We start from the raw sequence: 57,159 nt of genomic DNA, 5'->3' as shown, positions 1-57,159 counted from the left end.
GGCAAACCCAACTCCAGCTGCCGGGCCAGGGTCTTGTTGCAGGCGCCGTTCTGTAACAGCAGGGCGATTTCCCGTTCACGCGGGGTCAGTCCGGCGAGGCGGTCCGGGGCGGTTTTCGGCAACTGCCGGGCGGCCATTTGCATCAGCCCGTGCAGCGGCAACAGGCGCTCCAGCTCGCTCGGTTCGAACGGGCCGAGCGCACCTTCGCGCAGCAGCGAAAGGCCGGCCACCGGACGCTCGTCGACACAGGCGACGATTTCCACCACATCCACCACCCGGTGCTGACGCAGGAACCCCAGGTACTCGCGGCCGCGGGCAGCATCGTGGCGCGCCAAGCCCTGGCGCAGCGACACCACCGGCAGGCCGATGGCCTGGCAGTTGTCCGGGTTGAGCGGGTCGAGATGGCGGTAGTGCTCGAGGTAGTGGTGGTGCATGGGTGGCTGCATGCCCAGCAACTGGAAATCGCAGGCCTGCAACTGCTCGTCGACCCGGTAGAAGGCGGCAAGGCTGGCGGGTACCTGCTGGCTGAAGGCGTGCAGGCAGTAGTTACCGAGTTCGTAGGCAGCGTTCATCGTGGCATCCCTCTCAGCGGGCGTTGTCCAGCAGTTCGCGCACCTTGTCCACGGCGGCCTTGGCGCAGCCGGCGTCCAGGGCTTCCGAGGCGCCGGACACGCCTATGGCGCCGATCACCTGACCGTCCAGCAAGAAGGGTTCACCACCGCCGAACAAGGCCAGGTTCGGCTGCAACGGCAGGCCCTCGCGGACCGCTGTCGAGCATTTCTGCAAACGTTCTTCCCAAACCTGGGTGGAGACGCCGAAGCCCGCAGCGGTCAGGGCCTTGTTCAGGGCGATGGCCTGGCAGGGGCGTGGCGCGCCGTCCATGTGCGCGCTGTTGATCGGCTGGCCGCTGGCGTCGAGGATCGCCACGCTGACGCGCACGCCGGCCTGTTCGGCGAAGCTGACCGCGGCATCCAGGGCCTGCATGGCCAGGCGCAGGGTGATGGTCTGTTGCTGACGCAGCAAAGGATTCATTGGGCGGTTTCCTCGATGGAATGTTCAGGGCGTTTCCGACGCAGCAGAAGCAGTTGCCAGAGACAGTAGACCGACAGTAGCGCGGCGGCGATGTACATGGCCCAGGGGCCGCCGATATGGGCGGCGAGCAGCCCGGCGAGCAGGCCGCCGATGGCATCGAAGCCGAAGCGGGTCGAGGTGTAGATCGATATCACCCGGCCGCGCAGCGCTTCCGGCGCCTGGCTTTGCAAAAGGATATTGGTACCGACGTTATTAATGGTCACGCCGAACCCCAGGATCATCATCGCCAGCAGCGACAACGGCAGGGTGCGGCTGCTGGCGAACAGCAGCAGGCCGAGGGCGCTGGCGATGGCCGAAAACAGGATCAGCCCGCGCAGTTTCGCCGCGCTCTGCCGCCCCGCCAGCAGCACGGTGGAGAGCAGCGAACCGAGCCCGGCGGCGCCCCACAGCCAGCCGAGGGTGCGGGCGTCGCCGGCGAAGATGTCGCGGGCGAACACCGGCAGCAGCACGGCATAGGTGGAGGCGGTGAGGTTGACCATCAGCACGCCGATGATCAGCGCGCGCAGCGAGGGCGAGCGCAGGGTGTAGTCGAGGCCTTCGCGGAACATGTTGCGCATGCTGCCGCTGGCTTTTTCGCCGGGCGCCAGGCGGATCGCCAACAGGCCGAGGATCAGGCCGGCGTAGGACAGCGCGTTCAGCGCGAAGCACAGCGCTTCACCGGTGAGGGCCAGCAACAGGCCGGCCAGCGGCGGGCCGACGAAGCGCGAGCAGGTGAACAGCATCGCGTTGAGCGCCAGGGCGTTGGGCAGATCGTCGCGGTCGTCGACCAGGCGGCTGAGCAGCGACTGGCGCAATGGGGTGTCCACGGCGTTGAGAATGCCGAGGGTGGCGGCGAGGGTCACGATCAGCGTCGGCGTGATCAGCTCCAGCCAGGTCAGCAGCGCCAGCCCCAGCGCCTGCACCGCGAGCAGGCTTTCGATACACATCAGCAGGCGGCGCTTGTCGTGGCGATCGATCCAGGCCCCGGCGATCGGCCCGACCAGCAGTTGTGGCAGCAAGGTCGCGCAGGTGGTGATGCCGAGCAGCGCGGCCGAGTCGGTCAGCCGATAGACCAGCCACGACAGCGCCACCGTTTGCACCCAGGTGCCGAGGGTGGAGATGGCGTGGCCGATGAAATACAGACGGAAATTGCGGTGATGCAACGCCCGCAGGACATTGGGCCAGCGGTTTGGCCCGGAAGGTTGCGCAGCTTTCACGATCGAGGACGCCAGTGCATGGAAAAGGACAAGGGAGCCCGCCGCCAGCGAACGCCGCGCCCGACTCTACCCGGTTGCGCGGGGGGCGTCTTGCCTGAGGCTGTCGATGGCATGTGTTTGCCTGCCAGCCGCGGGCCCGGTGTTGGCAGGGACGGTCAAGTGCCCGGCACCGGCGTGCAAGACGCCATCGCGGCAATCCGGTCAACTCGGGGTTTCACTGCCGAACGGTGTGCGCTGATGTTTTTCAGGAACGATCATTGGGTGCGGGAGCTGGAACAAGGACTGACGCAGATCAGTCAGGGTCAGCGCTGGGACGGGCCGCGTAGCGCGCAACTGGAGCGCCACCCGACGCTGCTCCTGGCCCTGCGCGAACTGGCCGGCGAACGCCAGCAGGACCAGCGCCTGCTGGACGAAGCCCGCGCCCGTTGCAGCGAACTGACTGACCAGCTCGAACACGCCCACCGCCAGGACGAGGCCGCGCGGGATGAAGCGCGGCAATTGGAGCAGCGCTGCCAGCACCTGGAAGACGCACTGCGCGAACAGGCGCAGCAACTGCAGGCGCACCAGCAGCAGGCGGCGATCTGGGCGCAACTGCAATCCACGCTCACCGAAGGCACCTGGGACATCAGCGTGGTCCAGGGCGACGTGCAGCACCCCGACAGCAACATGCGCATTTCCAACCAGTTCCGGACGCTGATGGGCTACAGCCCCAGCGAATTGCCCGACGGCTGGAACGCCCAGGTCAGCATCACCCACCCGGACGACCTGCCGCTGATCATGGCGGTGTTCGACCGCGAGATCCTCAAGCCTGGCGCCAGTGGCGAGTACGTCTTCGAGTACCGCATGCGCCACAAGTCGCGTGGCTACATCTGGTGTCGCGAGCGCGGCTGCGCGGTGCGTGACGAGCGTGGCGTGTTGTTGCGGGTGATCGGCGCAGTGCGTGACATCAGCGATGAACGCAGCGCCCAGGCCAGTCATGAGCAGATGCTGTCGCAGAATCAGACCACCTACGCGCAGATCGCCACGGTGGTGGGGGTGATCAAGAGCATTGCTGAACAGACCAACCTGCTGGCACTGAATGCTGCGATCGAGGCGGCGCGGGCGGGGGAAGTAGGGCGGGGCTTCTCGGTGGTGGCCGAGGAAGTGAAAAAGCTGGCCGACAGCACGCGGCAGGCGACGCAGCAGATTCAGGCGATGTTGAGCTGAGGGCGCACAGGCGAGCGGAGCGCCGCTTGCCTGCGCGTAGTGCTACGCGTACTCCGCGCCAGTTGCGGCGAGGTTGCAATATTGCCCTTTGAAATACAGCAATGGCTGCGTCGCCGCAGTTTCTTGCAGGCTCAACGCCTTCACTTCTCCAATCACGATCAGGTGATCACCGGCGACATGTTCCGCGTGAATCTCGCAATCAAGCCAGTGCAGGCTGCCGGCAATGATCGGATTACCCAGCGGCGATTCCTGCCATTCGACGCCATGCCATTTGTCCGTGCCTTGCCGGGCGAACTGGTTGGAAATCCTGACCTGTTCACCCGACAGGATATTCACCACGAATCGGCCTGCCTGGCGGATTTTCGGATAGCTGTACGCGCTGGACTTCACGCTGAATGAAACCAGCGGCGGGCTCATCGACACGCTATAGAACGACTGGCACGTAAAACCAACCGGCTCGCCCTCAACCTGGGAGGTAATCACCGTGATACCGGATGCGTAGTGCCCGAGCGCTTCGCGAAAGCGCAAGGGCTCGATAGCCGTACTGGAAAGCGACATGGCAGATCCTGAATAGTGAGTGCAGTCCGTTCAACTCAGCGCTGGCTGGCGAGTTCTCTTCGGACGATTTCCGCGCCTGCGCTCAACGCATTCAGCTTGCCTCGTGCAACTGGGCGGGGCAGGGGCGCCATGCCGCAGTTGGTGCACGGATAGAGCTTGTCGGCATCAACGAACTGAAGGGCCTTGCGCAGGGTATTGGCCACTTCCTCCGGGGTTTCGATAGCGTGGTTGGCCACGTCGATAGCCCCGACCATCACCTTCTTGCCCCGAATGAGTTCAATCAGGTCCATGGGCACATGGGAGTTGTGACATTCCAGCGAGACGATATCGATGCTGGATTTCTGCAGCTTGGGGAAGGCTTCTTCATATTGCCGCCACTCAGAACCCAGGGTCTTTTTCCAGTCGGTATTGGCCTTGATGCCGTAGCCATAGCAAATATGCACGGCGGTCTCGCACTTGAGGCCTTCAATTGCTCTTTCCAGGGTAGCGACGCCCCAGTCATTCACTTCATCAAAGAAGACATTAAAGGCGGGCTCGTCAAACTGGATGATATCGACGCCGGCCGCTTCCAGTTCCCTGGCTTCCTGGTTGAGGATCTTGGCGAATTCCCAGGCCAGTTTTTCGCGGCTTTTGTAGTGGTTGTCGTAAAGCGTGTCGATCATGGTCATCGGACCTGGCAGCGCCCACTTGATGGGTTGCCCGGTTTGCTGACGGAGGAACTTGGCGTCTTCGACAAACACCGGTTTTTTCCGGGCTACCGCGCCAACGACCGTCGGTACGCTCGCGTCATAGCGGTCACGGATCCTGACGGTCTCGCGCGTCTCGAAATCGACGCCTTCGAGGTGCTCGATAAAGGTGGTGACGAAGTGTTGGCGCGTTTGCTCGCCGTCACTGACGATATCAATGCCGGCCTGTTGTTGTTCTTGCAACGACAGGCGCAGGGCATCTTGTTTGCCCTCGATCAGTTCTTCACCTTGCAGTTTCCACGGTGACCAAAGCGTCTCCGGTTGGGCCAGCCAGGAAGGTTTTGGCAAGCTGCCAGCAGTTGAGGTGGGAAGTAGTTTTTTCACGGTGGATAGCCTTGTGTAGTCGAAAGGTCAAAGAGCGTAATTAGCGGAAAATTGCTCAAGGGCAGCGTGGTGCGGTTTGATGAAGTGCTCCTCGGCAAACTTTCCTTGCTCGATAGCCAGGCGGCTACGTTCTTCCCGGTCGTAAACAATTCGGGTCAATGAGTAATCCTGGTGCTGCAGGCTGGGCTGATAGGATTTGCCGGCAGCAGAATTCGCATTGTAGATTTCGGGTCGGTAAATCTTCTGGAAGGTATCCATGGTGCTGATGGTACTGATCAGCTCCAGATTGGAATAATCACCCAGCAAGTCGCCGGCAAAGTAGAAGGCCAACGGCGCAACGCTGTTCGGCGGCATGAAGTAGCGAACTTTCAAACCCATTTTATTGAAGTACTCATCGGTCAATGAGTACTCATCCTGCAGGTATTCGTTGCCCAATACCGGATGCTGGTTTTCAGTTCGGTGGTAGATTTTGCTGCTTGAAACGCTCAGGCAGATGACCGGTGGTTTGGTGAAATGCTCCTTGAAGGCACTCGAATTGACGAAGTGCTTGAACAGCTTTCCATGAAGATCGCCAAAATTGTCGGGGGTGCTGAAACCCTGCTGGTCTTTGTTATGCTCCAGCAACAGCACGCTGAAGTCATAGTCCCGCACGTAAGATGAGAAGTTATTTCCGACAATGCCTTCAATGCGCTCGTTGGTTTTCAGGTCAACGATGGTTGTCTTCAGGATTTCGATCAAAGGCAGGGAACTGCCGCTGCTTTCAACGCCAACATTCATCTCTACGGAAATGATTTCGAGTTCGACGGTGTAGCGATCGCCTTTAGGGTTATCCCAGTGCGCCAGCGCATTGAAGCGGTTGTCGATCATGGTCAGCGCATTGCGCAAGTTTTCCTGGCGATTCTGACCTTTGGCGAGGTTGGCAAAGTTGGTGGTGGTGCGGGTGTTTTCGGCGGGGCGATAATTTTCGTCGAAACAAATGCTGTTGACGGTAAAAGTAAACTCGTTGTTCATCGGGGGCGGATGTCCTTATTTCTGAGTGAAAGCCTGAATGTATTCAGGCTTTCACTCAGCGGTATCTATGTTCTTTCCAATTGAGAATAATTCTATCCTTAGCCCCTGGATGAATGGAATTGAATTGGTTTCACCGCATCTTTAGTCATATTCATGACGTGGTGCGCGGTTGATTGCAGCGAAGCCTTCAACGCCGCCCGTTGAAGAACCCTGACACCTGGTGCACCGTCTTCCCCGCACTGAGAATCAGCGGCCGGAAATTGTCCTTGCCGATGATCCGCGCATGCTTCACCGAACTGATCAGGTCATAGCGGCTCGAGCCTTCCGCCATGCCCTCCGCGAGGATCTTGCAGATGATGTGGCTCGGGGTTACGCCAAACCCGGAATAGCCCTGCACATAGAACGCGTTCGGCCGCCCGCTGAGTGTGCCGATCTGCGGGAACAGGTTGGCGCTGGTGGCCATCGGGCCGCCCCAGGCGAGGTCGATCTTCACGTCCTTCAGGTACGGGAAGATCTTCAACATCAACGCGCGGTTCCAGGCCTTGAGGTCGTTGGGGATGTGCTCGATGAAGGGCGTGGCCGCGCCGAACAGCAGGCGGTTTTCGTTGGTGACCCGGTAGTAGTCGATCACCGGTCGGATATCGCTGTAGGCGCCACGGATCGGGCTGATGCGCTGGATCATTTCGTCCGACAGCGGCTCGGTCATCAACTGGAAGGCGTAGGTGTTGATGGTCCGGTTGTGCAGCTCCGGTTCCAGCTTGTTGAGGAAGCTGTCGCAGGCCCACAGCAGTTTGCTGGCCTTGACCGAACCACGGCCGGTGCGCACGGTGATTTTCTCGCCGTAGGTGACTTCCAGCGCGGCGCTGTGTTCGAAGATGCGCACGCCGTGGCCAACCAGGGCCTTGGCTTCACCGAGCAGCAGGTTCAGCGAGTGCACATGGCCGCCGCCCATGTGCAGCAGGGCGCTGCCGTAGGCGTCGGAGCCGATGATCTGCTTGACCTCGGAGCCGCCGAGAAAGCGGATTTCGTCCTTGCTGTTGACCTTCTTGAATTCTTTTTCCCAGGTGCGCAGGGTCTTTTCCTGGCGTGCGTTGAAGCCCATGTAGCCGTAGCCGTGGCAGAAGTCCGCATCGATGTCGTACTTGGCGATCCGGTCCTTGATGATGCCGGCGCCCAGTTCGCTGATCTCGAAGATTTCCTGCAGGCCCTTGTCGCCGACGCTGCTCCTGATTTTCTCCAGGTCGTGGCCGATGCCCGCCATGATCTGCCCGCCATTGCGCCCGGTGCCGCCGAAGCCCAGGTAGCGTCCCTCCAGCACCACGGTGTTGGTGATGCCTTTCTCGGCCAGCTCCAGGGCGGTGTTGATACCGGAGAAACCGCCGCCGATCACCACGACATCGGCCTCGATATCGTTTTCCAGGATCGGGAAGCTGAGGTTGTACTTCTTGGTCGCGGTGTAATAGGTGGGCGTTTCGATGTTGATCATGGGGGCGGCCTGAATAGTTGGAGTTGGCTGAGGCAGCAAGGGGCGTCTGGAGCGCCTGTTACACTTTGCATTAAATGCCTAACGAACGATAGGTTCTTGACCGAGCCTGCTGTCGGTTTTGATCGAGGCTGCCAGGTTTTAGCGGGGAATGGCGGGGGAGGAGGGCGTGACGTTGAGCTCGGAGAAAGCCCTTCGCGACAGTCCGGCGTAGCGGACCGTCGCGCTGGCGGTGTTACAGGCGGCCGACGGCGGCCAGTTGCCCCGAAGATGCCTGGGGTGCAGGAACGGCCGAGCCGTCTTGCGGTGTCACCGGGAAGATCGCGTTGATCTGGCCGGTGGCGGACGAGCCGAAATACGGGGTGACCACGTCAGCCTTGCCGTCGTACTTCGACCAGCCCAGCGCGCCCAGCAGCATCGCGGTGTCGTGCATGAAGCCTTCGCCGTGACCTTTCACCGCGTACTCCGGGAGCATGGTGCAGAAGGCGTCCCACTCGGCGTTTTCCCACATCTGCACGACCCGGTGGTCGAGGGTTTCCAGGAACGGGCTCCAGACCTTGTCGGCGAATTCCGGCGCCTGGCCGTTCTGGGCGAAACGGTGCGACAGCGAGCCGCTGGCGAGGAACGCCACGGTGCCGTCGTAGTGGTCCTCAACGGCCTTGCGCATCGCCCAGCCCAGGCGCGCGCTGTCATTCAGGTAGTGGGAGGTGCACAGCGCCGAGACCGAGACCACCTTGAAGTGCTGGTCGGCGTTCATGTAGCGCATCGGCACCAGGGTGCCGTATTCCGGGCCGAGGCTGGTGGCGTCGTGGGCCATGGTCTCGACGCCCTGGCGGTTGCATTCCTCGGCCAGCAGACGGCCGAGCACGTCGTTGCCCGGCACTTCGTAGTCCATGTTGGCGATGAAGTGCGGCAGCTCGTTGCTGGTGTAGGTGCCCTTGAAGTGCGGCGCGCAGTTGATGTGGTAGTTGGCGTTGACCAGCCAGTGCGTGTCGAAGACCACCAGGGTGTCGACGCCGAGTTCGCGGCAGCGGCGGGAAATTTCTTTGTGGCCGTCGATGGCGGCCTGGCGATAGCCCTGGCGCGGGCCGGGCAGTTCGGACAGGTACATGGATGGAACGTGAGTGATCTTGGCAGCCAGAGCAAGTTTGCCCATGACGGTACTCCTGGTGGCAGATGCCCTCCAGACGAGGGCGCATCGATTATCTGGGATGTTGGCACGCAGGCGATACCGGCCACTGACATCGTGGCTCTTGTCGATCAGGCCTGGCACCTCCCGCGCGGGAAATGCTGGCTGCCCATTGAACACGCTTGTCGAGGGCGCCGCTTGCCTGGCTCTGCCAGATAGTTGATCGAGCTTGCCAGCCTGGCGCGCTCAGGCCCACCAGTAACGGACGAAGTGAAAGAAGATCGGCGCGGCGAAGCACACCGAATCCATGCGGTCGAGCATGCCGCCGTGGCCCTCGATCATGTGCCCCCAGTCCTTGACCCCGCGGTCGCGCTTGATCGCCGACATCACCAGCCCGCCGAAGAAGCCCATGACGTTGACCACCAGCGCCATCAGCGCCGCCTGCCACATGTTGAACGGGGTGATCCAGTACAGCGCTGCGCCGATCAGCGTCGCCAGGAACACGCCGCCCAGCAGGCCTTCGAGGGTCTTCGACGGTGACAGCCGCGGCGCCACCTTGCGCTTGCCGAACAGCTTGCCGCAGACGTACTGCAGCACGTCGCTGATCTGCACCACCAGGATCAGCCAGGCGATCAGCAGCAGGTTGCGGCCTTCGTAGCCGGGGATGTCGAGGGTCATCAACGCCGGCACCGAGGACACGCAGTAGACCGCGATCATCAACCCCCACTGGACCTTCGAGGCGCGTTCGAGGAAGCGCGTGGTGTCGCCGCCGAGGCTTGCCATGATCGGCAGCAGGAGGAACAGGTAGACCGGGATGAAGATGCTGAATAGCCCGTACCAGTCGAAGCCGATCAGCAGGTACTGGCCGGGCAGGGCGACGTAGAACGCCAGCACCAGTGCCGGGTAGTCGCCACGGCGGGTTGGGGTCAGGGTGATGAACTCGCGCAGGGCGTAGAAGGACACCAGGTAGAACAGCACGATCACCCCGGTCTTGCCGAAGATGAAGGCCAGGCCGATGACCAGCACCATCACCCACCAGGCGTCGATGCGGGCGTTGAGGTTGTCGATCACTGCGTGCGGGCCAGGGCCGGCGCGCCATTTCAGCAGACGGCCGATCAGGCTGGCGAGCAGCAGCAGGGCGCCGATGCCGGCGAACAGGGGCCAGGTATTGTGTTCCATTTCAGACCTCCTTCGGCGCGAGGGCCAGCAGGGCGTGGCTGGCGCGTTCGAGAAAAGCCTGTTTGCTTTCGTCCGGAGCAAGCTGCAGCGGCTCGCCGAAGCTCAGGGTGCACAGCAGCGGCAGCGGCAGTGTGCGGCCCTTGGGCATCACGCGATTGAGGTTGGCGATCCATACCGGCACCAGTTCGACTTGTGGCTGCGCGGCGGCCAGATGAAACAGGCCGCTTTTGAACGGCAGCAACGGTTCGTCGCCGAGGTTGCGGGTGCCTTCGGGGAAGAAGATCAGTGAGTCGCCCTGGGCCAGGGCGTCCTTGACCGGTTGCAGCGGATCGGCCTCGGGCCCGCTGCGCTGTCGGTCCAGCAGCACGCCGTTGAATACCTTGCTGATCAGGAAACTGCGCACGCCGGGCTTGAGCCAGTAGTCGGCGCCGGCCACCGGGCGGGTGCGCTGGCGCAGCGGTTCGGGCAATGAGGCCCAGATCAGCACGAAGTCGCCGTGGCTGCTGTGGTTGGCGAAATACAGCCGCTGCACCGGCAACGGGCTGCAGCCCAGCCACAGGGCGCGGGCGCCGGTGACCAGGCGGGCGAAGGAGGTGATGAGGAAGGCGGTGAAGGCAGCAAGCATGAAAACGTCCTTATGCGGCCGGAAGCCAGGGCAGGGAAAGCAGCGTGAGCACGGCGAGGAAAACCTGCAACCCCAGGCACAATGCCTGACCGCGTAGCAGGCGCAAGGCGCCGCGGCAGCGCGACGTCCAGTCGCGCTCGCGGCCGGCGGCGGGTTTCAGGCCGAGTTCGTGAAGGGCCTGATCCAGCGCCCGGGTGCGGCTGCTCAGGCGCCCGGCGTCGCTGGCAAGGTTGCCGATCAGGTCGGCATCGAGGGCGACCCGCAGGGCGAAGTACTTCTGTGCGATGCCGAGCACCACCAGCACGGCGCAGAGCAGGCCGGTCAGACGTGGGTGGCTGGCGACGATCAGTAGCGGCGCCAGCCCGTAGGCCAGGGCCAGCAGGCTGATGCCGTCGGACAGGCGTTCGATCTGCCGGCCGCGGGCGAGCAGGCGGGCGGTCAGTGCAAGCTGGGCGTCGTCGCTCATGGACAGGCTCCGGGTTGCAGGCGCTCCAGCAGGCGCCGGTGCGCCGGGTGCAAAACCACGCCGGGACGGGCGCGGCGAATCATCGCTTCGGCGGCGGCGACATCGGCGCAGCGCCCGCTGAGCACCAGCCACGCCGCCACGGCGCTGGCGCTGCGCGAGTAGCCCAGGGCGCAGCAGACCAGCAGCGGGCCGTGGACTCGCAGCGCTTCGATGGCGTCCGCCGCTTCACGGCACAGCGCCTGTTCCGGCACCACCAGGTCCAGGCTGGGCAGGCTGCGGTAGTGTTGGCCGGGGGTGACCTTCATTGGCAATTCGGCGCACAGGTCGACCACACTGGCGAATGCCGTGGCTTCGCCCCGCGCCGGAATGCGCCCGAGGAACACCCCGTCGCAGACTTCATCGGCTTGCGGGTGGCGACGGGTCCATAGCCGCGAATTGATCCACGCCACCGCGAGGTACGGCGCCAGTAGCCAGCGCACGGCACACGGCTGAGTGCCGTCGGCGCGCTTTTGAAAGCCGCCGGCGCCGAACAGCAGGTAGTTCAGCGCCACCATCAGCGCGGCCAGCCCGGGCCAGAGCAGCCACAGCCAGCCACCCTTGAGGACGAATGCCGCGCCCGCCAACAGGGCGGCGCCGAGCGCATAGCGCCAGGCCAGACGGTAGCGCTCAGGCGTGTCGGGCAGGCGGGTCAGGTGCAGCGGTGATGGACCTTCGCGCGGCCACAGCCAGAGACAGAGGAAACCGGCGAGCGCGCCCGTGGGCACGTCGACGAAATGGTGTTGCCAGGTGGTCAGCACCGACAGGCCGATCAGCACCATCCACACATGCAGCAACCCGCGCAACAGCACGCCGCGAGTGTGCCGGGCGAACATCGCCCAGATCACCACCAGCAGCGCGATGTGCAGCGATGGCGCCTGGTTGTAGGGCTTGTCGAAGCCCATCAGCACATCGAACAGCCAGCCGAACACGCCCTCCAGCTCCGGGCGTTCGAAAGTGAAACGCAGCGGCCAGAGCAGGAAGCAGACGATGCAGATGAGTTGGGCGCTGAGCAGGCGCAGGGCGTGGCGATCCATTTCGCCACGGTTGCGTGGCACCAGGAAGGACAAGCCGTAGAGCAGGTCGATGGACCAGTAGGGAATGATCGTCCACGGCCAGAGTGGCACCTGCCGCTCCCAGGCGAAGACCAGGCTGCCGACGTCGTCGCGCTGGGCGGTGAAACTGTTGCTCAGGCCGTAGCTGATGAAAAACAGCGGGCCGAGCAACAACAGCCATAGCACGCCGCGGCGGATCAGGCCGGGCTCGCGGGGTACGCTCATTCGCGCACCCGCTGGGCGAGGCTGACGCTGAAGATGCCCCATTCATCGATGCGCTGTTCCAGCTTGCGGAAGCCCGCGGCCTGCACCAGTTGGTCCATTTCCGCCTGACTGCGCCGGCGCATGACCCAGGCTTCGCCGCCGCGATGGCTGGTCAGCGCGCGGGCGATCATCTCCAGTTGCGGATGCCACGGCTGGCCGGTGTAGACCAGATAGCCGCCGTCTTCGATCGCATCGGCAAGGCCCGCCAGCGACGTGCGTACCAGATCGTTGTCGGGGAACAGTTCGTACAGCCCGGAGACCACCGCCAGCGTGGGTTTGGGGTCAAGGGCGGCGAGGGAGGCGCGGTCGAAGGCGTCGCCCTGGACGAAGCGGGCGATGTCGCCCAGTCCTTTCTCGCTGATCAGGGCGTTGCCCTGGGTGACGTTGAGTTCGCTGTAGTCGCGCAGCAGGATCGAGTCGGGGCGCTGCTCCAGTCCTTGCAGCGCTTCGAGGATGTAGCGGCCATGGCCGGCGGCGATATCGACGATATGCACCGGACGGCCCTGCTGGCGCAGGCGTTCGATGGCGTTGCGCAGCAGCTCTTCGGCGTGCAGCTTGCGCTGGCGGATGCCGCGCCAGCCGATGGCATCGAGGTAGTTGCGGTCCACCAGCTTGCCGAGCTTGCCCTTGCCGGTGGGCTGGTTGCGGTAGACGTAGTCCAGGGTGCTGCCGGAGTCGAAGCCGGTGTCGAAACCGAGCTTGACCCCTTCGGACAACTGCTTGCCCAGGCGCAGCGAGGCGCGGGTGGCTTGCCAGTAAAGGTTGCGCGGTGAGTATTTCGGCAGCGGCGCGGCGAGGCTTTCCGCTTCGGCGCAACTGGCGCCCTGGCGGTCGGCATCGAGCAGCGAAGGGCGTTCGACCGGCTGCTGGAAGCACTGGCCGACGAAACGGCGGATCCGCGCCAGCGCATGGGCGCGATCACGCTCGCCGAGGGTGTCGTGGAAGAAGCCGGGGAGGATGTGCTTTTCCTTGTGCAAGGTGCCAAGGCGGTCGAAGAACTGTTCCTGCGGTTTGCGCCGCACCACCACGTCGGCGCCGGAAATCAGCACCTGGGTCGGGATCTGGATCGCCTGGGCATCGGCCACCACGCGGTCAGCGGCTTCATACAGCCCGAGCAGCATGTTCACCGAGATTGGCCGGGTGATCAGCGGGTCGCTGGTGTAGGACATCACCCGCTCCGGGTCATGGCTGAGCAGCGCCGGCTTGACGTAGCTGTTGACGAAGAAGTTGCCGCGCCAGGCCCGCAGCAGTTTCAGGCCGGGGCGGGCGAAGGGCACGTAGAGCTTGATGCTGAAGGCCGGCGAGGCGAGCACCAGGCAGCGTACCTTCGGCGCATAGTCGTGGGCCCAGGTGGCGATCAGCACCGCGCCGACGCTTTGCGCGAGCACGGCCATGTCCTGCTCGGCGATGTCGTGCTGGCGGGTGATGTGCTCGATGAAGGTCTGCACGTCGCGCACGCTGGTGGCGAAGCCGGGGCTGTCGCCGCGGGTGCCGGGGGACTGGCCGTGGCCGCGGGCGTCCCAGGCGAAGAAGTCGTGGTCGGGCAGGTTGAGTTCATCCACCAGATGGGCCATGCGCCCGCCGTGTTCGTGGCCGCGGTGGAACATCACCAGCGCGCGTTTCGGCTGGCCCGGCTCGCGTAGCGCCGGCCAGTGGCGGTAATACAGCTCGACGCCGTCATGGGTGGTGAAGTGCAGCGATTGCGCCTGGCGCATGGGACAGATCCTTATCCGGAGAGAGAATCAGCGGGTTTCGTCGAGACCTCGGCGCACCCGGTTGTAGAGGGTATAGAGGGAAAGCAGCAGGACCACCAGCAGCACGCCGTTGACCCAGGCGGCCGGAATGGCGAACGCCACGGCCAGGCCCAGCGTACCGAAGACGAAGGCCCGGTCGCTTTTGCCCATGGGCCCGTCGTAGCGCCGCGAGGCCCCGGCCAGCGGGCCCATGACCCCGGCGTATTCGCTGATGAGCGCGGCGAACACCACCAGTACCACCAGCAACGGCGAGACACCGGGCAGCAGGGCGAACGGCAGGTACAGCGCGGCATCGGCGATCAGGTCGCAGAGTTCGTTGAGGTAGGCGCCCAGCCGCGACTGCTGGCCGAACTCGCGGGCGAGCATGCCGTCCACCGCATTGAGCGCCATGCGCAGCAGCATCCACAGTGGCAACAGGGCGAACAGCCAGGCGTGCTGACTGCCCCAGGCCAGCAGCAGGCCGAGCAGGACGGAGACGAGGGCGGCGACGACGGTCACCTGGTTGGCGGTGACGCCGCGCTGATGCAGGCGGCTGACACCCGGGCGCAGCAGCGCCTGGAAGCGGGGTTTGAGCTGGTAGATGGAGGGCACGCGACGACTTCCTTGACTGACACGAGACAGGGTTCGGCGGGGCCGGCGGCCCTGCCTGTAAAGCGTAAGCGTGAAACTGTGCTTTTCCAGCGCGCTGCCGTACAGCGGATCAAGCGGGAAATGTTACCTAGCGCAAGTTTTCAGCTAATATACGAAACGTCAGCGTTTCATATAGGAACTTTCCGTGGGCATCGTAAAAATCTCAGAATCAATGCATGAGAGCCTTCGCGTCGCGAGCAACGCGCTCAGCCGCTCCATCAATGCGCAGGCCGAACACTGGATGCGCATCGGCATGCTCGCCGAGCTGCACCCCGACCTGAACCACAATGAAATCTGCCGCCTGCTGATCCAGGCCGAGCAGCAGGGCGGCCTCGACCTCAAGCGGGTTTGCGCGCTGGACAGCACGCCGCTGTCGACTGGCATGGGAGCGCAGCATTGAGAAACGTCATCCTTCATACCCGTGAGCAGATCGCCCAGGCCCGTGTCGCCGCCGAACTGGCCGCCGATGTACTGGCGATGATCAAGCCCCATGTGCAGCCCGGCATCACCACCGATGAGCTGGACCGCATCTGCAACGACTACATCGTCAAGGTGCAGAAAGCGATTCCGGCCAACGTCGGTTACCACGGTTTCCCCAAGACCATCTGCATCTCGGTCAACGAGGTGATCTGCCACGGCATTCCGTCGAACCGGGTGCTCAGGGAAGGCGACATCGTCAATATCGACACTGCCGTGATCAAGGACGGCTGGTTCGGCGACACCAGCCGCATGTACTACGTCGGCGAGGTCAGCGACGAGGCGCGGCGACTCGTGGACGTCACCTTCGACGCCATGTGGGCCGGCATCAAGAGCGTACGGCCGGGAGCCACGCTGGGCGATATCGGTCACGCCATCCAGTCCGTGGGCGAGGGCGCCGGTTTCAGCGTGGTGCGCGAGTATTGTGGCCACGGGATCGGCCAGGTCTATCATGGCGAGCCGCAGATCCTGCACTTCGGCCAGCGCGGCCTGGGCATGAAGCTCAAGCCGGGCATGATCTTCACCATCGAGCCAATGCTCAACGCCGGCAAGCGCCAGACCCAGACCCTGGCCGACCAGTGGACGGTGGTCACTCGTGACAATTCACTGTCGGCGCAGTGGGAACACATGGTGGTGGTCACCGATGACGGTTTCGATGTGCTCACCACCTGGCCAGAGCTGCGCTAAGCACTCTGACGTCGCTTGAACGATGGCCTCGCGAGAGGCCATGCAACTGGATGGATTATTCAGGTGCCGGATGGCCGAAAAACGGCTATAAGGCCTGTCACTGTCCACCAGGAAGCGACAATGAACCCGTTCGAAGACATGCGTATCTTTTCCCAGGTCATGGAGTCCGGCAGCTTCACTGCTGCGGCCGACAAGCTGGGGCTGTCCAAGCAGTTCGTCAGCCGTCGCGTGATGGCACTGGAAGACCGCCTGGGTGTGCGCCTGCTCAACCGCTCGACCCGGCGCCTGGACCCGACCCCGCTGGGCCAGAGTTACTACGAATCGGCCCAGCGCCTGCTGGCCGAGGTGGAACAGGTGGAGCAGGGCATCGCCGGGCAGACCAGCGAGCCCCGCGGCACTGTGCGCCTGAGCGCGCCGTTGTCGTTTGCCGTGGCGCATCTGGGCACGCTGTTGCCGGAGTTTTTGCAGCGCTATCCGCAGGTCAGTGTCGAGGTGGATCTCAGCGACCGCTCGGTGGACCTGTTGGGCGAGGGCTACGACCTGGCACTGCGTATCGGCGTGCTGGAAGACTCGACGCTGATTGCCCGGCGCCTTGCCGCGATGGACCGGGTCTATTGCGCCAGCCCGGATTACCTGGCGCGGCGCGGTACTCCCGCGCGGCCGGACGATCTGGCCGAGCACGATTGCCTGCCCTACGGCCATGGCCGCCAGGTGCAATGGCGTTTCGTCGAGCAGGGCAAGGTCCGGGTGGTGACGGTATGCGGACGGATGCGGGCGAATAACGGTGACTTGCTGCGCGAAGCGGCGGTTGCCGGGATGGGCATCACCTACTTGCCGACGTTCATCGTTGGCGATGCGCTGGAGGACGGTTCGCTGGTGCCGGTGCTGGCGGCGTTCGCCCCGGAGCCGTTGCAACTGTCGGCGGTGTACCCGCAGCACCGACAGAGTGCGCGGCCGGTGCAGGCGCTGATCGAGTTTCTCAAGCAGCGCCTGGGCTGAGGGTCAGCGGATGAAGTGGACCTTGCCGCTGTCGTCGTTGCCCATATAGATGCCGTAGACCCCGGCCTGGCGTTCCTCGATGTAGCGTTCGAGGATCTGTCGGATCGCCGGGTAGTAGATGGCGTCCCAAGGGATTTCGTCGGGGGCGAAGAAGCGGCAGTCGAGGGTTTCCGGGCCGTACTGGCCGGTGATTTCCACCGCCACCGCGCGGAAGACGATATACACCTCGCTGATCTTCGGCACGCTGAAGATCGAGTAGGGCGAGACGATATCGGCGCGTACCCCGGTTTCTTCCCAGACCTCACGCAGGGCCGCCTGCTCGGTGGTTTCCCCGGCTTCCATGAAGCCCGCCGGCAGCGTCCAGGTGCCGGGACGCGGCGGGATCGCGCGCTGGCACAGCAGGTATTTACCGTCGCGCTCGATGATGCAGCCGGCGATGATCTTCGGATTGACGTAGTGGATGTAGCCGCAGGCGGCGCAGAGCAGCCGCTCGTGGGTGTCGCCGTCCGGCCGTCCCTGGTGCAGCGCGGCGGAGCATTGCGGGCAGAAACGCGGGACGGCGGGCATGATCAGCGACCTATGCGGGGCTCTTTCAGAGCGATGGGGGTGGCGATTTCGCGGATCTTGCCGGCGTCGTCCTGTTTCGAACGCAGGTAGTCCAGGGCCACTTTGGCGGCGGCGCGGACGTGGTCCACGGAAGCCTGGTGTGCGGCCAGTGGATCGCCGCTCTTGATCGCCTCGACGATCTTTTCCATTTCCTGGTTGCTGGCGCCGCGACGGTTCTGCTGGGACACCGAGGTGGCCCGCAGGTAGCTGATGCGCGCCTGCAACTGGCGCAACTGGGTGGCGGCGACATGGTTGCCGGAGCCTTCGAGCAGCACGTCGTAGAAGCCCTGCACCGAGTCGATCACTTGTTGCAGCTCGCCGTCCTTGAGGGCCTCGCGGTTTTCTTCGAGGGCCTTTTCCAGGGCGCGGATGTCCTTGGCCTTGGCATTGAGGGTGAACAACTGGACGATCAGGCCTTCGAGCACGCAGCGCAATTCGTAGATATCGCGGGCGTCTTCGAGGGTGATGATGGCAACGCGCGGGCCCTTGGCGTCGGCAAACTCCACCAGACCTTCGGATTCCAGGTGGCGCAGGGCTTCACGGACGGAGGTGCGGCTGACGCCGAGGCGGTCGCAGAGGTCGCGTTCGACCAGACGGTCGCCGGGCAGAAGGTGGAAATTCATGATCGCGCCGCGCAGTTTGTCGAGCACGATTTCACGCAGGGTAACGGGGTTGCGGTTGACCTTGAAGCTGTCGTCGAGGGGCTGGCGTTTCATCATCTGCGCTCTGCAATTGGCTGTTGCGCCAGCGACATCGGAGCACTCGATAACCGGGTGCTCCCTGCGGTGGTTTCGAACAGCCAGTATTTAACTGGTTGACTCCGAGTCGGCCTCGGCGAAGGCTTCGCGGGCCAGGCGAAAGCTGTCCACGGCCGCGGGTACGCCGCAATAGATACCGACCTGGAGGAGGATTTCGCGTATTTGCTCACGACTAAGTCCGTTACGCAAGGCGCCACGGATGTGCAGCTTGAGTTCGTGCGGTCGGTTGAGCGCCGAAATCATCGCCAGGTTGATCATGCTGCGCTCTTTGAGCGACAAACCGTCGCGGCCCCAGACGTGGCCCCAGCAGTACTCGGTGACCAGTTCCTGTAGCGGCTTGGTGAATTCGTCGGCGTTCTGGATCGAGCGGTTGACGTAGTCCTCGCCCAGCACTTGGGCGCGGATGGCCAGGCCTTTTTCGTATTTTTCGTTGTTCATGCCGGAGTGTTTCTCCACAGGTGGAAAAAGGTCAGGCCTCATCGCCGGCTTGCTGGCGATGGGGCCCTGAAAATCAACCCAGGGGCGGCAGTGCGCCCAGCTTGCCCTTGTGATAGATCATCGGCGTGGCCGGCTGCTCAGGCAGCACCAGGTTCTTCACTTCACCCACGATGATGGCGTGGTCGCCACCGTCGTACTCGCGCCACAACTCGCACTCGATGATCGCCGTGGCGTTGTCCAGCAGCGGGTTGCCCAGCTCGCTGAGGTGCCAGGCGATGCCTTTGGCCTTGTCCTTGCCTTTGCCGGCGAAGGCGTAGGCTTCGGCGGTTTGTCCCGCCGCCAGCAGGTGGATGGCGAAGCGTTTGGCGTCGCGCAGGATTGGGTAGGTGTCGGAGGCGTAGTTGGGGCAGAACAGTACCAGCGCCGGGTCGATCGACAGCGCGCTGAAGGCGCTGGCGGTGATGCCGACGAGGCCGCCCTCGGCATCCAGCGTGGTGACGATGGTCACGCCGGACGGGAAGGAGCCCATCACGTCTTTGTAGATGCCGGGTTCGATCATTTCAGTTCACCTGTCAGCGCATGACGAAGGGGTCGGGCATGGGCGCGGTCGAGAGGTTGATCCAGACCGTTTTCAGTTCTGTGTAGGCCAGCACCGAGTCGATACCGCTTTCGCGGCCATAGCCACTGTTCTTGAAGCCACCAATGGGTGCCATCGCCGAGACGGCGCGGTAGGTGTTGACCCAGATGATCCCCGAGCGCACGTCGCGGGCCAGACGGTGGGCGCGGCCGAGGTCGCGGGTCCAGATGCCGGCGGCGAGGCCGAACTGCGAGTCGTTGGCCATGGCCAGGGCTTCTTCTTCGGTCTTGAAGCGGATCACCGCGGCGACCGGGCCGAAGACTTCTTCCTGCATGATGGTCATCGAGTTGCTATCGCATTCGAACAGGGTCGGCTCGTAGTACCAGCCGTCACCTTCGACCTCGGCGCGCTTGCCGCCCAGGCGCAGGCGCGCGCCCTCGGCGCAGGCAGCGGCGACCAGGCCTTCGACCACGGCCAGTTGCTGGGCGGTGGCCATCGGCCCCATTTCGCTGCCTTCGTCCTGCGGGTTGCCGATGCGGATGCGCTTGGCGCGTTCGATCAGGCGCTCGACGAATTCGTCGAAGATTTCGTCCTGCACCAGCAGCCGCGAGCCGGCCACGCAACTCTGCCCGGAGGCGGCATAGATGCCGGCCACGGCGCCATTGATGGCACTGTCGAGGTCGGCGTCGGCGAAGATGATGTTCGGCGATTTTCCGCCCAGTTCCAGCGACAGCTTGGCGAAGTTTTCCGCGCTGCTGCGCACCACATGACGAGCGGTGGCGGCGCCGCCGGTGAAGGCGATCTTGCGCACCAGCGGATGACGGGTCAGCGCCGCGCCGGTGCTCGGCCCGTAGCCGGTGACGACGTTGACCACGCCGGCCGGGAAGCCGGCTTCGAGGGCCAGGCGGGCCAGTTCGAGGATGGTCGCCGAGGCGTGCTCGGACGGCTTGAGCACGATGGTGTTGCCGGCGGCCAGGGCCGGTGCCAGCTTGATCGCGGTCAGGTACAGCGGGCTGTTCCAGGGGATGATCCCGGCGACCACGCCGATCGGTTCGTGCACGGTGTAGGCGAACAGGTCCGGCTTGTCCAGCGGCAGGGTGCCGCCTTCGAGCTTGTCGGCCAGGCCTGCGGTGTAGTGGAAGAACTCCGGCAGGTAGCCGACCTGGCCACGGGTTTCGCGAATCAGCTTGCCGTTGTCGCGGCTTTCCAGTTGCGCCAGGTGCTCTTTGTTTTCGGCGATCAGGTCGCCAAGGCGGCGCAGCAGTTTGCCTCGGGCGGTGGCGGTGAGGCCGCGCCAGGCTTTGCTGTCGAAGGCTTTCTGGGCGGCCTGGACGGCGCGTTCGACATCGGTTTCATCGGCATCGGGCAGTTGCGCCCAGGGTTGCGCGGTGGACGGGTCGAGGCTATCGAAGGTCTTGCCGCTGTGGGCATCGAGCCACTGGCCGTCGATGCACATCTGGAAACGAGTGAGCGTCATGCAACGATCCCCTTGGCTGAGTCGGAGAGGGTTCGGGCGTGCCCGAGGAAGTCCAGCAGCATCTGGTTGACCAGACGCGGCGACTCCACTGGCATCATATGCCGCTGTTCGGCCAGCACCACGCTTTGCGCGCCGGGAATGCGCTCGGCCAGTTCGCGGCTCATGGCCGGCGTCGAGCCGAGGTCGAACTCGCCGGTGGCGATCAGGGTCGGCACCTGGATGCTGCCCAGGTCGTCGACGCGGTACATGTCCTGGGTGGCGAACAGTTCGTAGGTGGTCAGGTAGCCTTGCGGGTCATTGCTGGCCAGGGTCTGGCGCAGGGCCGCGACCTGCGCCGGGTTGGCCGCCTGGTATTCGCGGCTGAACCAGCGCGCCAGGGCCGCTTCGGCATTGGCGTCGGGGCCGTGTTCGGCGGCCTGGGCGGCACGGGCGATAACGCCGGCGCTCTGCTCGGGGCTGCGGTTGAACACGCTGTTGAGCACCACCAGTGCCGACAGGTTGTGCGGGTAGTGCAGGGCGAAGGCGCGGGCGACCAGGCCGCCCATGGAAAAGCCGATCACCGTGGCCTGGGGAATCTGCAGGTGCTCCAGCAGTTCGGCCAATTGCGCGGCGTAGCCTTGCAGGTCGGTGCCGGGCGCCGGACGCGGGCTCTGGCCGTGGCCGAGCATGTCATAGGCGATGACGCGGTAGTCGCTGGCGAGGCCGACGAACTGTCCGCCCCACATTTCTTTATTCAGGCCCACGCCGTGGATCAGTACCACGGGATGGCCCTGGCCGCTGGCCAGGTAACTGGTTCCGGCAGGTGTACGTTCAGCAACAGGCTGAATCATGGTGGGGCGCTCCTTGAGAGTCGGGCGTGCTGCGGTCTGGACCGAACGCACGCCCCGGCCCGATGGACGTTGTTGTTATTGGTTTTTTTCCGCGGCCAGCTCTTCCAGGTCGATGTAGCGGTTGCCGATGCGCGGGTGCAGGCGACCGCCGTCGGCAGCGCCCAGGACCACGACGATTTCGTCGGCACGCGGGGCGTCTTCGATCTGCATTTCCAGGGTGATGTAGTGCGAGCGCAGGCCTTCGTCGTCCTTCTGCATCATCGGGATCTGGATCGAGGTGCCTGGGCCGCCGCGCTTGTTGGTGAAGCTCAGGTAGCTCTTGGCCTGGACCGCTTCGCGGTAGTGGTTGCCGAAGCGCAGGGTGTGGATCACCGCGGAGGCGTGCTCGATCTCGCCGTCGGCGCCGACCACGGCGGCTTTGCCATAGGCCTCGATCTTGTCGGCACCACCGATGGCGGCGGTCAGGCGCTCGACCATCAGCGCGCCCAGCTTGGAGCAGTTGGCGCGGATTTCAGGCTTGAGGTCGTCGACGAAACCGCGGCCCGCCCAAGGGTTCTTGATCACGACGGCCAGTCCGACCATGGTCACCGGTTTGTCGGTGGCCTTGCCGCCTTCGATGCGGGTTTCTTCGGAGTAGGTGACGATCTTGCGGATTTCGAAACTCATGAGCGGCTCCTGCGGAGTGTTGATTAGGTCTTGTTGTCTGATGGTATACCATAATATTTGATGTGCAAGAGGTTGCAGAAAATTTCTGCGGGGAGGGGATAAGTGGTTGGGCAGCGCACGCCCCCCCGCGCGTGATCCGCACATGAACAGCCACGCCTGCCCGCTGCCCTCCCGAACTGTCATGGTCCCGCGACCAGACAGTTTGGCGCGCGCCCCTCTCGCTGTACCGGTACATCCCGCCTCGCGCTTTCTAACCTGCACGTGTTCATCAGGCACGGACGCTTCTGTAACTGCAATTACCCATCGAAAAGTGCAATAAAAAGGAGCATCACTTGAAAACTGATGAAACGGTCATCGTCACTGGCGTGACGTCTGGCATTGGGCTGGCTTGCGCCAGACTTTTGATAGAGCAGGGAAGTAAAGTTGTAGGAATCGGACGTCGGGAAGATCGTCTTGATGCACTGGCGGATGAATTCCACGGACGTTTTTATCCGGTGAGCTGTGATGTTCGCGACAGCCAGTCAATTACTAAATTGATCAATCAACTACCCGACGAGTTCGCCGCCTTCAGCAAACTTGTCAACGGTGCCGGCTTGCTTCAAGGCCAGGGAACGTTGCTGGATATAACGGACGAGCAAATAACCACCATGCTCGATACCAATGTCCACGGGCTGATCAACGTCACCCGTGCGGTATTGCCGAAGTTGATCGAAAGCGGTCGCGGGCATGTGGTCAACCTGACCTCGATCGGTGCCCATGTGCACTACAAGGGCGGCCATGTGTACGCCGCTTCGAAAGCCTTTGTCGATCACTTCGGGCGCTGCCTGCGCACCGAGTTGGTGGGCAGCAAGGTGCGGCTGACCAGCGTTGCACCGGGCAAGACCCGTTCGGAGTTCGCCTTGGTGCAGTGCGACGGCGACCAGGAAAAGGCCGACCGGGTGTACAGCACCCTGACCCCGCTGGAACCGGTTGATGTCGCCAACTCGGTGCTCTGGGCATTAAGTCAGCCGGAACACGTGAATATCAACCTTATCGAACTAATGCCTGCTGACCAGGAACTTTCGTACCGGTGATGCCATGAGCCAGACTCTCGCGAAGTATTACGTCAGAAACAAACTTACTCATAAGTTGATCAGCAAGCGTGTGTTGTCGCCAATCTCTCTGTCGCAACAACCGCCGGCCGATCTGGTCAAGGCACTTTGCATTGAAGATGAAGTGTCCAGGTTGTCGGCAGTGTATGCCCGCTTCCAACAGGAAGGTGATGAAAGTACCGGGCTGCCACGTTATATGCCGTTCTATCGTTTCATTCAGTCGAAGTTTCCCGGCTTCCAATGGCAAGTGCGAAACAGCGAAGGCAAGAAGACACTTATTCTGGACAAGCCGTATATCAACCAGAGTCGTCCGTCGCTGCTGAGCCTGTTGCTATGTGCGGTCAACGACAACACGGTGACCACGCCGGCACTCAAGGTCCGTTACCCGGCCATGCGTGAATTGCCGGACGCCCTGGTGGTGGACCTGGAGCGGGCATTCGAGCGCCTGTCCTTCACCACCTCCGCACCGCACTTCATGGCGCGGTTCGCCGAGACGCTGGTCAAGGGCCTTGCGGGCGAGACCATCACCCTGGTGTCGCCGGTGTGCCCGGACTACGGCTACGAGAACAAGAACGGTCGGCTGCGCTACACCTTCGACTACCTCGGCGAAGGCATCGGGCTGGTAGCCGGGCGTGTGGTCAAGACCCTGCCTGACCTGCAGGCGGTCCTGAGAAAGCACGGCATCGATGCACGGATTGCCATCGGTGCCGGCGACTTCGAAGGGTTCGACGCGTCCACCCTCGATCGCCTCAAGGAAACCCGCGAAGGCTTCGCCCACAAGCTGCGCATCAGCCAACAGAAGATTCTCGATGCGCTGGGGCCGCAGACCGAGTCGATCATGATCGCCGGCGCGGCGGGCGGCGAGGCGCAATGGCGCGCGCTGACCGCGGACGCCGAGCAGCGCCTGGCCAATCGCGACAACGGTTGCATCGTCGACAGCGACCTGGATTACGCCGCGATCTTCAATGCCCGGTTGCCGCTCTATCAGGCCTGGCATCAGCAGCGCAGCAATGAAGAGCTGATGCAGATCCTCTACGCCCAGGGTGCGGAATACGCCGCCATCGGCCAGGTGTTCGCCCGGCAATGGCGCAACCCGATCGTGATCGGCGCCGACCACAACCGCATGCAGCCGTTCTATTGGCTGTACAGCACCATCCCTGTCCTCTACCTGACCAGGGTGTACTGATGAGCACTCAAGAACGTGCCAATCAAGGCACTCATTACTGCCAATACGGGCCGCAGGGCAACGTGCGCGAAAGCTATGCGCACCTGCCGTTCCAGCCGCTGTGGACCTGGCTGACCGGCAAGGGCAGGGCGCTGGCGCCTGAGGCCCTGAAGGCGCAAATGGACAAGACCGGCGAGCCGTTCCTGGTGGCGCACCTGCTGTTCACCTGGGGCACGATGATCGGCCTGGTGCTGCTCGGCCAGGCGGTGCTGGACGGGGTTTTCCATCCGCTGGTGTCGGTGTTGCTGGTGCTCGCGGCCTGGGTGTTGATGGTCAATCGGCTGCGCAGCATGCAGGCGACCTTCCATTACCTGACCCACGGCGCGGTGCTCAAGGACAAGGCGCGCGCCCAGCGCTACGCCCGGTTCTTCCTGACCACGCCGCTGCTGTACCAGGACTGGGACACCTACAACCAGAGCCATGTGCGCGAGCACCACAACATCCATGTGCTGTGCACCGACATCGACCCGGACCAGCGCTTTATCCAGGCGCAAGGTTTCTACCCGGGCATGCCGGAGCTGGAGTACTGGTGGCGGGCGTTCAGCACGCCGTTTCGTCCGACGTACCTGCTGCACCGCTGGCGCGCCACGCTGAACGACTGCTTCGTGCGGCCGCCACAAGGTGAAGTGCGGTTCCGCCTGGTGTTCTGGGGCGTACTGCTGGCGCTGCTGTGGACCACCGACCTGCTGGCGGCCTTCGGCCTGATCTATGTGATCCCGCGTGCCGTGCTGTTCGAGCATTCGATGTGGCTGCAGTTGTTCACCGAGCACCTCTGGTTCTATCACCGCGATGCCGAGCGTGGCGACAAGACTCACTACGGTCGGCTGACCTGGGGACGTTTCCAGGGCCGCACGCCACCGTCGCACGGCCTCGTCGCCTGGACCGGATGGCTGCTCAAGTGCCTGCTGCTGGACGTGCCGGTGCGCCTGTATGTCTACCCGCAAGACTTGCCCAACCACGACGTCCACCACCGTCGCCCCAACGTGCATTACCGGCATATCGCCAACTACCGCGCCAGCTTCGAGCGGCAGCCGTCGACCTACGGCCCGTACCTCGAAGTCTGGGGATTCATGGCGGGCCTGTACCTGATTCGCGACCACCTGTGCCGCGGCGTCCGCGAGCCCTTCGGCCCGCTGCAAGCCGCTTCGACCGACCTTCAAGACACCCTGTACCCCACGCCCAGTTCTCAAGGAGCCTGATCATGCAAGAGACCATTCAAGCGGCAAGCCAGCAACTCGGCAGCAGCGCCTACGCGGCCCTCAACGCCTCCCAACTGTTCTCCCGGGAAGACCTGGCGTACATGGAGGAGGCCTGCCAGGTCATCCCCAAGACCATCATCGAGATTGGCGACGTGGGTGAGCAGAACTACCTCTCGGTCGGCCGCTTCATGGAAGACCTGAAAGGCGAGTTGCCGGTGTACCGCAACGACCCGTGGGGCCAGCGTGTGGTGGAGATTCTGTCCTCGGGCAAGAGCCGCGAGTTCTTCAACGGGATCATGGGCGGCGAATGCTTTATCCGTCGCTGCCAGGCCAACCTGCTGGAGTCCGGCAACTTCATCGGCAAGCACATCGACACCTACAGCAACCTGGAATACCGCTACTCGGTGGTGATCCAGTTCGGCAAGGACTACGAGGGCGGCGAGTTCTTCATCGAGCATGAAGGCCAGTCGAGCCAGCTCAAGACCGGTTACGCCGACGTGCTGGTCAACCGCTGCGAGATCCCTCACGGCGTGCGCAAGGTTGAAAGCGGTACGCGTACCTCCCTGGTGTTCTTCCTCAGCACCAGCCCGCTGGACAAACCGAACCTGAACAACAAACAGATCTGACCGGCGTGCGCATCCGCCCACGTCGGGCGGATGCCTTACCGGCCAAGCCAGAAGGAACCGTTGCAATGACGCAAAGCACTGTAGCCAGCTTTCAAGAAACAAAGAATCAGGACCTGCAAGCCTATTTCCTGGGCCTCATTTCGGTCGCGGCCTTCGCCATGACCCTGCCGGCGGCGAAGATGCTCGCTGGTGATCTGAGCGCCTTGCAAGTCGGCTTTTTCCGCTCGGTACTGGCTGCGTTTGCGGCGATTCCGTTCCTGATCATCGGTCGGGCAACACTGCCCAACCGCTCCCAGGTCAAGCGCATGCTGCTGACCTCCACCGGTATCGTCTACGGTTTCCCGATCCTGACCGCGCTGGGCATGCAGCACGTGCCGGTCAGTCACGGCGGCGTGGTGCTCGCGGCGCTGCCGCTGTCCACCGCCATCTTCGGCACCCTGATCACTGGCACCCGGCCGTCGAAGCTGTTCTGGGCGGTGTCGAGCCTCGGTTTCCTCGTCGTGCTGGCCTACACCGTGATCAAGTCGAACGTCGAGGACATCTATATCGGTGACCTGGCGCTGCTCGGCGCGGTACTGCTCGCCGGCTTCGGCTATGCGCAGGGTGGCGCGCTGTCCAAGGAATTGCCGGGCTGGCAGGTGATGTGCTGGACCCTGGTCATCAGCCTGCCGGTGCTGCTGCCGGTCAGCCTCTGGCTGTACGACAGCGAGACCATCGCCAACCTGCCGGGCCAGGGCGTTGCGGCGCTGCTGTTCCTCGCGCTGATCAACTCGCTGCTGGGCTTCTTCTCGTGGAACCGTGCCCTGGCACTGGGCGGTATCCAGCGCATCAGCCAACTGCAACTGCTGCAACCGTTCTTCACCTTCGCCTTCTCGATCTGGCTGATGGGTGAGGCCTGGAACTGGTTGACCCCGGCGGTGTGCGCCATCGTGATCGTTCTGGTCTGGCTGTCCAAACGCATCTGAAGTCTTTTTCCCGCGCCAGGCGACTGGCGCGACTTTTCATCCTGATACCCAGACGGAAACCATCAGATGAGTGCTCCGAGTTTTTTCCGCCCCAGCACCGAATCGCAGGAGAGTCCTGTGCTTTGCGCTGCCCAGCGCACCGATGATGTCGTGGGCCTGCTGGCCCTGAAGACGGGTGAGCGGCTGCTGGATATCGGTTGTGGCAATGGTTACCTCAGCGCGCAACTGGCAAACCAGGGCGCCGAGGTGGTGGGTTTCGATATCAACCCGGAGCGGGTGCTGGCCGCACGCGCCTGGGGCCTGGAGGTGAAACGGGGTAATGCCGAGGAGCTGTATTTTCATCAGGAATTCGATGCGGTGTTCAGTCACAACGCGCTGCACGAAATGCATCAGGCCGATCAGGTGGCCAGCGGTGCCTTCATGGCACTCAAGCCGGGCGGGCGCTTTGTCGGGGAATTTCCCGGCCGCGGTCACGCCTTGCTGATTCGCCGGGCGCTGAGTGGCGCGCTGGAACGCAGGTCCATCAACCTGATGGGCATGGAACGCTGGTATCTGCCCAGTGCCCATGAGTACCAGCGGGTGCTGGAGCGGGCCGGCTTTCACGTCAGCCACATCAGTTGGTTCGAACAACCGATGTCGGCGGAACTGTCGATCGGCGACTGGATCAGAAATAACTGCGGCCATTACCTGCAGGCAGTGCCGATGGAGATGCGAATACCGTTCCTTGAGGAAGTCACCGAAGAACTGGTCAGCGACCTGCTGGATGGCAGCGGGCGCTGGACGGTGGATGCAACACGGCTGCGTTTCAAGGCTCACCGAAAAGCCTGAGCGGTAGCCACACCTTCATTAGTCGAACCGGGATCAACGATATGCCGATGAAAACCAATGGATTGGCGCTGAAGTCCTTCTATGCCGACACCCGGATATGGTCGGGGCAGGACGGTAAGCCACTGTACTGGATTGATGACCTGAGCCTTGCGGTCAACGGTCTGGAGATCCTCGAGGACTCCGTCATCCCCGCCTTGCGCGACAACGACGTGGTGCAGATCCTCAATGGCGTCATCTATTCCTATGAGGATCTGGGTGAGGTGAGCACGCTGGCGGATTACTTCAAGCGCTGGCAGTTTCGCTGCATAGATGGGCGTCGAGGAACTGCCTGAAACGAAGGTCGTTGCAGTGACTGACGTTCAGGCGGATGTACTGGTCGAACTCGCGGGTATTGCTGAACAGTGAGCCGGGGGCCAGGAAGATCCGTGCATCGTGCGCCTCCTCGACCAGGCGGCGAAGATCCACATGCGCAGGGAAGCGCGCCCAGATAAACAGCCCCTCCGCGACACCCTCGTCGGACTCTACTCCGACCTTGCCCAGCCAGTCGCGGGCCCTGATGCGTTCCTGCATCACCCGTTGGCGCAACGCATCCAGATGGTGCTGGTAGCGCCCGGACTCCAGGGTGTAGGCCACGATCGTCTCGTCCAGGGACGAACCACACAGCACGTTGTACATCTTCTGCTCGATCAGCCGTTCGACGAACGCCGGCGGCGCCACCACGTAGCCGAGACGCAGCGCCGGGCTGAGCACCTTGCTGAAACCACTCAGATAGAACGTACGATTCCACTCATCCAGGCTGGCCAGGCGCAGCATCTGCCGGGTGCACAGTGCGCCGAAGATATCGTCCTCGACGATATGGAAGTCATATTTCTGCGCCAGCGACAGAATCCTGAAACCCTTGGCCGGCGAGGTGTTGCCGCCTGTGGGGTTGTGGATGAGGGTCTGGGTCAGGAACAGCTTCGGCCGGTACTCGGCGACGATCGCTTCCATGGCTTCCAGGTCCGGGCCGTCGGCCGTTCTCGGGACGGTGATGATGTTGAAGTCGCGGTCCTTGATCAGCTTCAACTGCAGCAACAGGTAGCTGGGGTCTTCCACCAGCAGGTAATCGCCGGGCTGGAGCATGACGCTGCGGATAAGCGAGAACGCGTGAGTGGCGCCGATGGTCACCACGATCTGGGTGCTGGAGGCGTTGATCTGCAGCTCCCGAAGCTTCTTCGCAATCACCGAGCGCAGTTCCTGGCTGCCGGCGGCGGGTGCCGGAACGCTGCACGACAAGGTGTTGCGGATCAGCCGGCCGGTGACCGACGCGGGAACGGCGTCCGCCAGCCAGGAAGGTGGCAAGTAACCGGAACTGACGGGGGTGTCGTACTGCGAAGGGTCCAGCGCCCGGTAGAGGAATCCGGCATGCAGGCTGGAGGGGGGGATGATCTTTTCCAGGTCTTTGCTGGTGTCGGCGGGGCCGGAGGCGAGGATGTAGTAGCCGGCGCCGGGGCGGGACTCGATGATCTGCTGCGCGACCAGGTCTTCATACGCGCTGCTGACCGTGAAAATGCTCACGCCCAACTGCTTTGCCAGCGCCCTGACCGAGGGCAGGCGACTGCCGCGAACCCATTGGAAGGCCTCGATGCGGCTGATGATTGCACTGCGAATCTGGTCGACCAACAGCACCTTGCTGTTGCGATCTATCTCAAACATTTTTTGCGTCCCTACTGAACCTTGCCGCCTCGAAACCTTGTGGTTTCTGCAGGCAGGTTACACCAGTCCTCCCATTTTCCGGATCAACACCAAGGTTTAATTTCCCCTCGACACCCAATGAAGGTGGCGTATTTCGTGGGGAAGGCGGTAGAGCGGGCCTCGCCGTGGTTTTGGCCCGGCGAGCCCGCTCTTGTCTCAGGCAGGTTGTCAGCGGAACGCCGGCACCACCTCGTTGATGAACAGCTCCAGCGACTTGCGCTTCTCTTCGTGCGAGAGGCTGTTGTCGCACCAGAAGCTGAACTCGTCGACGCCCAGTTCCTGGTAGTAGCGGATGCGCTCGATGACTTCCTGCGGCGTGCCGATCATGGCGGTCTTGTGCAGGCTTTCCAGTTCGAACTCAGGACGTTCGGCGAACTTCGCTTCCGGGCTCGGCGCCAGGAAACCGTCTTTCGGGGTCTGCTTGTTGCCGAACCAGGCGTCGAAGGTGCGATAGAAGCGGTTGATGGCCTGGGCGCCGACCTTCCAGCCGTCCGGATCGGATTCGGCATGGACGTGGGTGTGGCGCAGCACCATCAGTTGCGGACGCGGCACGTCCGGGTTGTTGGCCAGGGCGGCTTCGAACTTGTTCTTCAGGTCGACCACTTCCTCGTCGCCTTTCATCAGCGGCGTGACCATGACGTTGCAGCCGTTTTTCACCGCGAAATTGTGCGAGTCGGGGTCGCGGGCGGCGATCCACATCGGCGGCATCGGCTTCTGGATCGGCTTCGGCACGCTGGTGGAGGTGGGGAATTTCCAGATGTCGCCATCATGGGCGTAGTCGCCCTGCCACAGGGCGCGCACCGCCGGGACCATTTCCCGCAACGCCGCGCCGCCTTCGGAGGCCGGCATGCCGTTGGCCATGCGGTCGAATTCGAACTGGTAGGCGCCGCGGGCCAGGCCCACTTCCATGCGGCCGTTGCTGATCACGTCGAGCAGGGCGCATTCGCCGGCGACGCGGATCGGGTGCCAGAACGGCGCGATGATGGTGCCGGCGCCGAGGTGGATGGTTTCGGTGCGTGCGGCGAGGTACGCCAGCAGCGGCATGGGGCTTGGCGAGATGGTGTATTCCATCGCGTGGTGTTCGCCGATCCACACGGTGCTGAACCCGCCTTTCTCGGCCATCAGGGTCAGCTCGGTCAGGTCTTCGAACAGTTGTCGGTGGCTGACCTGTTCATCCCAGCGTTCCATGTGTACGAACAACGAAAATTTCATGAGGCGTTTCCTCGGCTCTTGTTATCGGTCGCCTGTCGGATCAGGCAGCGAGTGTCTGGACGGACAGGGCGGCGCCTGTCACAAGCATAGGGGCTCAGGCGAAGGCCGGCAGGCTGGCCATCTTGCCGCGGCAATAGACCAGCGGGCTTGGCGCCTGCTCCGGGACGATAAGGTTCTTCACCGCGCCCACCATGATCGCGTGGTCGCCACCTTCATATTCGCGCCACAGTTCGCATTCGATGATCGCCGTGGCGTTGGCCAGCAACGGATTGCCCAGCGCGCTCAGGGTCCACTCGATGCCCTGGGCCTTGTCCTTGCCTTTTTTCGCGAAGGCATAGGCCTCGGCCTGTTGCTGGCCGGAGAGCAGGTGGATGGCGAAGCGCTTGTTGCGGATCAGCACGGGGTAGGAATCGGAACTGTAGTTGGGGCAGAACAGCACCAGCGGCGGGTCCATGGACAGGGAACTGAAGGCACTGGCGGTGAGGCCGACCACCTGGCCGTCGTCGTCCAGGGTGGTGATCACCGTAACGCCGGACGGGAAGGAGCCCAGAACGTTCTTGTAGACGGTGGCGTCGATCATGGCATGGTCCTCGGAATGCAGCGGTTTTGTCCGCGTTTTTATCGTTGATGTGTCTGATGGTATACCGTAATACCTATTTTGCAAGGGGAATTTTCCGGCCCGGACGAACGTGACGATTCTGGTTAAAGCCTAATGATTACGGGGCTTTCTCGCTAATGAGGGAGGAAGGGGAGCAGACAAAAAGCAGATCAGTTGGTCGGCAAAAGAGCGAATCAGTGTTGTCAAAATGTTGGAATACCATAATATGGTCTTCAGCTTCGACGCCGCTTGCCGCGTGCCGCAAGTGGTTTCCTACAAAGATAAAAACGGAACCTTTCGAGCTTATTGCCCATGTCCCAGCCGTCTTCGCAACACCAGTTGATCGAAAACCATACGGTCGATTACGTACCGCCAGCAGAGCGCCACGGGAAGGCGCGGGATTTGTTCACGCTGTGGTTCAGCACCAATATCGCGCCGCTGCCAATCGTTACCGGGGCCATGGTGGTCCAGGTCTTCCACCTCAATCTGTTCTGGGGGCTGATCGCCATTGTCCTCGGGCACCTGCTCGGCGGCATCGTGATCGCCCTGGCCTCGGCCCAGGGGCCGCAGATGGGGATTCCACAGATGGTCCAGAGCCGCGGCCAGTTCGGGCGTTACGGTGCGCTGCTGATCGTGTTCTTTGCGGCGCTGATCTATGTTGGCTTCTTTATTTCCAACATTGTTCTGGCGGGCAAGTCGATCCATGGCATTGCACCTGCCGTGCCAATGCCGGCGGCGATCATCCTCGGCGCGCTGAGCGCCACCGCCATCGGGGTCATCGGCTACCGCTTCATTCATACCCTCAACCGTATCGGCACCTGGGTCATGGGCTCGGCGCTGCTGGCCGGCTTCATCATGATGTTCGCCCAGGACCTGCCAGCAGACTTCCTCACCCGTGGCAGCTTCAACCTGTCCGGCTGGATCGCCACGGTGTCGCTCGGGGTGATCTGGCAGATCAGCTTTTCGCCGTACACCTCCGACTATTCACGCTACCTGCCGCGTGAAGTGGGGATTGCCCGGCCGTTCTGGGCGACGTACTTCGGCGCGACCCTGGGCACCATCCTCTGCTTCAGCTTCGGCGCCATTGCGGTACTGCTGGTGCCGGAAGGCACCGAGGCGATGGACGCGGTGAAACAGGCCACCGGCTGGATGGGGCCGATCCTGATGGTGCTGTTCCTGCTCAACATCATCAGCCACAACGCCCTGAACCTGTACGGCGCGGTGCTTTCCATCGTCACCGCGATCCAGACGTTCGCCAGCACCTGGACGCCCAGCATCAAGGTGCGCGTGGTGCTCTCCGGGGTGATCCTGTTCGGATGCTGCTTGACGGCGCTGGGTGCCACGGCCGATTTCATCTCGCACTTCATCGGTTTGATCCTGGCGCTGCTGCTGGTGCTGGTGCCGTGGGCGTCGATCAACCTGATCGACTTCTACCTGATCAAGCGCGGCAACTACGACATCGCGTCGATTTTCGCTGCCGACGGGGGTATCTACGGGCGCTGCAATCCGCACGCGATCATCGCCTACGCCTGCGGCATCCTGGTGCAGTTGCCGTTTGCCAACACGGCGCTGTATGTCGGGCCGTATGCCAATCTGGTGGAAGGCGCGGACCTGTCGTGGCTGGTGGGGCTGCTGGTGACCATTCCGCTGTATTACTGCCTGGCGACCCGTGGGCGGGAACAGGTGCAGGTTGCCGCCTGGCGAACTCAATAAGCGCTACTGCGCAGACACAAAAATGCCGCGATGATCGCGGCATTTTTTTCGGTTCTTCGGGGTTGTGTGCTGGCACAACCCCGACACCTGGCTACAGCCCAATCAGAACTCGGTCGGCTGAATGATCTCGACCCAGTAATCATCCGGGTCCTTGATGAACGCCAGGTGCTTCATCCGGCCATCGCTCAGGCGCTTCTGGAAGTTCACACCCAACTGCTCGAAACGCTCGCAGGCAGCGCGGATATCCGGCACGGCAATGCAAATGTGACCGAAGCCACGCGGATCGGTGTTGCCGTTGTGATAGGCGAACGCCGGATCGTTCTCGGTGCCGTGGTTATGGGTCAGTTCGAGAATGCCCGGGATCGACTTCATCCACTCGGTGCGCTTGGCCGCGTCGGCCGGGATCTGCGCCTTGTCCACCAGGGCAAGGAAGTACAGGCTGAATTCGGCTTCCGGGAAGTCGCGTTTTTCCACCAGGCTGAAGCCCAGCACGCGGGTATAGAAGTCCAGGGATTTGGCGACGTCCTTCACCCGCAGCATGGTGTGGTTGAAGACGAAGTTGTGGGTGGCGGCATCGGGCTGCGCTGTGACGCCAGGGAGGGTATCGAGGTCTTGCAGGCTCATGGGCACTCCGCAATTGAGGCCGGCGCCAAGGGCGTCGGCAAAACAGTCAGGCGGCCATGATACGGAACTGAATCCATTGCGCAAACAATTGCGCCCCGTGGCCGAAGCTCACGGGGCGCAGGAATTAGAAGCCCGCCGAAGCGGGCGAATGGGGCGCTAATCCTTTAGCAGCCTCCATCCTGATCCACTGATTGTGAAAAATATGTGAAGCGAATTTCACTTGCGCAACCATTTGTCAACGGTATCCGCCCCATATTGTTGTTTCCAGGCTTTAAGACCGCGGTGGTTGCCGCCTTTGGTCTCGATCAGTTCACCGGTATTCGGGTTCTCGTAGACTTTCACCACCCGCGCCCGACGTTGTTTCGGTGTGCGCGCCACGGACTTGGTGGCGGCCGCGGGGTCGAGGATTGCGATGATGTCGCGCAGGCCTTTGTCGTAGTTCTTCATCAGCGCGACAAGTTTCTGTTCGAATTCGATTTCACGTTTAAGGCCGGAGTCCTTTTTCAATACCTCCAGTTGTGCGATCTGTTCCTGAAGGGCTTTCTCGGCGGCGCGAAACTCTGCAAGTCTGGACACGGTAACCACTCCTGTATCAACGGTGTTGGGCACTGCGATGACCGCAAATAACACAACGACCACGGGGCTGTAATAACAGCATGGTTAACAGTGTAGCCAATTGCCCACGGACTAACAGTGAACTTTTAAGGCGCCGGCCATGGAACTTTCAAACTTGATAATGTTCGGTGCCCGGATGAAGTAACGAGGGTGTCTGGCGAAGGCCTTCGACCATGGTCCAATGGGCCGGGCCAGAGCGCTTGCCGATAATCCGCGGCCGCCGCGCGAGTCCGTGCGACGGTGTAGGGCCCCGGGTGCTTGGCGCGGGGCCGTTTCTTGCCTTTATTCGGATTTCCTGTTGCTCATGTTTGCCCCTCTTTCTTGCTCTTGCGGGCGCCGTTTGTGTGGCCTGGCGGGAGTGTTCGTCAGTCTTTCGACGCACGCCGGCGGTTTTTTCGAAGACAGCCGCGCACGTGTGGAAACACGCAATGTTTACTTCAATCGTGACTTCCGTGACGGCCACAGCAGTTCCACCCAAGGCGCATCGAAACGCGAGGAATGGGCGCAAGGCTTTATTCTGAATATTCAGTCCGGTTATACCGACGGGCCGTTCGGCTTCGGTGTTGATGCGCTGGGCATGTATGGTTTCAAACTGGATTCGAGTCCGGCCGACAGCAACAGTGGGCTGTTGCCTTCCCGTGGACATGATCCACGCCAGTCCGAGGATCAATACGCCAAGCTCGGCCTGACCGGCAAAGTCCGTTATTCGAAAACGTTGTTGAACTATGGCGCGATGCTGCCGGACATGCCGCTGCTCAAATACAACGACGGGCGCTTGTTGCCGACGATGTTCCATGGCGCCTCGCTGACGTCCGAGGAAGTCAGCGACCTGCGCTTGAGTCTGATGCGCCTGGACAAATACACCGCCCGCGATTCCACCGATGCCCAGGACATCCGCGTGCACTGCAAGAACAAGCGCTATGCCTGCGACACCAGCGCCGATCACTTCGACCTGGCTGGCCTGGACTACCGGATCAACGAGCGGGTCAGTGCGCAGTACCAGGTGGCGAAGCTGGAGAACATCTACCGCCAGCACTTCCTGGGACTTACCGCCAGCCAGCCGCTGGCGACCGGCAGCCTTTCCGCCGACCTGCGCCTGATCAAGAGTGACGATATCGGCCGGGCCCGCGCCGGCGAAATCGACCACCGCGCGTTCAGCGGCATGCTCGGCTACAGCCCGGGCGCGCACAAGCTCAGCGCCGGCTGGCAGCGCATGTATGGCGACAGCGCCATGCCGTACCTGGATGGCAGCAACCCGTACCTGGTCAACTACGCCCAGGTCAACGATTTTGCCGCGGCGCAAGAGCGCTCCTGGCAACTGCGCTACGACTATGACTTCAAGGCCCTGGGCCTGAACGGCCTGACCTTCTTCACCCGCTATATCAATGGCGACCACGTCAAGGTCCCCGGCAGTCTGGCCGAGGGTAAGGAGTGGGAGCGCGACACCGAGCTGAAGTACCAGGTGCAAAGCGGTACGTTCAAGGATGTCAGCGTGCGCTTGCGTAATTCGACGTATCGCAGCAACTACGAGCAGTTCGCCCGCGACATGGATGAAACCCGGGTGATCGTCAGCTACAACGTCTCGATCTGGTAAAACCCGCCCGGCTGCGCCGACAATGCGCCGGCGCACTTCGGGAGTCTTCACCCATGAAACACCTGCTGTTGATCGGAATTGGCCCGGGCAATCCGCGGCAGATCACCCTTGAAGCCATCGACGCGCTGAACCGTGCCGATGTCTTCTTCGTGCTGGACAAGCACCAGAGCAACGACGACATGCTGCACCTGCGCAAGCAGATGCTGGAGCAGTGGGTGACCCGTCCGTACCGGCTGGTGCAGGTCGAAGACCCGCGCCGCGATGGCGAGGCGGCCGATTATGTTGGCGCCGTGCGTGACTGGCACCAGCAGCGCGCCGCGCTCTACGGCCGGTTGCTGGCCGACGAGCTGCACGACGGCGAATGCGGCGCCTTCCTGCTCTGGGGCGAGCCGGGTTTGTACGACAGCACGCTGCGGATTCTGGAGTTGGTGGAAGGCGCGGCCTTCAGCCTCGAAGTAATTCCCGGCATCAGCAGCGTGCAGGCGCTGGCCGCGCGTCACCGCGTTCCGCTGAATCGCGTTGGCGAGCCGCTGCAGATTCTCCCCGGCAGACGGCTGGCCGAAGTACCGCGGATCGACAACCTGGTGGTGATGCTGGACGGCAAGTGCGCGTTCGCCGAGCTGGACGACCCGGACCTGCACATCTATTGGGGCGCCTATCTGGGCAGCGCCGACGAAATCCTCATCAGCGGGCCGCTGTTGGCGGTCAAGGCGCAGATCCTCGCCGCCCGGGAGCAGGCGAGGGCGCGCAAGGGCTGGATCATGGACACTTATCTGCTGCGTCGTCAGTAAGCCGGTTTTTCGCTTCGATCCACTGCGCCATGTATTGGGTGCTCTTGTGCTGGTGATGACGCAACATCGCCCCGGTGAAGTTGTACAGGCGCTGGGCCGGCAGGTCCTGAAACGTCTGTTCGATGCGCTCGACCAGGGCCTGGCTGTGCCAGCGCCGGTCGTAACGGGCGCCGAGCAACTGGCGGGCATCGCGCTGGGCCTGGTTCCAGTGTGCTTCGTCGTTGTACAGGCTGGCCGCAGCTTCGGCCAGGCCCTCGGCAGTGCCGGACACCAGGCCGGGCCAGGGCAGGGCGCCGTGCATAGCTTCGGTACCGATCGGCGTGGTCACGCTCGGCGTACCGACCAACATGGCATCAGTGAGCTCGCCCTTGATCCCGGCGCCGAAACGCAGCGGTGCCAGGCACACCCGCGCCTTGCCCATCACCTCCAGCGCATCGTCGGCGCGCTCAAACATCAGGAAACCGTCCTCGACACTATGCAGCGCAGTGGCCTTGGGCGGGGCGTAGGCGCCGTAAATGTGCAACTGCGCATCGGGCAGGCGGCGGCGGATCATCGGCCAGATGTTGTGCTTCATCCACAGCACCGCGTCCCAGTCCGGCGCATGGCGCAAGTTGCCGATGCTGATGAAATGCGCGCGCTCGGCAAACGGTCGCGGCGCAGTGCCCGGCACCTGCAGCATCAACGGACACCAGTGCAACAGGTCAGGCGGCACGCCGAAGCCGTTGACCAGCAGGTTGATCTCCACGTCGGAGATCATCAGGCTCAAATCGCAGCGGTAGATCGCTGCGAGTTCGCGCTGGGTCAGGTCGGTCGGCGCCATCTGCCGGTAGAGGTCGGGGCCGGAGGTGGCGAACAGTTCGCGGAAATCGTTGGGGTCCAGGCCATGCGTCAGGCGCCGGCGCAGCAGGACATGACGCGCTTCGCGCAGGCTCTGCAGCTCGGACGTCTCCAGCACGCGCAGGGCGTCCGGGCAGTGTTTCTCCACGCGCCAGCCAAATTGCTCTTCCATCATGAAGCGGTCGAACAGCACCACGTCCGGTGCCAGCTCACTGATGAAACGCTCGAAGCTGTCGTCGTTCAGTTCAATGACCTGCTCGCCGATGCCCAGGCTGGCGAGGTCGGCCTTGTGCTCGCCGGCCGCTGCGGGGCTGCTGAAGGTGATGCGCCAGCCGTGGGCCAGGAAGCTTTCGAGGATCTGCATCATGTGTGCGCCGGCGGCCGGGGAGGTCGGCTCGGGCCAGGCATAACCAATGACCAGGACGTGCAGGGGCAATGCGGACATGTGCGGTGGGGCCTTGGAAAAAGGGCGTATTAAAGCAGATTCAGCTTCGCTGCTGCGCTGCGCAAGCGCTCTGTCTGGAGGATCGCGGGTCCTCTTGAGGGAAAATATTTGCGCGCGTACTGAAACAAGTTTCGATACTGTCGGTCTGTAGTGGCAAGCTGCCACGTTTCGGGCGCCGTGGGTGTTGTACTGCAGCTCCGTCCGCGCAATTCCGACTTACCGCAAGGATTCTCATGAAGATCAAAGCTGCTCTGTTGGGTTCTCTCCTGCTGCTCTTGCCGCTGTCTTACGCGCAGGCTGACAACTGCCGTTCGAACAGCTACGGCGGACAAGACTGCCGGTACGACGATGGCACCACGTCGACCAGTCGTTCCAACAGTTACGGTGGTCAGGACACGCGCTACAGCGACGGCCGTTCTTCCACCAGCCGTTCGAACAGCTACGGTGGCCAGGAAACCCGCTTCAGCGATGGCAGCAGTTCCAGCAGCCGCGCCAACAGCTACGGTGGCCAGGATTCCCGCTATAGCAACGGCGAGTCGTCCAACAGCCGCTCCAACAGTTATGGCGGCCAGGACACTCGCAACAGCGATGGCTCCAGCTCCACCAGCCGCTCCAACAGCTACGGCGGTCAGGACACCCGAAACAGCAAGCGCTAACCGATACGCCCCGCAACACGCTCCGCAACGGACACGGTTTGACGCCGTGTCCGCTTGATCGCGAGCTTTTCCGAACGATTCCTCGCAACCACCCCGCAAATTTCATCAAGCCCCCCGGCAGACCACTTCCTCGATCAGAAAAAGGTTGATAGCATCCGGCCACTTCGTGGAGGGCGGTTTTTGTGACGCAGTTCTCGATTCGTCTGATTGCCCCAACGTTGCTGCTGATACTTGCAGCCACCAGCGCCTGGGCTGGCAACACGCCTTGCTCCGGACGCAAGGGTGGAATTGCCGGCTGTGATGGTGATGCCTTCCTGTGTAACGACGGTTCCATCAGCGCCTCGAAAAAAAGCTGCGCCGCCTCTAACGGTGGACGTGGCTCCTCTGCTGTGCCCCGGCCGTTGCTGGACACCAGCAGCGAATGCGGCTGTGGCTCGGGCGCCTACTGCACCGGACCGCGTGGCGGTGTCTACTGCCTCACCCCCGGCGGCAAGAAGAGCTACCGCCGACGCTGACCAACGGTGGTCAGGTTCGGCGTAATTCAGTCGATACTCAAATTGAAACATTCCAAACCTTTACAGGGACGTAGCGAGATGAAGCAGGTAGCGTGGTGGGCGGTTTTGGCCCTGATCAGTGGCGTGGCGCAGGCCGCGACCGAGAGCGATCCGTTGCTTGAGGGCGCCACTTCCACCGCCAGTGAGGTCCGTGGTGTGCTGCGCGCCCGCTTCCAGGCGGTGCTGGCCAGCGAACTGCCCGGCCGCGTCACCGAAATTCCTTTCGCCGAAGGCCAGTCGTTCAGCAAGGGCGATGTGCTGGTGCGTTTCGACTGCAGTGCCTACCAGGCCCAGGCCAACGCTTCCGGCGCCGCGGTGCGTGCCGCCCGTGAAGAATTGCGTAACAAGCAGCAGTTGGCGGCCCTCAACTCGGTCGGCCGCTTCGAAGTGGCCCTCGCCGAAGCCCGGCAGGCCCAGGCCCAGGCCGAATCCCAGGTCTATCAGGTGCAAGTCCAGCGCTGCCAAGTGAAGGCACCGTTCGACGGTCAGGTCGTGGTGCGCCGGGTCCAGGCGCACGAGAGCGTCGCCAGCGGCTCGCCGCTGCTGGAAATCGTCGACAACCGCTCCCTGGAAATCCATTTGCTGGTGCCGTCGCGCTGGCTCGGCAAGCTCAAGCCCGAGCAGACGTTCAGCTTCGTCCCCGATGAAACCGGTACGCCGATCAATGCCGTGGTCAAGCGCCTCGGCGCGCGCATCGACGAGGGCAGCCAGACCCTGCTGCTGATCGGCAGCGTGCCGGCCAACACCCCGGGCCTGCTGGCCGGGATGAGCGGCACCGCGCACTTTGCGGAGCCGCAATGAACGCGCCTGTTCCCGGCGCGCTGGAACAGCTTCTGGCGCATTACCTGAAGCTGGAACGGCAGGCTCGCGCCGCCGCTTCGGTGGAGGTGCTGTCCTTCAGCATGGTCAACGACAGCCAGGCGTTGTTCGGTTTTCGTCACGCGGCGTTGCTGATCACCGGCAAGGTCCGTGCCCTGACCGGCATCAGCGCGGTCGAACCGAACGCGCCATTCGTGGTGTTTATCGAGCGGGTCGCAGGGCGTCTGGCGGCGAGCGATCGCTTCGCCTTGCCCGGCGCGGTGCCGCCGGAGAGTCTGGATCAGGCCAGCCGCGACGACTGGCAAGCGCTTTCGGCGCCCCATGCGTTCTGGCTGCCGCTCAAGGACCGCGAAGGCGAGGTGTTCGGCGGTTTGTGGCTGGCCCGCGACAATCCCTGGAGCGAGGCCGAACAGGCGCTGCTGGCGCAGTTGGGCGATTGTTACAGTCACGCCTGGCGCGCCTTGCAACCGGGCAAACCGTGGCGCCTGCGCTGGCCGGCGCGGACCCGTTGGGCGCTCGCCGGGGCCTTGTTGCTGGTGCTGCTGGTGCCGGTGCGCCAGTCGGTGCTGGCGCCGGCTGAAGTGGTGCCGCGCAACGGTCAGGTCGTCGCGGCGCCGCTGGACGGGGTGGTCGCCGAGTTCCTGGTCAAGCCCAACCAGCCGGTGCAGGCCGGGCAGGTGCTGGTGCGCTTCGACGCCACCAGCCTCAAGGCCCAGGCCGATGTTGCCGAGCGCACCCTGGGTGTCGCCGAGGCCGAACTCAAGGCCAACACCCAGCGGGCTTTTTCCGATACCGATTCCAGTGCCCGGCTGGACCTGCTGGCCGCCCGTGTCGAACAGAAACGCGCCGAACGTGATTACGCGCGTGACCTGCTGGCGCGCAGCGAAGTGCGCGCCGAACGCGACGGCATCGCGGTGTTCGCCGATGCCCAGCGCTGGACCGGCAAGCCGGTGCGCACGGGCGAGCGCCTGCTGGACATCGCCGACCCGGCCCAGGCCGAGCTGCGGATCGAGCTGCCGGTGGCCGATGCCATCGGCCTGGAGCAGGGCGCCGAAGTGGCGCTGTTTCTCGACAGCGACCCGCTGCACCGCCACAGCGCGACCCTGGAACGCGCCGCGTACCAGGCGCAGAGTACGGCGGCCGGGCAACTGGCCTACCGGCTCGATGCGGCCTTCGACGCCGCCCCGCCGCGTATCGGTTTGCGCGGCACGGCCAAGGTCTTCGGTGACCGTGCGCCGCTGGCGCTGTACCTGTTACGCCGGCCGCTGGCGGCGTTGCGTCAGGCGGTGGGCCTGTGATGTTGCCGGCGCTGCGTGCCGACCTGCAGCTTTCGGCGGGTGCGCCGGGGCTCGACGGTTCACCGCAATGGACCCTGGCCGACCCGCTGCGTGGCAAGTATTTCAAACTGGGCGCGCCGGCCATGCGGCTGTTGCGCCACTGGGCGTTGGGCGATCCGAACCGGGTGCTGAAGGCGGCCAACGCCGAGCCCGGCGCGCCGCTCGGGCCGCAGGCGGTGGACGAGCTGCTGCGGTTTCTCCGCGGGCATGACCTGATCAGCGCCAGCGACGCCGAGCAGCGCGCCGGTTATGAGGTCAAGGCGGCCAGCCAGCGCCAGGGCGTGTGGACGCAACTGCTGCACAAATACCTGTTTTTCCGCATTCCGCTGTGGCGCCCGGACGCTTTCCTCAATCGCACCTGGCCGTGGCTGGAGCGGTTCGGTCCGAACCTGCTGCGCTATGGTCTGCCGACGGTGTTGTTGCTGGGGATTTTCCTGGTGATGCGCGACTGGGAGCGCTTCCTCGCGACCTTTCCACACCTGCTCAGCCTGGGCGGTGCGGCGGCCTTCGCCATTGCCCTGGGTTTCGCCAAGCTCTGCCACGAATTCGGCCACGCCTACATGGCCAAGCGCGCCGGTTGCCGGGTGCCGAGCATGGGTGTGGCGTTCATGGTGCTGCTGCCAATGCTCTACACCGATGTCAGCGATGCCTGGCGCGTGCAGGACCGCCGCACCCGGCTGCTGATCGGTGCGGGCGGCGTGCTGGCCGAGCTGGTGCTGGCGTGTATCGCCTTGCTCGCCTGGTCGTTGCTGCCGGACGGGGCAGGGCGCACGGCGGCGTTCATGCTCGCCAGCGCCACCTGGATCACCACCGTGGCGATCAACGTCAACCCGCTGATGCGCTTCGACGGCTATTTCCTGCTCAGCGACCTGTGGGGCGTCGACAACTTGCAGAGCCGCGGCTTTGCCCTGTGCCGCTGGCACCTGCGCGAGCGCCTGTTCGGCTATGGCGAGCCCGCGCCCGAGCGCTGGTCGCCGGGGCTGCGCAAGCGCCTGCTGTGCTGGGGTTATGCCTCGTGGATCTGGCGCGCGGCGCTGTTCTTCGGGATCGCCCTGGCGGTCTATCACCTGTTCTTCAAGGTGCTTGGCATCTTCCTGATGATGGTCGAACTGGTGTGGTTCATCGGTCTGCCAATCTGGCGCGAGTGGGGGCATTGGTGGGAGCACCGGGAAAAGGCGCAGCCGCGCAAGGTGCTGTTCCTCGGCGCTGGCCTGTTGGTGTTGCTGGCGGTACTGGTGGTGCCATGGCGCAGCGGCGTCGAGGTGCCGGCGATGCTTGAAGCGGAGCGGGTCAGTGCCTTGCACGCGCCGGCCCCGGCACGGATTCGCGAAGTGTTGGTTAAAGATGGCCAGCAAGTGGCCGAAAACCAGATAGTGGTGGAACTGGAGTCTCCGGACCTCGCCTCGCGCATGAGCATCACCCGCCGCGAGATCGAGATCCTGCAACTGCAATTGCGCCGTCAGTCGGGGCGCAGTGCCACCGCGGCCGACAGCGGTATTCTTGAACAGCGCCTGGCCGAGGCGGTGGCCGAGTACCGCGGCCTGGCGGCCCAGCGCGAACGCTTGAGCCTGCGTGCGCCGCACGCTGGCGTGGTGCGTGACCTGGCGAAGAATCTCGCGCCCGGACGCTGGATCGGCGTGGACCTGCCGCTGGCTCAGGTCGCGGGCGGTGGTCTGCGTTTGCGTGGTTACCTGGCCGAGGCTGACCTGTGGCGCGTGGCGCCGGGCACGTCGGGGCATTTTGTTGCCGATGACGTATTGCGTGATTCGCTGCCGGTGAGTCTTAAAGATGTGGATGCCAATGGCGTCTCTTACATCGACCAGGAAGCGTTGGTGTCGGACCAGCACGGACCGATTGCCGTGCGCCGCGACGAAGAGAAGCGGGCGCAGCCGCTGGAGGCTCAATATGGCGTTCGTTTTACGCTCGAAAAGGGTGCGCAGCAGCAGGTGTCACACCCGCAAAGAGGCCTTGTGGTGCTGGACGGAGAGGCCATGTCGTTATTGGGATCCGCATGGCGACGACTGGCCGCTTTGGGGGTAAGAGAAAGTGGATTTTAGTAGTGCGGTTGTAAGGCAGTTGGAGTAATCTGCTGTCAATTTGCCACGCCCTTAACTGTGACACCCGTCACAAAATTATTTAGCCCGCAAAGTAGTCATGACAGGGAAGTTTGCTTTGATGCCGAAGTACGCTGTGACGCTCCGTGCCTTGCATTCAGATGATATGGCGTTCATCGAGCGCCTCTATGCCGCTACGCGCGCGGAAGAGATGTCTCATAGCGGTTGGCCCGCCGAGCAGATCGCAACCTTCCTCAGCCAGCAATTCCATACCCAGCACGCCTACTACCAAGCCCATTACGCCGACGCCGAGTTCCTCATCATCGAGCATGAAGGGCAGGCTATCGGCCGGCTGTATCGGTATTGGGGGCCGAGCACCGTGAACCTGATCGATATCGCACTGGTCGCCGAGTATCAGGGGCGGGGCATTGGCAGTGGGTTGATCGAGGACATACTGCGCCGCGCCGATGAGCAAGGCCTGGTGGTCGAGCTGTTCGTCGAAAACTACAACCGTGCCCAGCGGCTGTATGGCCGCCTCGGATTCCATGTCATCAACGAGTCCGGGGTTTACCTGCGCCTGCGCCGCGAACCCCAGACCGCAGTCAGGAAAGTGTCATGAGCCAAGAGCCGCTCTTCACCATGCCCAGCCGGGCCGAACTCGAAACGGCGGATCCCGAGGGCTTCATTCTGCAATTCGCCCCGGAACAGGGGCTGCGGGTTTCACTGTTGGAAGTCCGCGAAGGCGTGCCGATGGATGCGCGCTTCGAATGCTATTCGCTGATGCTCGCGTTGCCCGTCGGGGTGACGTTGCCATCGGACGTGTATCGACTGTTCGGCCCCGAGGGACAGCAATGGCTGTTGCTGCTGACCCAAGTGATGCCGGAACCGGACGGTCGCAATGTGCTGGAAGGCGTGATCCACCGTGAAGTGGGCCTGGCGACCAGCACCGAGAGCTGAAGAGTTTCACCCTAACGCTATTCAACTTAAGGAAGTGTTCGATGAGCGATCCGTTTATTGGCGAAATCAAGATGTTTGGCGGAAATTTCGCCCCGCGCGGCTACTCCTTTTGCAACGGGCAATTGCTGCCACTCACCCAGAACACTGCACTGTTCGCGATTCTGGGCACCACCTACGGTGGCAACGGTCAGTCGACCTTCGGCCTGCCGGACTTCCGCGGTCGTTCGCCCCTCCACTGGGGTCAAGGCACCGGCCTGACGAACATTCTCCTCGGTGAGGTGGCGGGCGCCGAGTCGGTCACCCAAGTGACCAGCCAGATGCCTGCGCACATCCACCAGATGGGACTGACGGTCTCCACTGCGAACGCCACCAGCCCCACGCCGATCGCCAACGGTTACCTGGGCGCGGCCACCGACAAGGACCTGAACCCGGTGAATCTGTACACCACCGACGCGGGTACCCCGGTCGCCCTGAGCTCCTTGCCCAGCACCATCACGGGTGGCTCCCAGCCGTTCGGCATTCGCAACCCGTTCCTCGCCGTCAGCTTCATCATCGCGCTGGTGGGCGAGTTCCCGAGCCGCAACTAATGCAACAACCGGCGGTGCCCATGGGGACCGCCACTTTTTTTGCCGCCTTGACCGCATCGGACAGGGCGGTGGCACACCAGGAGGTGCAACATGAAATTCATCGAACGATTCTCGCGTAAATCCGCTTCGCAGCCGCATTCCGTCGACCCCGGTGCCGCGCCGTTGCTGATGGCCCTCGAGCCGCGAATCATGTTCGATGCGTCCGTTGCCGTGGTTGCCCAGGATGCCGCGCAGGCCGCCGCCGAGCCCGCCAAGGACAGCACCTCCGCAGACAACACCAGCCAGGCCGCCGCCAGCGCCGACACCCGTGCCAGCACCAGCGACAATGCACAACGCCACGAAGTGGTGTTCGTCGACAGCCAGGTCGGCAACGCCGCCGGGCTGATCGCCGGCCTGCCGGCCAACGCCGAGGTCGTAGTGCTCGACCCGAGCAAGGACGGCCTGCAGCAGATGGCCGACTACCTCAAGGGCCGCGAAGGCCTGGACGCGATCCACCTGTTGTCCCATGGCGCGGACGGCACCGTGCAGGTGGGCAATGTCTGGCTGGCGGAAAGCAACCTGGCCCAGCATCAGGCGGCGCTGGAAAGCATCGGTGCCGCGCTCAAGGCCGACGGCGACCTGATGCTCTACGGCTGCCGCGTCGGCGACAGCAGCAAGGGCCAGGCGTTTATCGATGACCTGGCAAGCATCACCGGCGCCGATGTGGCGGCCTCCTCGGACGATACCGGGGCCGCGACGCTGGGCGGCAACTGGACGCTGGAGCGCAGCAGCGGTGTGATCGAAACGGCCACCCTGACGGTGGATGCCTACGACGGTCTGCTGGTGACCACCTGGAGTACCGGAAATGCTCCGCTGGGCTCCTCGACCATTGGCGCGGCCGGTCGTGTGGTGGTTGGCGACTTCGATGGCGACGGCGATACCGACATTCTTTATCAGACCGGCGCCAATGGCAGCGTCTGGGCTTATTCGCGGAGCAACGGCAATGGCACCTTTACCCAACTGGCATTGGCGCAATCGCCGTTTGCCGGGTTAGCGCTGCCGGACCATACCAATTCCAACTACTTCGTTGGCGATTTCGATGGCGATGGTGATATCGATGTGCTGGTCGGGGTGAACGGCACCTCCGGGATGTTCCTGCGCAACGACAATGGTGTTTTCAGCAGCCAATCCAGTGCGTTCTTTCCGCAGCCCGCTGTCGGCTCCCGCATGGTGGTGGGTGATTTCGACAACGATGGTGATACCGACATCCTTTATCAGACGGGCGGCTCTGGCAGTGCCTGGGCCTACGCCCGCAGCGAAGGCGGTGGCAACTTCACGTTTCAGACTCAGGGGACTTCGCCTTTCGCCGGGCTGACACTTCCGGACCACGGGGGCAACAACTATTACGTTGCCGATTTCGACGGCGATGGTGACCTGGACATCCTGGCCGCGGTCAGCGGAGCCACCGGCACCTTCCTGCGCAACAATGGCAGCAGCTTCAGTAGCGGCTCCACTACCACCTTCCCCGCGGCCGCCGCCAACGGACGCCTGCTGGTCGGCGACTTCGACGGCGATGGCGACGCCGACATTCTCTACCAGACCGGTGCCAACGGTACTGCCTTCCAATATGCACGCAGCAATGGTGATGGCACCTTCACCCTCCTGACCCTCGCGAACTCGCCCCTGGCGGGCTTGACCCTGGTCGACCACACCGGCGCGAACTACCGCGTCGGCGACTTCGACGGCGATGGTGACCTCGATATCTTCTCGGCCACCAACTCCAGCTCGGGCAATTTTTATGTGCAGAACGGCTCGCCGCCCGAGGTCACGGCGTCCACCCCGAGCGACAATGCCACCGGTGTCAGCCGGACCGCCAATATCGTGCTGACCTTCAGCGAGTCGGTCACCAAGGGCACCGGCAACCTCTACATCGTGCGGACCTCGGACAACGTGATAGTCGAAACCATCCCGGTCGGCAGTACGCAGATCGTGGGTTCCGGCACCACCTGGACCATCGATCCGTCGATCACCCTGGCCGCTGGCACTTCCTATGCCCTGCGTGCCGACGCCAAGACCTTCGTCGATGCCGACGGCATTGTCTTCAAGGGTATCCAGAACAACACCACGCTGAACTTCGCCACCGCGGCCAACGCCGCGCCGGTAATCGCCAACCTCAACGGCGACTCCGTCAGCTACACCGAAGGCAGCACTGGCACGCGGCTCGATGCCAGCGGCAATGCCACCGTCACCGATGCCGACACCACCCTGTTCACCGGTGGCACCGTCACCGCGTCGATCACCAGCAACGGTGTGTCCAGCGAAGACGTCCTGTTTGTCTTCAACGAGGGCACAGGCCCCACGCAGATCAGCGTCTCTGGCAGCAACATCTCCTATGGCGGCGTCCAGATCGGCACCTTCACCGGTGGCACAACGGGCAGCCCGCTGGTGATCACCCTCAACGGCGCCGCGGACGCCACTGCCGTCACTGCGCTGGTGCGCAACCTGACCTACCGCAACACCAACGATGCCGACATTGCCACGCCGGCGCGCACCGTGCAGGTCACCATCAGCGATGGCGCCGGCGCCACCAGCGCTGCGGCCTTGGTGACGGTAGGTATCAACGCGGTCAACGACGCACCGACCCTGACCGCCACCGGCGCCAACCCGACCTTCACCGAGAACGGTACGGCGGCCATTCTCTTCAGCGGCACCACCATCAGTACCATCGAAGCGGGGCAGACCATCACCGGGCTGATCATGCAGGTCAGCAACCTGGCCGATGGCAGCCTGGAAAAGCTGGTCATCGACGGCACCACTGTCAACCTCACCGACCTGACGTCGGTGACCACGGGCACCAACGGCCTGAGCGTGTCGGTTGCCGTCTCCGGCAGTACCGCCACCGTGACCGTCACCCATGCCGGGATAACCACGGCGCTGGCGCAGACCATCGTCAACAACATCGCCTACCGCAACGACAGCGACAGCCCGCAGGGCGCTTCACGCACCGCCACCCTGACCGCCGTTCGCGACAGCGGCGGCCTCGCCAATGGCGGGACTGAAATCGGCATATTGTCGATTGCCAGCGTGGTGACCCTAGTGTCGGTGAACGATGCTCCGACCCTGGCCGGTGGGCCTTACGTCCTGACGGGCACGAACGAAGACACCACCTCCACTGGAACCTCGATAGCCACGATACTGGCCGGCCTCACCTACGGCGATCTGGACACCGGCGCCCAGAAGGGTATCGCGGTGACCGCGGTCAGCGGCAGCGGCTCTTGGCAGTACTCCACCAATGGGGTCACCGGCTGGACCAACTTCGGCACGGTGTCCACCGGAGCCTCGTTGCTGCTGGTGCAAACCACGTACGTGCGCTTTGTCCCCGGCGGCGCCAACGGCGAAACCGCGACCCTGACGTTCCGCGCCTGGGACCAGACCAGTGGTCTGGCGTCCTCCAGTGCCGTGCCGCGCACCGCCGACACCAGTGTCACCGGCGGCAGCACCGCGTTCTCCTCGGGCACCGCCTCGGCCTCGCTCACCGTCACCGATGTCAATGACGCGCCGGTGCTCACTCCTGCCGCGCCGACCCTGCCAGGCCTGACCGACGGCTCGATCAACAACAGCGGCGTTCTGGTCGGTTCGCTGTATGGCGCCAACTACACCGACGTCGATACCGGCGCCCTGAAAGGCATCGCCATCACCAGCCTGAATAGCGGCAACGGCACCTGGCAGTACAGCCTCGACGGCACCACCTGGAGCAACGTCGGCACCGTGTCGGCGAGCAGCGCGCTGCTGCTACGTGCCAGCGATCACGTGCGCTTCGTGCCGGATGGCATCAACGGCACCAGTGCTAGCGTCACCTTCCGCGCCTGGGACCAGACCGGCGCTAGCGCCGGACAACAGGGCACCAAGGTCGATGCCTCCGCTGCCGGCGGCACCACCGCGTTCTCCACGGCACTGGACACGGCCAGCGTGACCGTGACCGCGGTCAACGATGCGCCGACCATGACCTCCAGTTCCGGCACCGTGTCCTGGGCCGAAGGTAACAACACCACGTCCACGCCGGTGGTGATCGACTCCGGCGTGACCATCGCCGACCCGGATGGTCCGGACCTGAGCCAGGCCACTGTGATCGTGTCCAACCATTACGTGGGCCAGGACCAACTGGGCTTCATCAACAACCCCGCCACCATGGGCAACATCATCGGAAGCTGGAACGCCACCACTGGCGTTCTCACCCTGACGTCGGTCGGCAACCAGGCGAGCCTGGCGCAGTGGCAGGCCGCGTTGCGCTCGGTGACCTACACCAACCTGTCGGACAACCCGACCACCACCACCCGCAACATCGAGTTCCAGGTCACCGACGGCGGTGGTCTGGCTGCGTCCGCCGTGACCCGCAGCGTCACCCTTACTGCGGTCGACGGCTCGCCGATCATCACGGCGCCGTCGAACACCCAGGTGGTCGAGGACATTGCCTCGGTCATCAACCTGATCAGCATCAGCGATGTCGATTCCAGCAACGCCATCGTGACCCTGAGTGTCGCCTCGGGCACGCTCAACGCCAACAGCGGCAGCGGCGTGACCGTGGGCGGTACGTCCAGCGCGCTGACCCTGACCGGCACCATCACTGACATCAACAGCTTCATCGCCAGCAACAAGCTGAGCTACACCACGGCGGCCAACGCCACCGCCAACGTGACCCTGACCATCAGCGTCGATACCGGCAGCGTCAGCACCACCAGTACCACCATGACCCTCACCGTCAACCCGGTGAACGATGCACCGGTGGCGACGGTGCCGCCATCGATCGGCGTGGTCGAGGATGTCCCGGGTGCACTGACAGGCATCAGCTTCAGCGATGTCGATGCCGGCAGCGCCTCGGTCACCGCGACGTTCTCGGTGCCCAGCGGTACGTTGATCGCCACCTCCGGCAGCGGCGTCACGGTGCTGGGCTCCGGCACCGGCGCGCTGACGCTGTCGGGTTCGCTGAGCGATATCAACGCCTTCATCGCCGCCTCCGCCGTCAAATTCCAGACCGCGCTCAACAGCACCAGCACCGTCACCTTGACCGTGTCGATCAACGACAACGGCAACACCGGCGGTTCCGCGCAGACCGACAGCAAGACCGTCAGCCTGGTGGTGGACGCCGTGAACGACGCGCCGGTCAACACCGTGCCGGGCAGCCAGAGCGTGCCGCAGGACAGCGTGCTGACATTCAGCACGGGCAACGGCAATGCCATCGTGGTCAGCGACGTGGACCTGGGCGGCAACCAGATCGACGTCACCCTGACCGCGACCAATGGCCTGATCACCCTGTCGACCCAGAGTGGACTGGGTCTGCTGGTCGGCACTGGCACGGGCGATGCCACTGTCAGGTTTGTCGGTTCGCTGGCTGCGGTCAACGCCGCCCTCGACGGCCTCACGTTCACCCCGACCGCGGGCTACAACGGCGTCGCGGCGCTGCAAATCCACACCACTGACAATGGCTCCGTCGGCACCGGTGGCGCTCAGACCGACACCGATGTCATCGCCATCACCGTCGCGCCGCTGAACCCCAACGTAACCAATGTCAGCGTCGTGCAACCGGACCGCGCCTACAAGGTGGGCGAGCAACTGACGATCACGGTTACCTTCGACATGAACGTGATCGTTGCCAACGGCATACCGACCCTTCTGCTGGAAACCGGGCTGATCGACCGCCTGGCGACCTATGTCAGTGGTTCTGGCAGCAACACCCTGAGCTTCAGCTACACGGTGCAGGCCGGTGACGTCAGCGCTGACCTCAACTACAACAGCACCAGCGCGCTGCAACTCAACGCCGCGACCATCCAGAGCGTCCACAGTAATAACGCGACGCTGACGCTGCCTGCCCTCAACGGCAACGCCTCGATCGCCGGCCAGAAAGCCATCGTCATCGATGGCGTAGTGCCGACCATCAGCAACGTCGCCAGCCCGGCCGATGGCACCTACATCCTCGGCCAGAACCTCGATTTCACGGTCAACTTCAGCGAGAACGTAGTAGTCGATGCCAGTGGCGGCACCCCGCGTATCGAGGTGACCCTCGACACCGGCGGCACCGCCTACGCCGAGTACGTCTCCGGCAGCGGTACCAGCGCGCTAGTGTTCCGCCTGGTGGTCGCCAGCGGCCAGCAGGACAGCAACGGCATCACCGTCGGCAACAGCATCCAGCTCAACGGCGGCAGCCTGCGCGACCTGGCCGGCAACGACAGCGCCACCGCCTTCACCCCGGCCAGCAGCAGCGGCATCCTCGTTGATGGCGTGGTACCGACCGTGGCCACGGTCAACGTGCCGGCCAACGGTTCGTACAAGGCCGGCGACGTGCTGAGCTTCACGGTCAACGCCAGCGAAGCGGTGTTCGCCAGCGGTTCGCCGCGCCTGGCCCTGGATATCGATGGGGTCACTCGTTACGCCACCCTGGTCCCGGGTAGCAGCAGCGGGGCGACCCTGGTCTTCCAGTACACCGTGCAGGCGGGTGACAACGATAGCGACGGTATCAGCGTCGGCAGCAACCTCGACCTCAACGGCGGCAGCGTCAAGGATGCTGCCGGTAATGACCTGACCCTGACCCTGAACAGCGTCGGCAGCACCACGGCGGTGCTGGTGGATACCGGCGTACCGAGCGTGACCGGTGTCACCCGCTCCGGCGGCGCGATCTCCAACGGCAGTTCGGTCAGCTATGACGTGACGTTCAGCGAAGACGTCAGCGGTGTCGATATCAACGACTTCAACGTCATCTTCGGCGGGACCGTCACCGGCACCCTGGCCAGCGTCACCCGGATCAACGGCCGCGCCTTCAGTGTCGTGATCGGCAACCTCAGCGGTGCCGGTACGGTCACGCTGGCGCTGAACAACAGCGGTACCGGCATCGTCGATGCGGCCAACAACGAAGTGACGGGCGGCCTGGTCGGCCAGACCTACATCATCGACCGCATCGCCCCGACGGTGACCAGCGTCAGCGTGCCGGGCAACGGCGCCTACGTCGCCGGGCAGACCCTCGACTTCACCGTCAACCTGACCGAGAACACCACCGTCGACACCACCGACGGCATCCCGCGCATCCAAGTAACCCTGGACAACGGCCAGACCGCCTGGGCCAACTATGTGTCCGGCTCCGGCAGCAACGCCCTGGTGTTCCGCCTGGACGTCGTCAACGGCCAACTGGACACCAACGGCATCACCCTCGGCAGTGCCATTGACCTTAATGGTGGGATCGTGCGCGACGGGGCCGGCAACGATGCCGTCACCACCCTGAACAGCGTCGGCGACACCAGCGGCGTGACGGTGGATGCGGTCGTCCCAGTGGTCGACAGCGTCAGCCTGCCGGCTGACGGCAGCTACAAGGCTGGCGACGTGCTCAGCTTCACCGTCAACACCAGCGAAGGCGTGGTGGTCGACACCACCAGCGGCACCCCGCGACTGGTGCTCACCGTGGGCGGCGTGACCCGCTACGCCACCTACACCTCCGGCGCGGCCAATGGCGCCCTGGTCTTCCAGTACACCGTGCAGTCCGGCGACACCGCCAGCGGCGGCATCGCCGTCAACGGCACCCTGGACCTCAACGGCGGCCATATCAACGACCCGGCCGGCAACGCCCTGAACCTCAACCTCGGCGCCGTCGGCAACACCGGCAACGTGCTGGTCGACACCACGCTGCCCTACGCGGCCAACATCGTGCGTGCCGATGCGACGCCGACCAACAGCGCCACGGTCAGCTACACCGTGACCTTCAGCGAGGTGGTGAACAACGTTGATGCCAGCGACTTCGCGGTGTTCTTCACCGGCACCGCCAACGGCAGCATCGACAACATCAGCAGCGTTGATGGCAAGGTCTACACCGTGACCATCGGCAACCTCAGCGGCGCCGGTCTGGTGCGTTTGGACGTCAAGCCAGGCACCGATATCGCCGACGCCGCCGGCAACCTGGTGGTCGGTGCGCGGGTTGGCGTCAACTACACCATCGACCGGGTCGCGCCAAGCGTGACGGGCGTCGATGTGCCCGCCAACGGCACCTACGTCGCCGGGCAGAACCTCGACTTCACCGTGCACCTGAGCGAAGCGGCACAACTGGATACCAGCAACGGCTCGCCGCGTCTGGAAGTGCTGCTGGACAACGGCCAGACCGCCTACGCCGAGTACCTGTCCGGCGCCGGCACCAACGCCCTGGTGTTCCGCCTCACCGTCAGCACCGGCCTGTTGGATACCAACGGCATCACGGTGGGCAATGCCATCCAGCTCAACGGCGCGACCTTGCGTGACGCTGTCGGCAACGATGCGCAGTTGGGCCTCAACGGCGTTTCGGCAACCGACGGCGTGCTGGTCGATGCCGTGGTCCCGACCGTCACCACCGTTGGCCTGCCGGCGCCGGGCGCCTACAACGCCGGCGACGTGCTGCGCTTCACCGTCAACGTCAGCGAAACGGTCAATGTCGACACCAGCAGCGGCACTCCGCGTATCGCGCTGAACATCGGCGGCGTGACCCGCTACGCCACCTATGTGTCCGGCAGCGGCAGCAATGCGCTGGTGTTCGAGTACACCGTCGCGCCGAGCAACAACGCCAGTGGCGGCATAGGCCTGGGCGGTACGCTCGACCTCGACGGTGGGACCGTGCGCGACGCCGCCGGCAACGCCTTGAACCTGGCGCTGAACACCCCGGGCGTGGCGTCCGGCGTGGTCATCGACACCGTGGCACCGCAGGTCGGCGACATCGTCCGCGTCGACCTCAGCCCGACCAACAATGGTTCGGTGCGCTACACCGTGACCTTCGACGAGGGTGTGTCCGGCGTCGACAGCGCCGATTTCTCGCTGGCCTTCACCGGTTCGGCCAGTGGCCGCATCGCTTCGGTAGAGCGGGTCAACGACCGCACCTACACCATCCTGGTGGACAACCTGGCTGGCGCCGGCAACGTGCGCCTGGACCTGAATGCCACCGGCACCGGCATAGTCGATGTCGCCGGCAACCCAATTACGGGTGGCCTGCAGGGCGCCATCTACAGCATCGACCGTGTCGCGCCGTCGGTGAGCAGCGTGGATGTCCCGGCCAGCGGCACCTACGTCGCCGGCCAGCACCTGGACTTCACCGTGCGCACCGACGAAGCGGTGCTGGTGGACAGCGGCGACGGCAATCCGCGTCTGGCGATTACCCTGGACAACGGTCGCGTGGTCTACGCCGACTACGTGTCCGGCTCGAACGGCAATGCCCTGGTGTTCCGCCTGAATGTCACCAGCGGCATGTCCGGCAACAGCACCTTCAATGTCGGCTCGGCCATCGACCTCAACGGCGGCAGCATCCGTGACGCCCGTGGCAACGACGTGCAGGCTGGCCTGAACAACGTCGCCGATACCCGCGGCATCCTCCTCGACGCCAAGGCCCCGCGGCCAACCGGCATCGTGGTGGACGGCCCGGTCCAGCCGGCCGACCGCACCCTGAACTTCACCCTGACCTTCGACGAGGCGGTCAGCGGCGTCGATGCCGGCGACTTCAGCGTGGTCGGTACTGGCAGCGCCAGTGGTTCGGTACAGTCCGTGCAGCAGATCGACGCCAAGACCTATCGCATCACCGTCGGCAACATGAGCGGGGCGGGAGCCCTGGCCCTGAGCCTGAACGCCTTCGGCAGCGGCATCCGCGACCAGGCCGGCAACGAACTGGCGGTGTCCCTCACGGGGCAGTCGCAGACCATCCAGTCGCAAGATGTCGGCGACCTCAACTACCGGCTCAACCCACCGGATACCCTCGTCGCGCCGCAGGTAGCGGTGGTGCAGCCGCAAGTCCCGGGCTTCGTCGTCAACGAGGCGGTGTCGCCATTGGCGGCGCCGGCCTTGTTCGAAATACGCACCGTCGGCGGTAGCCTGCAGCCGCTGGGCACCATCTTCCTCGGCAACGGCAGCAGCGCGCCGAGCTTCATCGCCCAGGTCTTCGCCAGCAGCGACGCCGGTATCGGCGGCGGCCAGGGCGGATTCCTCGGCTTTGGCGGCGGCGATGGCGGGGTGTTCGGCAGCAGTACCTTCGCCAACATCTTTGGTCGCGATGTGCCGGGTGTCAGCGAAATGAACATATTCAATGGCAGCCAGTGGCGCCAGAGCGACCTCAACCAGGGGCTGCGCGGGGTGTTCGGGGCACCGACCCTCGGCCAGCAACTGCATCACATCAATGAAACCGACCAGCGCCAGGTGCGCGAGTTGGCCATAGCCCTGGCTCAGCCGGCGCAGATCGGGAAGCGGGCATGACGTACAGCACACACTTGCGAAATAAAGCCGTACCAGGGGGCGGCCCAAGGATGAAAAAAAGCCAGAAATTGTTCGGTGCCAGCTTGCTGGCGCTGGCCATCAGCGGTTGCGCTGTCACCAGCCAGCCAATCGACCGCAGTGCCAGCGAGGAACGTGCACGCACCGACCTGGCGACCATGTTCAAGGACCAGGAACCGCTCAACGGCCCGCTGACCCTGCACCAGGCCATGGCCCGCGCGGTGAAATACAACCTCGAAGCGCGCCTGAAAGTGATGGAAGAAGCGCTGTCCAAGCGCCAGGTCGACCTGGCGCGCTTCGACATGCTGCCGCGCATGGCCGTGGCGGCCGGTTACGCAGGCCGCAACAACACCAGCGCCTCCAGCAGCCAGAGCGTCCGCACCGGCACCCAGTCCCTGGAACCGTCGACCTCCCAGGACCGTGACCGCGAAGTGGCGGACCTGACCATGGTCTGGAACGTGCTGGACTTCGGTGTCAGCTACGTCAGCGCCAAGCAGCAGGCCGACCAGCGTCTGATCCTCGAAGAACGCCGGCGCAAAGTGATCCACACCATCACCCAGGACGTGCGTTCGGCGTACTGGCGTGCGGTGGCGGCCCAGCGCCTGCTGACCCAGATCGACGGCCTGATGGCGCGTATCCACGAAGCCCGCACCAACAGCCAGCACATGGCGGCCCAGCGGGTCGGTGATCCGGTGCAGTCGCTCAGCTACCAGCGCGCGCTGATCGAAGCCACGCGCCAACTGGAAGAGCAGCGCCGCGCGTTGTCGCTGGCCAAGACCGAGCTGGCGGCGCTGGTCAACCTGCCGCTGAACACCAACTTCGCCCTGGCGCCGGAAGAGGGCTATGTGGTGCCGGAGTTCAAGGCTGACTTCGCCCAGTTGGAGCAGAAGGCCCTGGCCAATCGCCCGGAACTGCGCGAGCAGGACTATCAGGCGCGCATCAGCGCCGCGGAAACCCGCAAGGCCATGCTGCGCCTGCTGCCGGGCCTGGAATTCTCGGTTGGCGGTCATTACGACAGCAACTCCTTCCTGGTCAACCAGAGCTGGGCGGACTACGGCGTCAAGGTGACCTGGAACCTGTTCAACGTGCTCTCGGCGCCGGCGGCGATCAAGGTCGCCGAAGCGGGTGAAGACGTTGCCGCGGCCCGTCGTCAGGCGATGTCGATGGCGGTACTGGCGCAGTTGTACGTGGCCCGCGCCAACTACAGCGAAGCCGTGCGCCAGTTCCACACCAGCGAAGAGCTGGCGACCCTCGACGGACAGATCGCCGAACAACTGCGCAACCGCTTCCAGACGCAGAACATCGGTGAACTGGAACTGATCCAGGGCGAACTGAACAACCTGCAGACCCAGCTCAAGCGCGATCTGTCCTACGCAGAACTACGCAATGCCTACGCGCAGTTGTACGTCAGCTCCGGCACCGACCTGCTGCCGGACAGCCTGCCGGACAACAACCTGCAGACGATTGCCACGGCGCTGCAGAACAGCGAGGCGAACTGGAACCATTGATGGCTCCGGGGGCTGCTTTGCGGCCCTTCGCGAGCAAGCTCGCCCCTACATAATTATAATTATGGTGGCCCCAGGTCCCCCC

The 57,159-nt window shown here is 63.7% G+C and carries 49 protein-coding genes and 4 pseudogenes (1 of these 53 only partly in view); 26 read left to right on the top strand and 27 right to left on the bottom strand.

Going from position 1 to position 57,159, the window contains the following annotated elements; genetic code table 11:
• The 3 genes in view from NTD82_RS20520 to NTD82_RS20510 are tightly spaced (at most 13 nt apart) and all read right to left on the bottom strand, a layout consistent with a single transcriptional unit that may run on beyond the window.
• Positions 1–572 carry the 5' portion of a helix-turn-helix transcriptional regulator gene (locus tag NTD82_RS20520; RefSeq protein ID WP_262129984.1) on the bottom strand. 85 nt of this gene lie to the left of the window's left edge, so the window shows 572 of its 657 coding nt (coding positions 1–572); it begins with the start codon at positions 570–572; its stop codon lies off the left edge, out of view.
• A 13-nt stretch (positions 573–585) separates the two neighbouring features.
• The gene (locus NTD82_RS20515) at positions 586–1,032 is read right to left on the bottom strand and encodes a GlcG/HbpS family heme-binding protein (RefSeq protein ID WP_262129983.1); all 447 of its coding nucleotides are present in this window, start codon (positions 1,030–1,032) and stop codon (positions 586–588) included.
• Positions 1,029–2,288 (bottom strand): MFS transporter, encoded by a 1,260-nt coding sequence (locus NTD82_RS20510; protein ID WP_262129982.1) that lies wholly within the window; start codon positions 2,286–2,288, stop codon positions 1,029–1,031. The genes NTD82_RS20515 and NTD82_RS20510 overlap by 4 nt, the downstream gene beginning before the upstream one ends.
• Here NTD82_RS20510 and NTD82_RS29160 point away from each other — a divergent pair.
• Positions 2,229–3,164, top strand: a pseudogene (locus NTD82_RS29160) (PAS domain-containing protein); the annotation flags it as partial. The gene NTD82_RS20510 and the pseudogene NTD82_RS29160 sit on opposite strands and share 60 nt — an antisense overlap.
• A 156-nt stretch (positions 3,165–3,320) precedes the next feature.
• A pseudogene (locus NTD82_RS29455) lies at positions 3,321–3,488 on the top strand (methyl-accepting chemotaxis protein); the annotation flags it as partial.
• Positions 3,489–3,536: 48 nt separating this feature from the next.
• Here the strand turns inward: NTD82_RS29455 and NTD82_RS20495 are convergent.
• From NTD82_RS20495 to NTD82_RS20445, 11 genes are all read right to left on the bottom strand, one after another.
• Positions 3,537–4,052 carry a flavin reductase family protein gene (locus NTD82_RS20495; RefSeq protein ID WP_262129981.1) on the bottom strand — a complete coding sequence of 172 codons (516 nt, stop codon included), beginning with the start codon at positions 4,050–4,052 and terminating at the stop codon, positions 3,537–3,539.
• Between the two features lie 35 nt (positions 4,053–4,087).
• Entirely contained in the window at positions 4,088–5,122 is a 1,035-nt protein-coding gene (locus NTD82_RS20490; protein ID WP_262129979.1) for a methionine synthase, read from the bottom strand.
• A gap of 27 nt (positions 5,123–5,149) precedes the next feature.
• Entirely contained in the window at positions 5,150–6,133 is a 984-nt protein-coding gene (locus NTD82_RS20485) for a DUF1852 domain-containing protein (RefSeq protein ID WP_262129978.1), read from the bottom strand.
• A 187-nt stretch (positions 6,134–6,320) separates the two neighbouring features.
• Entirely contained in the window at positions 6,321–7,619 is a 1,299-nt protein-coding gene (locus NTD82_RS20480) for an NAD(P)/FAD-dependent oxidoreductase (RefSeq protein WP_262129977.1), read from the bottom strand.
• Between the two features lie 232 nt (positions 7,620–7,851).
• Positions 7,852–8,772 carry a 3,4-dihydroxyphenylacetate 2,3-dioxygenase gene (gene hpaD, locus NTD82_RS20475; RefSeq protein WP_095157417.1) on the bottom strand — a complete coding sequence of 307 codons (921 nt, stop codon included), beginning with the start codon at positions 8,770–8,772 and terminating at the stop codon, positions 7,852–7,854.
• Between the two features lie 219 nt (positions 8,773–8,991).
• Positions 8,992–9,924: a phosphatidate cytidylyltransferase gene (locus NTD82_RS20470; protein ID WP_262129976.1), complete on the bottom strand. Its 933-nt coding sequence runs from the start codon at positions 9,922–9,924 to the stop codon at positions 8,992–8,994.
• Between the two features lies 1 nt (position 9,925).
• Positions 9,926–10,549, bottom strand: coding sequence for a lysophospholipid acyltransferase family protein (locus NTD82_RS20465; protein WP_262129975.1), 624 nt, complete (start codon positions 10,547–10,549; stop codon positions 9,926–9,928).
• 10 nt (positions 10,550–10,559) lie between these two features.
• On the bottom strand, positions 10,560–11,015 hold the full coding sequence (locus NTD82_RS20460) for a hypothetical protein (protein ID WP_262129974.1): 456 nt from the start codon (positions 11,013–11,015) through the stop codon (positions 10,560–10,562).
• Entirely contained in the window at positions 11,012–12,331 is a 1,320-nt protein-coding gene (locus tag NTD82_RS20455) for a phosphatase PAP2/dual specificity phosphatase family protein (protein WP_262129973.1), read from the bottom strand. The genes NTD82_RS20460 and NTD82_RS20455 overlap by 4 nt, the downstream gene beginning before the upstream one ends.
• Positions 12,328–14,085, bottom strand: coding sequence for a bifunctional alpha/beta hydrolase/class I SAM-dependent methyltransferase (locus tag NTD82_RS20450; protein WP_262129972.1), 1,758 nt, complete (start codon positions 14,083–14,085; stop codon positions 12,328–12,330). Before NTD82_RS20450 ends, NTD82_RS20455 begins: the two co-directional genes overlap by 4 nt.
• A 27-nt stretch (positions 14,086–14,112) precedes the next feature.
• Positions 14,113–14,715: a CDP-alcohol phosphatidyltransferase family protein gene (locus NTD82_RS20445; RefSeq protein ID WP_095157428.1), complete on the bottom strand. Its 603-nt coding sequence runs from the start codon at positions 14,713–14,715 to the stop codon at positions 14,113–14,115.
• A 184-nt stretch (positions 14,716–14,899) separates the two neighbouring features.
• Between NTD82_RS20445 and NTD82_RS20440 the strand changes: the two genes are divergently transcribed.
• From NTD82_RS20440 to NTD82_RS20430, 3 genes are all read left to right on the top strand, one after another.
• The gene (locus NTD82_RS20440) at positions 14,900–15,154 is read left to right on the top strand and encodes a ParD-like family protein (RefSeq protein WP_175649654.1); all 255 of its coding nucleotides are present in this window, start codon (positions 14,900–14,902) and stop codon (positions 15,152–15,154) included.
• On the top strand, positions 15,151–15,918 hold the full coding sequence (map, locus tag NTD82_RS20435) for a type I methionyl aminopeptidase (RefSeq protein ID WP_262129970.1): 768 nt from the start codon (positions 15,151–15,153) through the stop codon (positions 15,916–15,918). Before NTD82_RS20440 ends, map begins: the two co-directional genes overlap by 4 nt.
• A 120-nt stretch (positions 15,919–16,038) precedes the next feature.
• The gene (locus NTD82_RS20430) at positions 16,039–16,917 is read left to right on the top strand and encodes a LysR family transcriptional regulator (protein WP_262129969.1); all 879 of its coding nucleotides are present in this window, start codon (positions 16,039–16,041) and stop codon (positions 16,915–16,917) included.
• A gap of 3 nt (positions 16,918–16,920) precedes the next feature.
• Here NTD82_RS20430 and NTD82_RS20425 read toward each other — a convergent pair whose 3' ends face one another.
• The 7 genes from NTD82_RS20425 to NTD82_RS20395 all read right to left on the bottom strand — a co-directional run bounded on the left by NTD82_RS20425 (position 16,921) and on the right by NTD82_RS20395 (position 22,269).
• Positions 16,921–17,484 carry an NUDIX hydrolase gene (locus tag NTD82_RS20425; RefSeq protein WP_262129968.1) on the bottom strand — a complete coding sequence of 188 codons (564 nt, stop codon included), beginning with the start codon at positions 17,482–17,484 and terminating at the stop codon, positions 16,921–16,923.
• Positions 17,485–17,486: 2 nt separating this feature from the next.
• Positions 17,487–18,239 carry a GntR family transcriptional regulator gene (locus NTD82_RS20420; protein ID WP_095157554.1) on the bottom strand — a complete coding sequence of 251 codons (753 nt, stop codon included), beginning with the start codon at positions 18,237–18,239 and terminating at the stop codon, positions 17,487–17,489.
• Between the two features lie 90 nt (positions 18,240–18,329).
• A complete protein-coding gene (locus NTD82_RS20415; protein WP_262129967.1) occupies positions 18,330–18,719 on the bottom strand; it encodes a carboxymuconolactone decarboxylase family protein in 390 nt (129 codons plus the stop codon).
• A gap of 73 nt (positions 18,720–18,792) precedes the next feature.
• Positions 18,793–19,278 (bottom strand): flavin reductase family protein, encoded by a 486-nt coding sequence (locus NTD82_RS20410; RefSeq protein WP_095157444.1) that lies wholly within the window; start codon positions 19,276–19,278, stop codon positions 18,793–18,795.
• A gap of 13 nt (positions 19,279–19,291) precedes the next feature.
• A complete protein-coding gene (locus tag NTD82_RS20405; RefSeq protein WP_262129966.1) occupies positions 19,292–20,773 on the bottom strand; it encodes an aldehyde dehydrogenase in 1,482 nt (493 codons plus the stop codon).
• Positions 20,770–21,603, bottom strand: a complete 834-nt coding sequence (locus tag NTD82_RS20400; protein WP_095157448.1) for an alpha/beta fold hydrolase — start codon at positions 21,601–21,603, stop codon at positions 20,770–20,772. The genes NTD82_RS20405 and NTD82_RS20400 overlap by 4 nt, the downstream gene beginning before the upstream one ends.
• 75 nt (positions 21,604–21,678) lie before the next feature.
• Positions 21,679–22,269: an amino acid synthesis family protein gene (locus tag NTD82_RS20395; RefSeq protein ID WP_262129965.1), complete on the bottom strand. Its 591-nt coding sequence runs from the start codon at positions 22,267–22,269 to the stop codon at positions 21,679–21,681.
• Between the two features lie 332 nt (positions 22,270–22,601).
• Here NTD82_RS20395 and NTD82_RS20390 point away from each other — a divergent pair, with 332 nt between their 5' ends.
• The 7 genes from NTD82_RS20390 (at position 22,602) to NTD82_RS20360 (ending at position 28,535) form a co-directional block, all read left to right on the top strand.
• Entirely contained in the window at positions 22,602–23,342 is a 741-nt protein-coding gene (locus tag NTD82_RS20390; protein WP_262129964.1) for an SDR family NAD(P)-dependent oxidoreductase, read from the top strand.
• A gap of 160 nt (positions 23,343–23,502) precedes the next feature.
• Positions 23,503–24,546 carry a hypothetical protein gene (locus NTD82_RS20385; protein ID WP_262129962.1) on the top strand — a complete coding sequence of 348 codons (1,044 nt, stop codon included), beginning with the start codon at positions 23,503–23,505 and terminating at the stop codon, positions 24,544–24,546.
• Positions 24,546–25,784 (top strand): hypothetical protein, encoded by a 1,239-nt coding sequence (locus tag NTD82_RS20380; RefSeq protein ID WP_262129961.1) that lies wholly within the window; start codon positions 24,546–24,548, stop codon positions 25,782–25,784. The genes NTD82_RS20385 and NTD82_RS20380 overlap by 1 nt, the downstream gene beginning before the upstream one ends.
• Before the next feature lie 2 nt (positions 25,785–25,786).
• Entirely contained in the window at positions 25,787–26,410 is a 624-nt protein-coding gene (locus NTD82_RS20375; protein WP_095157461.1) for a 2OG-Fe(II) oxygenase, read from the top strand.
• A gap of 65 nt (positions 26,411–26,475) precedes the next feature.
• A complete protein-coding gene (locus NTD82_RS20370; RefSeq protein WP_095157463.1) occupies positions 26,476–27,375 on the top strand; it encodes a DMT family transporter in 900 nt (299 codons plus the stop codon).
• 117 nt (positions 27,376–27,492) lie between these two features.
• The gene (locus tag NTD82_RS20365) at positions 27,493–28,203 is read left to right on the top strand and encodes a class I SAM-dependent methyltransferase (RefSeq protein WP_159985275.1); all 711 of its coding nucleotides are present in this window, start codon (positions 27,493–27,495) and stop codon (positions 28,201–28,203) included.
• A 41-nt stretch (positions 28,204–28,244) separates the two neighbouring features.
• On the top strand, positions 28,245–28,535 hold the full coding sequence (locus NTD82_RS20360; RefSeq protein WP_095157467.1) for a hypothetical protein: 291 nt from the start codon (positions 28,245–28,247) through the stop codon (positions 28,533–28,535).
• Here the strand turns inward: NTD82_RS20360 and NTD82_RS20355 are convergent.
• From NTD82_RS20355 to NTD82_RS20345, 3 genes are all read right to left on the bottom strand, one after another.
• Positions 28,486–29,898 (bottom strand): PLP-dependent aminotransferase family protein, encoded by a 1,413-nt coding sequence (locus NTD82_RS20355; protein ID WP_095157469.1) that lies wholly within the window; start codon positions 29,896–29,898, stop codon positions 28,486–28,488. The genes NTD82_RS20360 and NTD82_RS20355 overlap by 50 nt on opposite strands.
• A 207-nt stretch (positions 29,899–30,105) precedes the next feature.
• Positions 30,106–31,149 (bottom strand): LLM class flavin-dependent oxidoreductase, encoded by a 1,044-nt coding sequence (locus NTD82_RS20350; RefSeq protein ID WP_095157470.1) that lies wholly within the window; start codon positions 31,147–31,149, stop codon positions 30,106–30,108.
• 94 nt (positions 31,150–31,243) lie between these two features.
• On the bottom strand, positions 31,244–31,729 hold the full coding sequence (locus NTD82_RS20345; RefSeq protein ID WP_095157472.1) for a flavin reductase family protein: 486 nt from the start codon (positions 31,727–31,729) through the stop codon (positions 31,244–31,246).
• 330 nt (positions 31,730–32,059) lie between these two features.
• On the opposite strand from NTD82_RS20345, the gene NTD82_RS20340 reads away from it, so the two are divergent.
• Positions 32,060–33,460, top strand: a complete 1,401-nt coding sequence (locus NTD82_RS20340) for a purine-cytosine permease family protein (protein ID WP_175649670.1) — start codon at positions 32,060–32,062, stop codon at positions 33,458–33,460.
• Between the two features lie 102 nt (positions 33,461–33,562).
• On the opposite strand, the gene gloA is transcribed toward NTD82_RS20340, so the two are convergent.
• A complete protein-coding gene (gene gloA / locus NTD82_RS20335) occupies positions 33,563–34,084 on the bottom strand; it encodes a lactoylglutathione lyase (protein ID WP_110971193.1) in 522 nt (173 codons plus the stop codon).
• A gap of 216 nt (positions 34,085–34,300) precedes the next feature.
• Positions 34,301–34,660 carry a histone-like nucleoid-structuring protein, MvaT/MvaU family gene (locus NTD82_RS20330; protein ID WP_095157477.1) on the bottom strand — a complete coding sequence of 120 codons (360 nt, stop codon included), beginning with the start codon at positions 34,658–34,660 and terminating at the stop codon, positions 34,301–34,303.
• 343 nt (positions 34,661–35,003) lie between these two features.
• Between NTD82_RS20330 and NTD82_RS20325 the strand changes: the two genes are divergently transcribed.
• Complete coding sequence (locus tag NTD82_RS20325) at positions 35,004–36,293, top strand: OprD family porin (protein ID WP_262129960.1); 1,290 nt, start codon at positions 35,004–35,006, stop codon at positions 36,291–36,293.
• A gap of 53 nt (positions 36,294–36,346) precedes the next feature.
• On the top strand, positions 36,347–37,084 hold the full coding sequence (gene cobF, locus NTD82_RS20320) for a precorrin-6A synthase (deacetylating) (protein WP_262129958.1): 738 nt from the start codon (positions 36,347–36,349) through the stop codon (positions 37,082–37,084).
• On the opposite strand, the gene NTD82_RS20315 is transcribed toward cobF, so the two are convergent.
• Positions 37,053–38,366 carry a glycosyltransferase gene (locus NTD82_RS20315; RefSeq protein ID WP_262129957.1) on the bottom strand — a complete coding sequence of 438 codons (1,314 nt, stop codon included), beginning with the start codon at positions 38,364–38,366 and terminating at the stop codon, positions 37,053–37,055. The genes cobF and NTD82_RS20315 overlap by 32 nt on opposite strands.
• Before the next feature lie 233 nt (positions 38,367–38,599).
• Here NTD82_RS20315 and NTD82_RS20310 point away from each other — a divergent pair, with 233 nt between their 5' ends.
• The 11 genes and pseudogenes from NTD82_RS20310 (at position 38,600) to NTD82_RS20265 (ending at position 57,077) form a co-directional block, all read left to right on the top strand.
• Positions 38,600–39,022, top strand: a complete 423-nt coding sequence (locus NTD82_RS20310) for a hypothetical protein (RefSeq protein WP_262129956.1) — start codon at positions 38,600–38,602, stop codon at positions 39,020–39,022.
• A gap of 206 nt (positions 39,023–39,228) precedes the next feature.
• Complete coding sequence (locus tag NTD82_RS20305; protein WP_262130002.1) at positions 39,229–39,537, top strand: hypothetical protein; 309 nt, start codon at positions 39,229–39,231, stop codon at positions 39,535–39,537.
• A 78-nt stretch (positions 39,538–39,615) separates the two neighbouring features.
• Complete coding sequence (locus NTD82_RS20300; protein ID WP_095157489.1) at positions 39,616–40,377, top strand: efflux RND transporter periplasmic adaptor subunit; 762 nt, start codon at positions 39,616–39,618, stop codon at positions 40,375–40,377.
• A pseudogene (locus NTD82_RS29450) lies at positions 40,374–40,605 on the top strand (HlyD family secretion protein); the annotation flags it as partial. The gene NTD82_RS20300 and the pseudogene NTD82_RS29450, both read left to right, overlap by 4 nt.
• 83 nt (positions 40,606–40,688) lie before the next feature.
• Positions 40,689–41,693 (top strand): annotated as a pseudogene (locus NTD82_RS20295) (efflux RND transporter periplasmic adaptor subunit); the annotation flags it as partial.
• Complete coding sequence (locus NTD82_RS20290) at positions 41,690–43,789, top strand: site-2 protease family protein (RefSeq protein WP_262129955.1); 2,100 nt, start codon at positions 41,690–41,692, stop codon at positions 43,787–43,789. The pseudogene NTD82_RS20295 and the gene NTD82_RS20290, both read left to right, overlap by 4 nt.
• A 118-nt stretch (positions 43,790–43,907) precedes the next feature.
• Positions 43,908–44,405: a GNAT family N-acetyltransferase gene (locus NTD82_RS20285; RefSeq protein ID WP_262129954.1), complete on the top strand. Its 498-nt coding sequence runs from the start codon at positions 43,908–43,910 to the stop codon at positions 44,403–44,405.
• Positions 44,402–44,743, top strand: coding sequence for a DUF6916 family protein (locus NTD82_RS20280; protein WP_262129953.1), 342 nt, complete (start codon positions 44,402–44,404; stop codon positions 44,741–44,743). Before NTD82_RS20285 ends, NTD82_RS20280 begins: the two co-directional genes overlap by 4 nt.
• A 41-nt stretch (positions 44,744–44,784) precedes the next feature.
• Positions 44,785–45,330, top strand: a complete 546-nt coding sequence (locus NTD82_RS20275; RefSeq protein ID WP_095157498.1) for a phage tail protein — start codon at positions 44,785–44,787, stop codon at positions 45,328–45,330.
• Positions 45,331–45,420: 90 nt separating this feature from the next.
• Entirely contained in the window at positions 45,421–55,551 is a 10,131-nt protein-coding gene (locus NTD82_RS20270; RefSeq protein WP_262129952.1) for a DUF4347 domain-containing protein, read from the top strand.
• A 50-nt stretch (positions 55,552–55,601) separates the two neighbouring features.
• Positions 55,602–57,077 (top strand): TolC family protein, encoded by a 1,476-nt coding sequence (locus NTD82_RS20265; protein WP_262129951.1) that lies wholly within the window; start codon positions 55,602–55,604, stop codon positions 57,075–57,077.
• Positions 57,078–57,159 lie beyond the last annotated feature (82 nt).

The sequence above is a fragment of the Pseudomonas sp. 5P_5.1_Bac1 genome (assembly GCF_025466015.1).
GTDB lineage: Bacteria > Pseudomonadota > Gammaproteobacteria > Pseudomonadales > Pseudomonadaceae > Aquipseudomonas.
The sequence above is the reverse complement of the archived record's forward strand: the minus strand, read 5'-3'. Positions and strand labels throughout refer to the sequence as shown.

Coding starts and splice junctions, on each gene's coding strand:
- NTD82_RS20515 (WP_262129983.1), bottom strand. CDS start 1,032: ATGAATCCTTTGCTGCGTCAGCAACAGACCATCACCCTGCGCCTGGCC.
- NTD82_RS20495 (WP_262129981.1), bottom strand. CDS start 4,052: ATGTCGCTTTCCAGTACGGCTATCGAGCCCTTGCGCTTTCGCGAAGCG.
- NTD82_RS20485 (WP_262129978.1), bottom strand. CDS start 6,133: ATGAACAACGAGTTTACTTTTACCGTCAACAGCATTTGTTTCGACGAA.
- NTD82_RS20480 (WP_262129977.1), bottom strand. CDS start 7,619: ATGATCAACATCGAAACGCCCACCTATTACACCGCGACCAAGAAGTAC.
- hpaD (WP_095157417.1), bottom strand. CDS start 8,772: ATGGGCAAACTTGCTCTGGCTGCCAAGATCACTCACGTTCCATCCATG.
- NTD82_RS20470 (WP_262129976.1), bottom strand. CDS start 9,924: ATGGAACACAATACCTGGCCCCTGTTCGCCGGCATCGGCGCCCTGCTG.
- NTD82_RS20465 (WP_262129975.1), bottom strand. CDS start 10,549: ATGCTTGCTGCCTTCACCGCCTTCCTCATCACCTCCTTCGCCCGCCTG.
- NTD82_RS20460 (WP_262129974.1), bottom strand. CDS start 11,015: ATGAGCGACGACGCCCAGCTTGCACTGACCGCCCGCCTGCTCGCCCGC.
- NTD82_RS20455 (WP_262129973.1), bottom strand. CDS start 12,331: ATGAGCGTACCCCGCGAGCCCGGCCTGATCCGCCGCGGCGTGCTATGG.
- NTD82_RS20450 (WP_262129972.1), bottom strand. CDS start 14,085: ATGCGCCAGGCGCAATCGCTGCACTTCACCACCCATGACGGCGTCGAG.
- NTD82_RS20430 (WP_262129969.1), top strand. CDS start 16,039: ATGAACCCGTTCGAAGACATGCGTATCTTTTCCCAGGTCATGGAGTCC.
- NTD82_RS20425 (WP_262129968.1), bottom strand. CDS start 17,484: ATGCCCGCCGTCCCGCGTTTCTGCCCGCAATGCTCCGCCGCGCTGCAC.
- NTD82_RS20420 (WP_095157554.1), bottom strand. CDS start 18,239: ATGAAACGCCAGCCCCTCGACGACAGCTTCAAGGTCAACCGCAACCCC.
- NTD82_RS20415 (WP_262129967.1), bottom strand. CDS start 18,719: ATGAACAACGAAAAATACGAAAAAGGCCTGGCCATCCGCGCCCAAGTG.
- NTD82_RS20410 (WP_095157444.1), bottom strand. CDS start 19,278: ATGATCGAACCCGGCATCTACAAAGACGTGATGGGCTCCTTCCCGTCC.
- NTD82_RS20405 (WP_262129966.1), bottom strand. CDS start 20,773: ATGACGCTCACTCGTTTCCAGATGTGCATCGACGGCCAGTGGCTCGAT.
- NTD82_RS20400 (WP_095157448.1), bottom strand. CDS start 21,603: ATGATTCAGCCTGTTGCTGAACGTACACCTGCCGGAACCAGTTACCTG.
- NTD82_RS20395 (WP_262129965.1), bottom strand. CDS start 22,269: ATGAGTTTCGAAATCCGCAAGATCGTCACCTACTCCGAAGAAACCCGC.
- NTD82_RS20380 (WP_262129961.1), top strand. CDS start 24,546: ATGAGCACTCAAGAACGTGCCAATCAAGGCACTCATTACTGCCAATAC.
- NTD82_RS20375 (WP_095157461.1), top strand. CDS start 25,787: ATGCAAGAGACCATTCAAGCGGCAAGCCAGCAACTCGGCAGCAGCGCC.
- NTD82_RS20370 (WP_095157463.1), top strand. CDS start 26,476: ATGACGCAAAGCACTGTAGCCAGCTTTCAAGAAACAAAGAATCAGGAC.
- NTD82_RS20360 (WP_095157467.1), top strand. CDS start 28,245: ATGCCGATGAAAACCAATGGATTGGCGCTGAAGTCCTTCTATGCCGAC.
- NTD82_RS20355 (WP_095157469.1), bottom strand. CDS start 29,898: ATGTTTGAGATAGATCGCAACAGCAAGGTGCTGTTGGTCGACCAGATT.
- NTD82_RS20350 (WP_095157470.1), bottom strand. CDS start 31,149: ATGAAATTTTCGTTGTTCGTACACATGGAACGCTGGGATGAACAGGTC.
- NTD82_RS20345 (WP_095157472.1), bottom strand. CDS start 31,729: ATGATCGACGCCACCGTCTACAAGAACGTTCTGGGCTCCTTCCCGTCC.
- NTD82_RS20340 (WP_175649670.1), top strand. CDS start 32,060: ATGTCCCAGCCGTCTTCGCAACACCAGTTGATCGAAAACCATACGGTC.
- gloA (WP_110971193.1), bottom strand. CDS start 34,084: ATGAGCCTGCAAGACCTCGATACCCTCCCTGGCGTCACAGCGCAGCCC.
- NTD82_RS20325 (WP_262129960.1), top strand. CDS start 35,004: ATGTTTGCCCCTCTTTCTTGCTCTTGCGGGCGCCGTTTGTGTGGCCTG.
- cobF (WP_262129958.1), top strand. CDS start 36,347: ATGAAACACCTGCTGTTGATCGGAATTGGCCCGGGCAATCCGCGGCAG.
- NTD82_RS20315 (WP_262129957.1), bottom strand. CDS start 38,366: ATGTCCGCATTGCCCCTGCACGTCCTGGTCATTGGTTATGCCTGGCCC.
- NTD82_RS20310 (WP_262129956.1), top strand. CDS start 38,600: ATGAAGATCAAAGCTGCTCTGTTGGGTTCTCTCCTGCTGCTCTTGCCG.
- NTD82_RS20300 (WP_095157489.1), top strand. CDS start 39,616: ATGAAGCAGGTAGCGTGGTGGGCGGTTTTGGCCCTGATCAGTGGCGTG.
- NTD82_RS20285 (WP_262129954.1), top strand. CDS start 43,908: ATGCCGAAGTACGCTGTGACGCTCCGTGCCTTGCATTCAGATGATATG.
- NTD82_RS20280 (WP_262129953.1), top strand. CDS start 44,402: ATGAGCCAAGAGCCGCTCTTCACCATGCCCAGCCGGGCCGAACTCGAA.
- NTD82_RS20275 (WP_095157498.1), top strand. CDS start 44,785: ATGAGCGATCCGTTTATTGGCGAAATCAAGATGTTTGGCGGAAATTTC.
- NTD82_RS20270 (WP_262129952.1), top strand. CDS start 45,421: ATGAAATTCATCGAACGATTCTCGCGTAAATCCGCTTCGCAGCCGCAT.
- NTD82_RS20265 (WP_262129951.1), top strand. CDS start 55,602: ATGAAAAAAAGCCAGAAATTGTTCGGTGCCAGCTTGCTGGCGCTGGCC.